53 protein-coding genes and 4 tRNA genes (2 of these 57 only partly in view) are annotated in these 57,671 nt (G+C 67.1%); 46 read left to right on the top strand and 11 right to left on the bottom strand.

All coding sequences use genetic code 11. From position 1 onward, the window contains the following. The 5 genes from B3611_RS03710 to B3611_RS03690 form a co-directional block, all read right to left on the bottom strand. A protein-coding gene (locus tag B3611_RS03710) for a glycosyltransferase family 87 protein (RefSeq protein ID WP_291313720.1) crosses the window boundary here: on the bottom strand, positions 1 to 473 show its 5' portion. The gene continues 826 nt to the left of window position 1, outside the view; the window shows 473 of its 1,299 coding nt (coding positions 1-473); the start codon lies at positions 471 to 473; its stop codon lies off the left edge, out of view. 30 nt (positions 474 to 503) lie between these two features. After that, positions 504 to 1,166 carry a dihydrofolate reductase family protein gene (locus B3611_RS03705; protein ID WP_291313719.1) on the bottom strand — a complete coding sequence of 221 codons (663 nt, stop codon included), beginning with the start codon at positions 1,164 to 1,166 and terminating at the stop codon, positions 504 to 506. Between the two features lie 52 nt (positions 1,167 to 1,218). Continuing rightward, positions 1,219 to 1,294 (bottom strand) — tRNA-Gly (locus B3611_RS03700). A 35-nt stretch (positions 1,295 to 1,329) separates the two neighbouring features. After that, positions 1,330 to 1,401 (bottom strand) — tRNA-Val (locus B3611_RS03695). 25 nt (positions 1,402 to 1,426) lie between these two features. After that, a tRNA-Gly gene (locus tag B3611_RS03690) sits at positions 1,427 to 1,499 on the bottom strand. Between the two features lie 248 nt (positions 1,500 to 1,747). Here B3611_RS03690 and B3611_RS03685 point away from each other — a divergent pair. From B3611_RS03685 to B3611_RS03565, 25 genes are all read left to right on the top strand, one after another. Next, positions 1,748 to 1,819: transfer RNA gene (locus B3611_RS03685), tRNA-Val, on the top strand. Between the two features lie 148 nt (positions 1,820 to 1,967). Beyond that, on the top strand, positions 1,968 to 3,134 hold the full coding sequence (locus B3611_RS03680) for a tyrosine-type recombinase/integrase (RefSeq protein ID WP_291313718.1): 1,167 nt from the start codon (positions 1,968 to 1,970) through the stop codon (positions 3,132 to 3,134). A gap of 433 nt (positions 3,135 to 3,567) precedes the next feature. Then, the gene (locus B3611_RS03675) at positions 3,568 to 3,798 is read left to right on the top strand and encodes a helix-turn-helix domain-containing protein (RefSeq protein ID WP_291313717.1); all 231 of its coding nucleotides are present in this window, start codon (positions 3,568 to 3,570) and stop codon (positions 3,796 to 3,798) included. Positions 3,799 to 3,871: 73 nt separating this feature from the next. Next, entirely contained in the window at positions 3,872 to 4,051 is a 180-nt protein-coding gene (locus B3611_RS03670) for a helix-turn-helix transcriptional regulator (RefSeq protein WP_291313716.1), read from the top strand. Beyond that, complete coding sequence (locus B3611_RS03665; protein ID WP_291313715.1) at positions 4,051 to 4,770, top strand: hypothetical protein; 720 nt, start codon at positions 4,051 to 4,053, stop codon at positions 4,768 to 4,770. Before B3611_RS03670 ends, B3611_RS03665 begins: the two co-directional genes overlap by 1 nt. A gap of 210 nt (positions 4,771 to 4,980) precedes the next feature. Further along, the gene (locus B3611_RS03660) at positions 4,981 to 6,993 is read left to right on the top strand and encodes a bifunctional DNA primase/polymerase (protein ID WP_291313714.1); all 2,013 of its coding nucleotides are present in this window, start codon (positions 4,981 to 4,983) and stop codon (positions 6,991 to 6,993) included. A gap of 1,631 nt (positions 6,994 to 8,624) precedes the next feature. Next, complete coding sequence (locus B3611_RS03655) at positions 8,625 to 9,263, top strand: copper resistance CopC family protein (protein WP_291313713.1); 639 nt, start codon at positions 8,625 to 8,627, stop codon at positions 9,261 to 9,263. 88 nt (positions 9,264 to 9,351) lie between these two features. Continuing rightward, on the top strand, positions 9,352 to 10,047 hold the full coding sequence (locus B3611_RS03650; protein WP_291313712.1) for a copper chaperone PCu(A)C: 696 nt from the start codon (positions 9,352 to 9,354) through the stop codon (positions 10,045 to 10,047). Between the two features lie 57 nt (positions 10,048 to 10,104). Continuing rightward, complete coding sequence (locus tag B3611_RS03645) at positions 10,105 to 11,370, top strand: Dyp-type peroxidase (protein WP_291313711.1); 1,266 nt, start codon at positions 10,105 to 10,107, stop codon at positions 11,368 to 11,370. Between the two features lie 128 nt (positions 11,371 to 11,498). After that, positions 11,499 to 13,568, top strand: coding sequence for a threonine--tRNA ligase (gene thrS, locus B3611_RS03640; RefSeq protein ID WP_291313710.1), 2,070 nt, complete (start codon positions 11,499 to 11,501; stop codon positions 13,566 to 13,568). A 43-nt stretch (positions 13,569 to 13,611) separates the two neighbouring features. Beyond that, on the top strand, positions 13,612 to 14,157 hold the full coding sequence (locus B3611_RS03635; protein WP_414646291.1) for an HIT family protein: 546 nt from the start codon (positions 13,612 to 13,614) through the stop codon (positions 14,155 to 14,157). Continuing rightward, positions 14,150 to 14,800, top strand: coding sequence for a phosphatidylinositol phosphate synthase (gene pgsA, locus B3611_RS03630; RefSeq protein ID WP_291313708.1), 651 nt, complete (start codon positions 14,150 to 14,152; stop codon positions 14,798 to 14,800). The genes B3611_RS03635 and pgsA overlap by 8 nt, the downstream gene beginning before the upstream one ends. Next, a complete protein-coding gene (locus tag B3611_RS03625; protein WP_291313707.1) occupies positions 14,797 to 15,705 on the top strand; it encodes a phosphatidylinositol mannoside acyltransferase in 909 nt (302 codons plus the stop codon). Before pgsA ends, B3611_RS03625 begins: the two co-directional genes overlap by 4 nt. An 11-nt stretch (positions 15,706 to 15,716) precedes the next feature. Continuing rightward, positions 15,717 to 16,814, top strand: coding sequence for a glycosyltransferase family 4 protein (locus B3611_RS03620; RefSeq protein ID WP_291313706.1), 1,098 nt, complete (start codon positions 15,717 to 15,719; stop codon positions 16,812 to 16,814). A 7-nt stretch (positions 16,815 to 16,821) separates the two neighbouring features. Then, on the top strand, positions 16,822 to 17,289 hold the full coding sequence (locus B3611_RS03615; RefSeq protein WP_291313705.1) for a hypothetical protein: 468 nt from the start codon (positions 16,822 to 16,824) through the stop codon (positions 17,287 to 17,289). Between the two features lie 51 nt (positions 17,290 to 17,340). Continuing rightward, positions 17,341 to 18,213, top strand: a complete 873-nt coding sequence (locus tag B3611_RS03610; RefSeq protein WP_291313704.1) for an acyl-CoA thioesterase — start codon at positions 17,341 to 17,343, stop codon at positions 18,211 to 18,213. A 96-nt stretch (positions 18,214 to 18,309) separates the two neighbouring features. Next, positions 18,310 to 19,062 (top strand): YebC/PmpR family DNA-binding transcriptional regulator, encoded by a 753-nt coding sequence (locus B3611_RS03605; RefSeq protein WP_291313703.1) that lies wholly within the window; start codon positions 18,310 to 18,312, stop codon positions 19,060 to 19,062. Positions 19,063 to 19,221: 159 nt separating this feature from the next. Then, positions 19,222 to 19,776, top strand: a complete 555-nt coding sequence (ruvC, locus tag B3611_RS03600) for a crossover junction endodeoxyribonuclease RuvC (RefSeq protein ID WP_291313702.1) — start codon at positions 19,222 to 19,224, stop codon at positions 19,774 to 19,776. Continuing rightward, positions 19,769 to 20,374, top strand: coding sequence for a Holliday junction branch migration protein RuvA (gene ruvA / locus B3611_RS03595; protein ID WP_291313701.1), 606 nt, complete (start codon positions 19,769 to 19,771; stop codon positions 20,372 to 20,374). The genes ruvC and ruvA overlap by 8 nt, the downstream gene beginning before the upstream one ends. Before the next feature lie 17 nt (positions 20,375 to 20,391). Further along, positions 20,392 to 21,468, top strand: a complete 1,077-nt coding sequence (gene ruvB / locus B3611_RS03590; RefSeq protein ID WP_291313700.1) for a Holliday junction branch migration DNA helicase RuvB — start codon at positions 20,392 to 20,394, stop codon at positions 21,466 to 21,468. Between the two features lie 165 nt (positions 21,469 to 21,633). Next, a complete protein-coding gene (gene secD / locus B3611_RS03585; RefSeq protein ID WP_291313699.1) occupies positions 21,634 to 23,463 on the top strand; it encodes a protein translocase subunit SecD in 1,830 nt (609 codons plus the stop codon). A 2-nt stretch (positions 23,464 to 23,465) separates the two neighbouring features. Further along, positions 23,466 to 24,677: a protein translocase subunit SecF gene (gene secF / locus B3611_RS03580; protein WP_291313698.1), complete on the top strand. Its 1,212-nt coding sequence runs from the start codon at positions 23,466 to 23,468 to the stop codon at positions 24,675 to 24,677. A 56-nt stretch (positions 24,678 to 24,733) separates the two neighbouring features. Then, on the top strand, positions 24,734 to 26,344 hold the full coding sequence (locus B3611_RS03575; protein WP_291313697.1) for an ABC transporter substrate-binding protein: 1,611 nt from the start codon (positions 24,734 to 24,736) through the stop codon (positions 26,342 to 26,344). Between the two features lie 8 nt (positions 26,345 to 26,352). Beyond that, the gene (locus B3611_RS03570) at positions 26,353 to 26,940 is read left to right on the top strand and encodes an adenine phosphoribosyltransferase (protein ID WP_291313696.1); all 588 of its coding nucleotides are present in this window, start codon (positions 26,353 to 26,355) and stop codon (positions 26,938 to 26,940) included. A 43-nt stretch (positions 26,941 to 26,983) separates the two neighbouring features. Continuing rightward, positions 26,984 to 29,260 (top strand): RelA/SpoT family protein, encoded by a 2,277-nt coding sequence (locus B3611_RS03565; protein WP_291313695.1) that lies wholly within the window; start codon positions 26,984 to 26,986, stop codon positions 29,258 to 29,260. A 221-nt stretch (positions 29,261 to 29,481) separates the two neighbouring features. Here B3611_RS03565 and B3611_RS03560 read toward each other — a convergent pair whose 3' ends face one another. Beyond that, on the bottom strand, positions 29,482 to 29,772 hold the full coding sequence (locus B3611_RS03560) for a hypothetical protein (RefSeq protein ID WP_291313694.1): 291 nt from the start codon (positions 29,770 to 29,772) through the stop codon (positions 29,482 to 29,484). Positions 29,773 to 29,957: 185 nt separating this feature from the next. Further along, positions 29,958 to 30,893, bottom strand: coding sequence for a peptidylprolyl isomerase (locus tag B3611_RS03555; RefSeq protein WP_291313693.1), 936 nt, complete (start codon positions 30,891 to 30,893; stop codon positions 29,958 to 29,960). A gap of 124 nt (positions 30,894 to 31,017) precedes the next feature. Here B3611_RS03555 and B3611_RS03550 point away from each other — a divergent pair, with 124 nt between their 5' ends. After that, positions 31,018 to 31,677, top strand: coding sequence for an MBL fold metallo-hydrolase (locus tag B3611_RS03550; RefSeq protein ID WP_291313692.1), 660 nt, complete (start codon positions 31,018 to 31,020; stop codon positions 31,675 to 31,677). 61 nt (positions 31,678 to 31,738) lie between these two features. Then, on the top strand, positions 31,739 to 33,034 hold the full coding sequence (gene hisS / locus B3611_RS03545; RefSeq protein WP_291313691.1) for a histidine--tRNA ligase: 1,296 nt from the start codon (positions 31,739 to 31,741) through the stop codon (positions 33,032 to 33,034). 7 nt (positions 33,035 to 33,041) lie between these two features. Here hisS and B3611_RS03540 read toward each other — a convergent pair whose 3' ends face one another. From B3611_RS03540 to B3611_RS03525, 4 genes are all read right to left on the bottom strand, one after another. After that, positions 33,042 to 34,448: an L-serine ammonia-lyase gene (locus tag B3611_RS03540; protein ID WP_291313690.1), complete on the bottom strand. Its 1,407-nt coding sequence runs from the start codon at positions 34,446 to 34,448 to the stop codon at positions 33,042 to 33,044. A gap of 54 nt (positions 34,449 to 34,502) precedes the next feature. Next, positions 34,503 to 35,165: a CE1759 family FMN reductase gene (locus B3611_RS03535; RefSeq protein ID WP_291313689.1), complete on the bottom strand. Its 663-nt coding sequence runs from the start codon at positions 35,163 to 35,165 to the stop codon at positions 34,503 to 34,505. Then, positions 35,165 to 36,289, bottom strand: a complete 1,125-nt coding sequence (locus B3611_RS03530; RefSeq protein WP_291313688.1) for a CE1758 family FMN-dependent luciferase-like monooxygenase — start codon at positions 36,287 to 36,289, stop codon at positions 35,165 to 35,167. Before B3611_RS03530 ends, B3611_RS03535 begins: the two co-directional genes overlap by 1 nt. A 163-nt stretch (positions 36,290 to 36,452) precedes the next feature. Beyond that, positions 36,453 to 37,361 carry a neutral zinc metallopeptidase gene (locus B3611_RS03525; RefSeq protein ID WP_291313687.1) on the bottom strand — a complete coding sequence of 303 codons (909 nt, stop codon included), beginning with the start codon at positions 37,359 to 37,361 and terminating at the stop codon, positions 36,453 to 36,455. A gap of 189 nt (positions 37,362 to 37,550) precedes the next feature. On the opposite strand from B3611_RS03525, the gene aspS reads away from it, so the two are divergent. The 19 genes from aspS to B3611_RS03430 all read left to right on the top strand — a co-directional run. Then, the gene (aspS, locus tag B3611_RS03520) at positions 37,551 to 39,428 is read left to right on the top strand and encodes an aspartate--tRNA ligase (RefSeq protein WP_291313686.1); all 1,878 of its coding nucleotides are present in this window, start codon (positions 37,551 to 37,553) and stop codon (positions 39,426 to 39,428) included. Positions 39,429 to 39,543: 115 nt separating this feature from the next. Beyond that, positions 39,544 to 40,779 (top strand): phosphotransferase family protein, encoded by a 1,236-nt coding sequence (locus tag B3611_RS03515; protein WP_291313685.1) that lies wholly within the window; start codon positions 39,544 to 39,546, stop codon positions 40,777 to 40,779. 8 nt (positions 40,780 to 40,787) lie between these two features. After that, the gene (locus B3611_RS03510; RefSeq protein WP_291313684.1) at positions 40,788 to 42,134 is read left to right on the top strand and encodes a replication-associated recombination protein A; all 1,347 of its coding nucleotides are present in this window, start codon (positions 40,788 to 40,790) and stop codon (positions 42,132 to 42,134) included. An 80-nt stretch (positions 42,135 to 42,214) separates the two neighbouring features. Beyond that, positions 42,215 to 44,884, top strand: coding sequence for an alanine--tRNA ligase (gene alaS, locus B3611_RS03505; RefSeq protein ID WP_291313683.1), 2,670 nt, complete (start codon positions 42,215 to 42,217; stop codon positions 44,882 to 44,884). A 167-nt stretch (positions 44,885 to 45,051) separates the two neighbouring features. Further along, the gene (ruvX, locus tag B3611_RS03500; RefSeq protein WP_291313682.1) at positions 45,052 to 45,540 is read left to right on the top strand and encodes a Holliday junction resolvase RuvX; all 489 of its coding nucleotides are present in this window, start codon (positions 45,052 to 45,054) and stop codon (positions 45,538 to 45,540) included. A 5-nt stretch (positions 45,541 to 45,545) separates the two neighbouring features. Continuing rightward, entirely contained in the window at positions 45,546 to 46,694 is a 1,149-nt protein-coding gene (gene mltG, locus B3611_RS03495; RefSeq protein WP_291313808.1) for an endolytic transglycosylase MltG, read from the top strand. After that, the gene (locus tag B3611_RS03490; RefSeq protein ID WP_291313681.1) at positions 46,691 to 47,563 is read left to right on the top strand and encodes a shikimate dehydrogenase; all 873 of its coding nucleotides are present in this window, start codon (positions 46,691 to 46,693) and stop codon (positions 47,561 to 47,563) included. The genes mltG and B3611_RS03490 overlap by 4 nt, the downstream gene beginning before the upstream one ends. A gap of 23 nt (positions 47,564 to 47,586) precedes the next feature. After that, on the top strand, positions 47,587 to 48,021 hold the full coding sequence (locus tag B3611_RS03485; RefSeq protein WP_291313680.1) for a prepilin peptidase: 435 nt from the start codon (positions 47,587 to 47,589) through the stop codon (positions 48,019 to 48,021). A gap of 13 nt (positions 48,022 to 48,034) precedes the next feature. Then, entirely contained in the window at positions 48,035 to 49,252 is a 1,218-nt protein-coding gene (aroC, locus tag B3611_RS03480; RefSeq protein ID WP_291313679.1) for a chorismate synthase, read from the top strand. After that, positions 49,245 to 49,844: a shikimate kinase gene (locus tag B3611_RS03475; RefSeq protein ID WP_291313678.1), complete on the top strand. Its 600-nt coding sequence runs from the start codon at positions 49,245 to 49,247 to the stop codon at positions 49,842 to 49,844. Before aroC ends, B3611_RS03475 begins: the two co-directional genes overlap by 8 nt. A 65-nt stretch (positions 49,845 to 49,909) precedes the next feature. Next, on the top strand, positions 49,910 to 50,968 hold the full coding sequence (aroB, locus tag B3611_RS03470) for a 3-dehydroquinate synthase (RefSeq protein ID WP_291313677.1): 1,059 nt from the start codon (positions 49,910 to 49,912) through the stop codon (positions 50,966 to 50,968). A gap of 1 nt (position 50,969) precedes the next feature. Further along, complete coding sequence (gene aroQ, locus B3611_RS03465; RefSeq protein ID WP_291313676.1) at positions 50,970 to 51,425, top strand: type II 3-dehydroquinate dehydratase; 456 nt, start codon at positions 50,970 to 50,972, stop codon at positions 51,423 to 51,425. Then, entirely contained in the window at positions 51,412 to 52,503 is a 1,092-nt protein-coding gene (locus tag B3611_RS03460; RefSeq protein ID WP_291313675.1) for a M24 family metallopeptidase, read from the top strand. The genes aroQ and B3611_RS03460 overlap by 14 nt, the downstream gene beginning before the upstream one ends. 52 nt (positions 52,504 to 52,555) lie before the next feature. Beyond that, the gene (gene efp / locus B3611_RS03455) at positions 52,556 to 53,119 is read left to right on the top strand and encodes an elongation factor P (RefSeq protein ID WP_291313674.1); all 564 of its coding nucleotides are present in this window, start codon (positions 52,556 to 52,558) and stop codon (positions 53,117 to 53,119) included. Continuing rightward, complete coding sequence (gene nusB / locus B3611_RS03450; RefSeq protein WP_291313673.1) at positions 53,119 to 53,742, top strand: transcription antitermination factor NusB; 624 nt, start codon at positions 53,119 to 53,121, stop codon at positions 53,740 to 53,742. The genes efp and nusB overlap by 1 nt, the downstream gene beginning before the upstream one ends. Before the next feature lie 97 nt (positions 53,743 to 53,839). Continuing rightward, positions 53,840 to 54,700 (top strand): PPK2 family polyphosphate kinase, encoded by an 861-nt coding sequence (locus B3611_RS03445; protein ID WP_291313672.1) that lies wholly within the window; start codon positions 53,840 to 53,842, stop codon positions 54,698 to 54,700. 124 nt (positions 54,701 to 54,824) lie between these two features. Further along, positions 54,825 to 55,823, top strand: a complete 999-nt coding sequence (locus B3611_RS03440) for a substrate-binding domain-containing protein (protein ID WP_291313671.1) — start codon at positions 54,825 to 54,827, stop codon at positions 55,821 to 55,823. A gap of 167 nt (positions 55,824 to 55,990) precedes the next feature. Next, positions 55,991 to 56,965 (top strand): ABC transporter permease, encoded by a 975-nt coding sequence (locus tag B3611_RS03435; protein WP_291313807.1) that lies wholly within the window; start codon positions 55,991 to 55,993, stop codon positions 56,963 to 56,965. Positions 56,966 to 56,973: 8 nt separating this feature from the next. Continuing rightward, positions 56,974 to 57,671, top strand: the 5' portion of a protein-coding gene (locus B3611_RS03430) for an ATP-binding cassette domain-containing protein (RefSeq protein ID WP_291313670.1). 64 nt of this gene lie beyond the right edge of the window; the window shows 698 of its 762 coding nt (coding positions 1-698); it begins with the start codon at positions 56,974 to 56,976; the stop codon falls past the right edge of the window.

The following is a 57,671-nucleotide window of genomic DNA, read 5'->3' as shown; positions in this document are numbered from 1 at the left end:
ACAAGCGTGTTAGTCACCGCCTCGCTGAAAAACGCCAGCGCCAGCGCCGCCGGGAAGACCGGGTGGCTGGTGCGGTACCCGGCGATCCGCGTCAGCCAGGCGACCGCGGCGACAATGGCCGCGGCGTTGACCAGGATGAACCACGGCCGCGCGGCGTCCACGCTGGGCGCGAGCCCGATCGGGGAGAGCAGGAGGGTCGCCCCGGGACTGTAGAGGTAGTGGGGGTCGACGTGGTGGTAGACCTCGTTGTACACGGGGACGCGCTGGACAAAGCGGCGCGTCGCGGACCATACCGTGGTGAAGTCGTCCGTCACGGAACCGGCCCACGCCAGGACGACGAGCCTGTGGAGGATCGCGACGAGGGCCAGCGGCCAGGCCGCGGCATTGCCCGCCGCGACCCGGCGGCGCGCTTCAGGGCCCGCGGGCAGGGGGATGGGGGAGGTCCAGATCGATTCCACAGTGGTCGGTTTCACGCCCACAACCGTACCGTCGGGGCCGGCCGCCTACGGTCGCACCCTGCGGTAGCGGCAGAAGAGCATGGCCCCGCCGTCAACCTCTGCCGCCTCGATGCGGTAGCGGTGGTGGAACGGGGTTACGCCCGCGAGCTCGAGGCCCCAGCTCCCGTCCGTGGCGCTGATGGACGGGTCCACCGTCACATGCACGACGTCCACCAGCCCCGCCGCGAGCATGGAGGAATAAACGCCGGGGCCGCCCTCGCAGGAGATGCGGGCGTGCCCAAGCCGGCGTAGCGCGTCCAGGATCTCCGGCGCGGAACCTGATCCCACGGAGACGAGGCGGGCACCGGCGGCTGAGAGCGCGTCACGGCGGGCTGCCAAGGAGGCGTCGTGAAGCGCGCGCTCCGGGCACAGGACGGTGACGCTGCCGCCGAACAGGTCCGACGCGGGATCGAGGTTGAGCGACGAGGAGAGGACGGCAAGTGGGGTCGGAGATCGGCCGTAGCCCTCGCGGCGGACGGTTTCGGCTCCGACGAGGATGCAGCCGGCCCAGTCGCGCAGGCCGGAGAGGAGGGCGGAATCCGTGCGGTTGCCGAGGGGCCCCGATGTGCCGTCGCGCGTGAAGGCCCCGAACATGGTGGTAGCCATAATGGCGCGCACCTCGGGGTGCCGCGGTGGGAGGGTGGGCCCGATCAGGCTCGCGATATCCATGCGGAAAGGGTACAGCCCCGGACTTCGGCGAAACCCGGGGCTGTACTCTGCGTGGAGCGGATGACGAGACTCGAACTCGCGACCCTCACCTTGGCAAGGTGATGCGCTACCAACTGCGCTACATCCGCACTGCTATTCGGTTGTGGAGGGGAGTGACCCTCTGTGCGCGATACTGGGATTGAACCAGTGACCTCTTCCGTGTCAGGGAAGCGCTCTCCCGCTGAGCTAAACGCGCTTTGATCCGGTTCCGTGGAACCCGGAGCGGATGACGAGACTCGAACTCGCGACCCTCACCTTGGCAAGGTGATGCGCTACCAACTGCGCTACATCCGCACTGCACTCGCCGCCGGTGTTGCCACCGTGCGCTTTGTGCGAGAACAAACCTTATCCTTGCGGGGCCCCGATGCCAAATCCTTAGGTCAGGGGCGTGCGCGGCACCTCCCGCGGTGAAGGGGGCCGGTGCATCCCGCCACGCCGCAGCGGCGGGGTGCGGGTTAAGGAGGGTGGGCCCGCCCGAAAACGGGGCTCTGCCTGCCGATTGGTGTGGCGGTGGAGGCGCGGTGTAGTCTCATCACAGCACCGGTCCTATGGCTCAGTGGAAGAGCGTTCCGTTCACACCGGAAAGGTCGCTGGTTCGAACCCAGCTAGGACCACAATCACCCCCGTTAAACCGAAAGGTTAGCGGGGGTTTTCGCATGTCAGAACCCTTTTCAGTAGAGTGTGCAGATGGACACTACGGGACAGAAATACCCGGTTTGTGCCACATATCTGGCACGGAATATGGCACAAAGGATCTGGCACATGGCATTCGGCAACTTGCGACAACTGAAATCTCGGCGCTGGCAGGCCCGCTACACACACAAAGGGGTGACTTACAAAGCTCCGGAGACGTACGCGCTGAAGAGCGACGCGCAATTTTGGCTAGATAGCGAGCACCGGTTAATCGAATTCGGGGAGTGGACCCCGCCGGAGCACCGCGAAAAAGCCGAGGCCGACGCGCAAGCGCAGAACGATTTAACCGTGCGTGTGCACATGAACCGCTGGCTCACGGAAAAAGCGCGGGAATGCAAGCCGTCAACGATGGCGAAATACCGTGACCGTGTAGAGCGCAGGATCACCGGGGAAGGTGTGCCGGGAGATCTCGCGGACATGCCCGTGCATTTGGTCACCGCAAAGGACGCACGCCAATGGTGGGAAGCGATCACCACCCGGTGGCCTAACAGCAGCGAAATGAACCGTAAGGCGTACCAAGCCCTGCGCTCAGCGTTCGCAGACCTCGTAGACGATGAGGTGCTACCTGCTAACCCTATCGGCGTGAAGGCGGCTAAACGCCGGGTAAAACCCACCTACGACAAAGATCTGTTGACAACCGAAGAGTTGACGGCGTTGTACAAGGCGGCGAGCGAGCGTTACAGGGTGATAACCGCGCTTGTTTACTTTCACGGCTTAAGGATCGGGGAGGCGCTGGCGCTCAAAGGCCGCAACGTGCTTATAGAGCGTGACAGCGACGGGGCGGTTACAGCGGTGGCTGTGCGGGTGGAAGACAACTTGCAGCGGATCGACGGCAAAATGGTGAGCATGGGGACCACCAAGACAGCCGCCGGTGTGCGCACCGTGCCGGTGTTTGAAGCTTTTTGGCCTGACGTTTTGGCGCACCTGGACCGCTATAAGCCTGGGCCAGACGATCTTCTCACTACGACTAAGGGCGGTTCCCCGGTTATGGACACCTCGTATCGCTCAACGGTAAATGCAATGGCCGAGCGCGCCGGGATCACCAAGCGTGCAAACCCCCACGCAGGTCGCCGCTATATCACCACTACGCTGCTCGAACAGGGCGTTGAGCCGTCGACCGTGGGGGCGATTATTGGCGATTCGGATTTAACGACCGTGCTAGAGATCTATGCGCAGGTGCGCCCGGACCGGGTAAGCGCGGTTATGGCCGAAGCCGGGAAGGCGATTCGCTTGTGAACATGGGTAAGTATGCGCTCACGACCTATCGGTGCCCGCGCGGGTGCACCCTCGGCCACATTGTGAAGCTGCCAGAACGTGGCGTGGTGCAGGCAATCAAAGAGCGCGGCCAATGGGTGTTCTACGACCACGACGAACCCGGGGTAGTGGTGTGTAGGCACCTAACGGGGATCATGCCGTTTACGGACAAAGCACAAGGACACGTCACACTCACACAAGACGATGTGAGAACGCTCCCACCCGGTGCCCGTCTTGACCGGGAAAAGTATTCCAACATGTCCCCGCTCACGCTTGAAATGGTGTCTGGAAAAAGACGGGACTAGACAGAGCGGTACAGATTCGGTAATTTAGTATCCGCTAAACATTCGGACCTCGGCATAATCATGCGGAACCATAGCCTTGGTGGGACTCGGCTAACTCGAAGGAGTTACCTATGCCTACCAAGGCTTTTGCCGTCCCCGCTGCCCCTACAGAGCCGTACGTGAGCTTGCAAGAATGTGCTGATTATCTCGGCGTGAGCGCAAAAACGGTACGGCGGTTCATTACCGAGAAGAAGATTCCCGCGCGCCGGGTGGGCGGGGAGCGTTCCGGTGCAATCCGGCTCAAACTATCCGAAGTGGACCAAGCACTTATTCCAATGGGGTCACTTACAAAAAAGGGGTAAACCGGGGGTAAACCTACTGTGATATACTTCACAGTAGCTAATCATCGTCAAACAACTAATAGGAAGGAAACACATGGTTGAACAAATTTTAACGACTACGCAGGCAGCCGGGGTGCTCGGCGTGAAGCCTAAAACACTCGAAAATTGGCGAGCGGAAGGGTACGGGCCGGAGTATCTGGCTTTGTCCTCCCGGGTAATCCGCTACAAGCTCTCGGCGGTTATGGCATGGGCCGATGCTAAGGCGGTGGCGTAATGCTGGATCAGATTCTTGAGATTCTGGGCCCGGACCGCGCTGAGGTGTGGGATTCGGCTGTCGAAACCCCCGACGGGGTACTTGTGATGCCACCGCATTCCGCGACCCGTGATGCGGCGGTGTTCCGAGGGGATCACCTAAGACTTAAAGCCGCCGGTTGTTCCATGTCGCTGGAAGGTCTTCGACGGCTGTACCGGTTGCCGTACGTCCCTGAAATCGCAGACGATGACACGTTGACACCGTGGGAACGTCTTACGGTTGTGCTCGGCCCGTCGCATTCGACGCACTGGCAAACCGCCGAAGTGTCTGGTCGGGAGATCGCCGTGCGGCTACCGGAGAACAACCCCCGGTTCTTCGAAGACGTGGCGCAATTGCGGACCGCTGGCTGGCGCGTGGACGATGTAGGGGATATGCGCGGCTACGCAGTAGGTGTTGTGGTAATCCCGCCGTTGTACACAAAGCCCCCGGCGGATATCTACGAAGCGTTGGAACGTGACGCTAGAACCTCCAACACTGACTGGGTGCGTAAGGGGAATTTGCAGGCGGACGGTTCGCTGCATTTTTCGATAAACCAAACGGGACGCTCGGCTGTGCAAGGTGCAGCGGGGGCCGTTAGGACCGTCTGTGCGAAAGGTTGGACCGTGGAAACCAGTAACAACGTCTACGAGGTCGGCCCGTTCACATTCACAGCGCCGAAAGAATACCGCGATCTGTGGTGAAAAACGTGGCCGTATAAGCGGTTGAAACCTGCAATGTGGGCCCGATACCCGTAGACCGGCTACAAAGCCGTCTACGGGGCACACAGGCCCGAAAAAACACAAAACCCCGGGTGACCAAGCCGGGGTTTTGTGTCAGCACGGGTGTTAGCTCGTACTTAAGAACTATCGAACGATTCAAGCCGGAAACACCCCGGCTGGAAAGAGGATTACATGACTAAGATTACCACACTCGAAGACTGGGTAGACAGCTATTTTGAATGCGGCTGGGCTCCTTTTCCGCTCCCGGCGGGGAAGAAGTTCCCGCCCGCTGGTGAAGTGACCGGACGCAACCGTAAAGACAACGATTTTTTAAAAGAATTGTGGAAGAATCCGGTGGACAACGCAAACGTTGGGTTGCGTATACCGGACGGGGTTATCGGGCTAGATATCGACAACTACGCCAACAAATCCGGCGCGAAAACCCGGGAAAGCCTAGAAATCGAATACGGGGCATTGCCCCCGACGTTCTACAACACACGCCACGGGGCGCGGAGCAAAAGCCGCCACCTGTTTTTTCAGGTTCCGAAGGGCGTGGAGTTCAAGCAACTCGGGGGCGGTATTGACATCCTGCAACCCCACCACCGCTATGCCGTGGCGGCACCGTCAACCTTCAACGGCGATGCTTACAAGTGGTACGACACGCAGGATGAGGAGATGTCTACCCCGCCGAAGGTGGCTGACCTGCCAGCTCTGCCGGATAGGTGGGTTGATTTTCTCACTAAGGGTCCGGCTCGGGGGGCAACGCCAAAGGCGGAGGTCCCCGACTACAAATCGGCTATTAAATGGCTTGAAGGCCGCGTGTTGCCCGGTGAAGCCGGAGAGGTGGAGATCGACAGCGCCAAACGACACGACAGTATGCACGCGGCAGTCTTTTCGACCGTGAATAACGCGGTGAACCTAGGCCAGCCCGGCGCGGCAAACACGCTTGAGGTGATCCGTAAACAGTTTGTCGCAGCGCTAACCAAGACAGGTGATGAAATCCGAGAGAAAGAATTTTACGCCTCGGTCGTTGACGCTGTTAGCAAGATTAAGGGGGAAATTGACTGTGGTCAACAGCCTGACACCAATTGGCTTGAACTGGAAAAGGAGTTAGGTCTGTTTTCCAACCCGGAGGCGTTGGCGATGCCGGAAGAGGTAATCTCGCGCTACTTCAAGTCGCACGATGAACCGGCTACGGACCCGGACCACGAAACCACAGGTGGTCTTTTCAAGACCCTAGAAAACGCGCCTATCCACTCCGCTGAATGGGTTTGGGGCGATGATGACATGGGCGGAATTGCAATCGGCGGCCTGACGATCGTCACAGGAAAAGGTGGAGATGGTAAGTCCACATTTTGCCGGTGGCTAGGTTCGCAAATCACCAAGGGCACACTAAAAGGCTCGTGGGAAGGCGTACCGCATAACGTTTTGTACTTCCACGCCGAAGAGTCTCTCGATCACTCGGTCACGCCGTCGTTCGCGGTTCATAACGCTGAAATGGCTCGTGTACATGTTTTGAATGCGGATACAATCAACCCGCGCCGGGACATGGACAAGATTATTGCGGAGTGCAAGTCCAAGGATATTCGCACGGTGTTTGTCGATCCGCTGACTTCGTACATGTCCGGCTCGGACACGAATAAGAACACTGAAACCCGCGAAGCGCTACAGCCGTGGTCCCGGCTGGCAGCGGAAATAGACGGGGTTGTTATCGCTATCGTTCACCAGAAAAAGAGCGCGGGTAGCGACTTTGTGTCCGGTATTACTGGTTCTTCTGCGTATGGGGAAGTAGCCCGGTCCGTTTTTGCTACCGCGTGTGACGTTGAAACTGGCGAGCGCGTCATATCACAAGGCAAGAATAATGTCGGCCCACTCATGCCGTCCTACTCGTACACGCTGGAAAACGGTGAGGTAGAAGCGGAAGACGGCAAGGTCAAAAAAATGCCGCGATTTGTTCTTGGCGACACCACAACAACTACCGCCGGGGAGATCGCGAACCGTAACCGAAAGATCGACACAGGTGAAGCCGAAACCGCGAAATCATGGTTACGCCGCTACCTAAATGCGAACCCCGGTGCGGCGAAAGAACAGGTTATTGCCGACGCTAAAGGGGCTTATAGCGAAAGCTCTGTGGAAAAGGCGGCTAAAGACCTCAGCGTTAAGAAGGAATCTAGAGATAGGAAGGCACACTGGACCCTCCCGTAGACCCCCGTCTATATAACCCCCGTCAATCTGACGGGGGTCAACCCTTGTGTCGCTTACGGCACCTTAGCGGTCAACCCTTTGGAAACGGTGGAGCGTAAACCCCGGGAGACGAAGCTTGGCCGGTTTGCTATGGAATCCTTGAAGGTCGTTACAAAACGTGCGGCTTGGCTGACTTCCGTAATCTGTAATGACTTCCATAAGACAATTGCGGATTTACGGAAGTGGCCTATTTATATACTTTAATCAGGGGAAATGACTTCCGTAATAGTTACGGAAGTGACTTCCGTAACGGTAGTGCTCGTCTTCCGCACTTCCGTAATAGTTACGGAAGTCGTTTACGCAGGTAGATAGCTACTTTCGGGGCACTTCCGTAATGTACGTAATGTCTCCCCAGAGATTACGAAAGTCGTTCGGAGACCCTACGGGAACGCGCTAGCCAAAGGTGGCTTCGAAACTTACCAAGACGGTAGTACGTTACCCCAGCGGGAGTAAACGGGTCGGGTTTTAGGAGCTTTTTGATCTCCGAATGTGGATTCGTTCTCGGCCAGTGGTCTCGAAGGTTTTTGGAGCCACATTCACCCGTGGCAACAGGCGGGCCGGAGCGCGTTCAAATCGGGGGCTGACGTGGACGCTGACGGCCTCACGCTACGTGGATGGGTAGGCGGCCCGGTTGATTTATTCAACCCCTTAGACAGGGCCGTTTTCTAAACTCTTAACCTTTTGTTTACTTAAGGCGTGGGTTTGTGCCATAGGGGGAGGGGACATCCCGGGGGGTTATTCTAGATGCCGGTGGGGTGCTGCGGATTCCGACCCGGGGGAAATTGGAGAAAACGGCCCTTAAGCTATGTTTTAAATATCAAACATAAGGTAATCTGCCGGGAGCTCGCGCCTACGCTTTCCAATCTTTCCCGCAGTCTTGGCAAATGGCCATTTTCTGAGTCTGATTCTTCGTCCTCTGGGTACCCCCAGACTTTTTCCAAACCAGATTGGACATTCCGACTGTGCTGACAGCCATAGTCAGCCGGGCCGCATTATTTACCTTCCCTCCGAAGCCGGTTCCGTGGCGGGCGGTGCGAGAACCTTTCTCCACAAACATAAATTGGACGTTCTGGCTCTGGCACTTTGGGCAGATCATGTTAAAACCCTTTTTGGTTGTGAGGCGGCGGGTAGCCTCTAGGCGGTCTTTTACTAACGGGGGAGCCTACTATATGGGGCCACGGTTAGGTGTTTTTTTAGTGCAAGATAAAAGACATTCTCACCCTTAGCTGCCGGTGGTGCCGTGGCACATGGCGGGGGTATCTGGCACAGAATATGGCACACTGCGAAATATGGCACACCTATATGCCTTCTGAACAGGCAATATAGGTGAACAAGTTCATACCCAGCTAGGACCACCAGTACCTAAGTGGCAAACGCCCCGCGCACCGAACTGCGCGGGGCGTTTTCCGTGGCGCCCGTAGGTCCCGGATTCCTCTTATTCGCGTCGCGCCCCGCCTACCGTGACCCGCGGTGCGGATGTGGCGCGCGTTACCTCTGGCGGGCCGGGGGAACTATCGTCATCGGGGAGCCGACTACTCACCTGCTGGGCGTCCCACGCCCGCGTCTTTGTTTCACACCCAAGGAGTTCGTAGATGACCTCTGGTTATTCCCGTTCCGCCCGCGGTTTACGCCGCCTGGGTGCGCCGTCGCCGGTGGCACCCCTGGTGGCCGCCGCACTGGCGTCGGCGATGCTCTCGCTGGCGGGCGCGCCCGCCGCTCTGGCACACGATGCCGTGGTCGGAGGCTCGCCCGCCGACGGGGAAGTGGTCACCGAGTTCCCCCGCACGCTCGAGTTGACGTTTTCGGGGCAGGTGCAGGACGGTTTCAACACCTTCGCGCTGTCCAACGCGTCCACCAACGAGGTCATCTTCTCGGGTGAGCCCCATCTGGACGGGCGTAACGTCATTCTCGACCTGCCAGGTGACCTGAAGGCGGATCCGGGTACCTACCGGATCGGTTTCCAGATCATCTCCTCTGACGGGCACTCCACCAAGGGGATGACCACGTTCACCTACGAACCGGCGGGCTCCTCGCCCTCCTCCGGCGCACCCGCTGCGACCGGGGAGAACAATTCGCCCGAGCCCGCCGCGGGTGACGGTGAGCGTTCCGTCTCGCGGGCCCTGCCGCTGATCGCGGCGGGTCTCGGGGTGCTCGTCATCGGGGGCGCGGCCATCGCGCTCATCGGACGGAAGAGGCGCGCGGAAACCGGCTCCGCAGCCGGCGAGGCGTAGGCGCACCCGCGCCGCGGTTAACCCAGCACATCCATTTCCCACACGACCGGGTTGCGGCAGCGCCGCGCCCGACAACGGAGAAGAATTCATGAACAAGCGTATCGGCCTGACCATCGCGACTGCCCTGGCGGCGGTGTCCCTCGCAGCCTGCTCCAACGACGACGGGGCCTCGAAGAACACGTCGTCCGAGTCCACCACCGCCACCTCCACCGCGACGTCCTCGACCACCGCCACCTCCTCCGCCACCGCGACGGAGACCTCCACGGCCGCGGCCGGTGAGATCCAGGGAGAGGGCGACATTCAGCTGGAGAACGGCACGGTGCGCGCGAAGACCGAGCCGGGCAAGGACATGACCGCCATCTTCGGCACCCTGCACAACCGCACCGACAAGGACATCACGGTCACCGGCTTCACCACCTCCCTCGGTGAGGCCCGCTACGAGCTGCACGAGACCGTCGACGGTGTCATGCGCCCCGTCGAGGGCGGGTTCACCGTCCCGGCCAACGGCACGTTCGAGCTCGCTCCGGGCGGAACCCACATGATGATCCTCGACTACACCCCGGAGATTCCCGCGGGTGAGACCGTCGACGTCACCCTCGAGACCTCCGACGGCCAGAAGATCGAGATCCCGAACGTCGCCGTGCGCACCATGATCCCGGGCCACGAGGACTACGGCAAGGACGGCTCGATGGTGGGCCACACCATGCCGGACGGCGCCCCGATGGAGGGTGACCACGAGGGCCACACCGGCCACGAGGGCCACGAGGGCCACGAGGGCAATTAGGGCCACCAGAGGCCCGTCAACTCCAGCGCTGATCGTTCCCGAGGAAAGGTTTCTGCAATGTCAGTGTCACGCCGCCGGTTCCTGGCGCGTTCCGCGACAGCCGCATCCGCCGGCGCGCTCGCCGCGTGCAGCGGGGCGGGGGACAAGGGCGGGGGCGCCACCACCGCCGGCGCGTCCGCGACCGGCCTCCCGAGCAACTCCTCGGAGAACGATCAGCCGCTCACCGATGCCGTCGTCGAGTTCGACGGCGACCACCAGGCGGGCATTGCGACTCCCACGCAGGCCGCGATCAACATGATCGGGTTCAACCTGAAGAAGGGTGTGGACAAAAAGGGCATCACGCGGCTCATGCGCGTGTGGACCGAGGACGCCCGCGCCCTGTGCGGTGGCCACGCCCCCCTCGGCAGCCTCGAACCGGAGATGAATGAGTGGCCCGCCAACCTCACCATCACCGCCGGATTCGGCGAGCGCATCTTCGACATCGCCGCTCCGGACAGGAAACCCTCCTGGCTCCACGGTATCCCCGCCTTTTCGCGGGACCGGCTGCGCCCCGAGTGGGGCCAGTCCGACCTCGCCCTGCAGATCTGCGCCGACGATCCCGTCATGGCTGCCTGGGCCATGCGCCACATGACGCGCGCCGGCATGGACTACGTCGACACCGCCTGGGTGCAGCAGGGTTTCATGAACGCCTTCGGCGCCATCCCCAAGGGCCAGACCCCGCGCAACCTCTTCGGCCAGGTCGACGGGACGGTCAACCCGCACGACGAGACCGCCTTCGACGAGCAGGTCTGGATCGACGGGCCCGACGGCTTCGCGGGAAGTACGTCGATGGTGGTGCGTCGCATAGCGATGAACCTCGACGAGTGGGAGCAGCTCGACCGCGCCTCGCGCGAGCAGGCGGTCGGCCGCTCGCTTCACGACGGCTCCCCCCTGACCGGCGGGGGAGAGTTCGCCGCCCCCGACATGAAGGCGACCGACGAGTACGGCCTTCCCGTGATCGACAAGAACTCCCACATGGCGCGCGCAATGCCGCCCGAGGACCACCCCGAGCAGCGTTTCAAGCGCCGCCCCTACAACTACAACCTGCCGCCCGAGCCGGGCTCGGGCCAGCTGTCCAACGTGGGGCTGATTTTCGTGGCGTTCCAGAAGGATCCGGACAGGCAGTTCACGCCCGTGCAGGCACGCCTGAACGAGTCGGACCGCCTAAATACCTGGATCACGCACATCGGGTCGTCCGTCTACTGGATTCCGCCGGGGACGACTAGGGGGGCGTCGCCAAGCGATGCCCGCGACTCGTTCTGGGGTGAAACCGTCCTGGGCTGAACCCCCGGGTAGGATCGCGGTTGTGTCTGCCCCGTCCACAGCGTGGGCGGGTGCCAACGACAACGGAACTTCAAACAGGCGTGCGGCCGGGTATGTCGCACGCCGCGAGCGCAAAGGAGCGCACCACCATGGCCAGTGAGGCTACCGACCACTCCGCAGCAGCGTACGAGCCCTTCGAGGTCCCCGCCGGCACCGCCGTCGGGGCTGCGATGCGCGAACTCGACCTGCCGAACAAGGGCCCGGACGCGGTCGTTGTCGTGCAGGACGCCGAGGGGACTCTGCGGGATCTGTCCCACGTCCCCGACGAGACCGCGACCTTCCTGCCCGTGGCCGCCTCCACCGAGCTCGGCCGCTCCGTCATCCGCCACTCCTGCGCCCACGTGCTCGCCCAGGCCGTCCAGGCCGAATTCCCCGGCACCAAGCTGGGCATCGGCCCCGCCATCAACGACGGCTTCTACTACGACTTCGACGCGGCCGAGCCCTTCACCCCCGAGGATCTGAAGACGATCGAGCGGCGGATGAAGAAGATCATCAAGCAGGGCCAGAAGTTCTCCCGCGAGGTCTACGTCTCCGCGGAGGAGGCCGCCGCGGACCTGAAGGACGAGCCCTACAAGCTCGAGCTCATCAACGACAAGGGCAACGTCGACCCCTCCTCCGACGAGGCCACCGAGGTCGGCGAGGGGGAGCTCACCCACTACGACAACCTCAACCCGCGCACGAACGAGGTGGAGTGGCACGACCTGTGCCGCGGTCCGCACGTGCCCACGACCAGGTACATCCCGGCCTTCGCGCTCACGCGATCCTCCGCCGCCTACTGGCGCGGCGACCAGAAGAACGCGGGCCTGCAGCGCATCTACGGCACCGCGTGGGAGTCCGCCGAAAAGCTCGACGAGTATATGACGATGCTCGCCGAGGCGGAAAAGCGCGACCACCGCCGGCTGGGCAACGAGATGGACCTGTTCTCCTTCCCGGACGAGGTCGGTTCAGGCCTGCCCGTGTTCCACCCCGACGGGGGAATCGTGCGCATGGCAATGGAGGATCACTCCCGCCAGCGCCACATCCAGGCCGGGTACTCCTTCGTCAACACCCCCCACGTGACCAAGGGCGAGCTGTTCCAGAAGTCCGGCCACCTCGACTGGTACGCCGACGGAATGTTCCCGCCCATGAAGCTCGACGGCGAGTACGACGAGAACGGCAACGTGACGAGGCAGCCGGTGGACTACTACGTCAAGCCGATGAACTGCCCGATGCACAACCTCATCTTCGACTCCCGCGGCCGGTCCTACCGCGAACTGCCGCTGCGCCTGTTCGAGTTCGGCACCGTCTACCGCTACGAGAAGTCCGGTGTGGTCCACGGCCTGACCCGCGCGCGCGGTTTCACGCAGGACGACGCCCACATTTACTGCACCGAGGAGCAGCTCGAGGACGAGCTGACCCGTGTGCTCGAGTTCGTCATCTCGCTGCTGCAGGACTACGGCCTCGATGACTTCTATCTGGAGCTGTCGACCAAGGACCCGGAGAAGTACATCGGTGACGACGACATTTGGGAGCGTTCCACCGCGATCCTCCAGTCCGTGGCGGAGAAGTCGGGCCTCGAGCTGGTCCCGGATCCCGCCGGCGCGGCCTTCTACGGCCCGAAGATCTCGGTTCAGGCGCGGGACGCGATTGGGCGGACGTGGCAGATGTCCACGGTGCAGCTGGACTTCAACCTCCCGGAGCGCTTCAACCTGCACTACACCGCCTCCGACGGCACCAAGAAGCGCCCGGTGATGATCCACCGCGCCCTCTTCGGCTCCATCGAGCGCTTCTTCGGCGTGCTCCTCGAGCACTACGCCGGTGCGTTCCCGGCGTGGCTTGCTCCGCACCAGGTGGTGGGCATCCCGGTCGCCGACGATTTCGCCGGCCACCTCGAGCAGGTTGCGCGGCAGCTGCGAGCCCGCGGCATCCGCGCCGAGGTGGACCACTCCGACGACCGCATGCAGAAGAAGATCCGCACCCACACGACGGGCAAGGTGCCCTTCATGCTGCTGGCGGGTGCGCGCGACGTCGAAGCGGGCGCGGTGAGCTTCCGCTTCCTTGACGGCTCCCAGATCAACGGGGTGCCCGTGGACGAGGCAGTTGAGCTCATCGACACCTGGGTGCGCGAGAAAATCAACGACCAGCCGAGCGAGGCGAACCTTGCGGCCCGGCGGGGATAGCGCCCCGGCCACCGGGGGTGAGGGAGACTACGTCGACACGGGCGTGGGTGAGCCTGACAGGCTCGAGCGGCTCTGGGCGCCGTACCGCTCGGCCTATATTACGTCTCGGCCCTCGAGCGCCCGGAACACCGGGGAGGCTTCCGCCGAGCCTTTCGTGGAGGCGCCGCGCCACAGCGACGAGGACAGCCTCATCATCGCCCGCGGCGAGACGGTCTACGCCCTGCTCAATCTCTACCCCTACAACTCCGGCCACCTCATGGTCGTGCCCTACCGCAAGGTGGCGGAGCTGGAGGCGCTCACCGAGCAGGAGACGGCTGAGCTCATGGTGTTTGCCAAGCGCGCGGTGAAAACGCTGAAGCGTGTCTCGCGCCCGGAGGCGATCAACGTGGGGCTGAACCTGGGCAAGGCTTCGGGCGGTTCCGTGGGCGACCACCTGCACCTGCACGTGGTGCCGCGCTGGGCGGGGGACTCGAACTTCATGACGGTCCTCGCCGGCACGAAGGTGCTGCCGCAGCTGCTCTCGCAGACCCGCGAGCTGCTGGCGGAGGGCTGGGCCGAGATAACCGCGGAGGAGGGCACCCGTGCTTAGCATCTATGGAAGGAAACCGGCGGCCGTCGTGGTTGAACCGGTGGCGCGGGGCCTGACCCGGGCGGGCCTGACCCCGAATGCGATCACCCTCCTGGGCACAGCCGCCACCGTCGCGGTGACGGTGACGCTCATCCCGCAGGGCCACCTCGTGCTCGCGGCGGTACTCTCCCTGCTCTTCGCCGCTTTCGACATGGTAGACGGGACGATGGCGCGGCTGCGCGGGGGAGGCAGCGCCTACGGCGCCACGCTCGACGCCAGCTGTGACCGCGTCACGGACGGGGCGCTGTTCGGGGCGATAGTCATGTGGCTCGTCTACACGGACCACGCCGCGCCCGCCACCGTGGCCGCCGCGCTCGTAGTGCTCGTGCTCTCCCAGGTGATCAGCTACATCAAGGCCCGCGGTGAGGCGGGGGGCCTGAAGATAGTCGGGGGCCTGATCGAACGCCCGGAGAGGCTCATTATCGGCCTCGGCGGCCTCGCACTAGAGGGGCTCGGCGTCCCCTGGGCCATCGAGGCCGCGCTATGGACGCTTGCCGCCGGCTCGATCTTCACCGTGGTCCAGCGCTTGCGCACCGCCGCACGCGACACCCACGCCGGCGACCCCGTGGCCGCCCCCGCGGGGTCGAAGGAGGCCGGCCGGTGAGCTCCGCAGATGACCTGCGTGGAAGGGCCGCTGCGGCCGCTTACCTGGCCGGGTGGAAGGTCGTCGGGGCGCTTCCCGGGCCCGTCGCGGATCGCGCGTTCACCTGGGGCGCCGACCAAGCCTCGGACGGAGGGCGCGGCATGGACATGCTGCGCCGTAACCTCTCCCGGGTGGTCGGGCCGGAAAACGTCACCCGCGAGCTCGTCCGGGACTCCGTGCGCTCCTACGCCCGGTACTGGCGCGAGGCCTTCCGCCTGCCGCGCCTTGCGGGTGACCCGAACGTGGTGGCGGAGCTGACCCGTTCGCTGCAGGGCCGGGAGCACCTGGATGCCGCCCTGGGGCAGGGCAGGGGCGTGGTGCTCACCCTGCCGCACTCCGGCAACTGGGACATGGCCGGCATGTGGCTCGTGGCCAACTACGGGCGGTTCACCACCGTCGCGGAACGCCTGAGGCCGGAGGCGCTCTACACCGCCTTCGTTGAATTCCGCGAATCACTCGGGTTCGAGGTTCTACCCCTCACCGGCGGTGCGACCCACCCCTACGCCCGCCTGACGGAGGTGCTGCGCGGTAACGGCATCGTCTGTCTGCTCGGGGAACGCGACCTCACCAGCCGCGGCGTGCCCGTCACCTTCTTCGGGGAGGACACGACCATGCCCGCCGGCCCCGCAAAGCTCGCCGCGGACACGGGGGCCGAGCTGCTCACCGTGCACTCCTGGTTCGAGGGCGCGGGGTGGGGCCTGCGCATCGATCCGCCCGTGGAGGTCACCGGCGTGGGGGAGACGACGCAGCGGGTCGCCGAGCGCTTCCAGCGCAATATCGCCCGGCACCCGCGGGACTGGCACATGCTCCAGCCCATGTGGCCCGCCGACCGCGCCTACCAGCCGTTTAGACGGCCGCGGAACTAGGGGGCGGGTCCATGCGCGTCGGCCTCGTCTGCCCGTACTCCTTCGACGAACCAGGGGGAGTTCAAGCCCACGTGCTTGACCTGGCCCGTGTCCTGCGATCCCGCGGGCATTCCGTTGGGGTGCTCGGCCCCGCCTCCCCGGCGGCCGAGCTTCCCGGCTGGGTCACCCGGGGCGGCGGAGCCATCCCGATCCCCTACAACGGGTCGGTGGCGCGCCTCTCCGTCGGCCCCCGCGTGCGCCGCCTCACCCGGGAATTCATCCAGCGCGGCGACTTCGATGTCCTGCACATCCACGAGCCGAATGCGCCCAGCTACTCGTTGGCGGCGCTCATGATGGCGCACGGCCCCATCGTGGCCACCTACCACGCCTCGGCGGAGTCGTCGCTCGCCCTGCGCGCCGCGCTACCCACCCTGCGCATCGGTCTGGAGAAGATCCGCGGTGGCATCGCCGTCAGCGAGATGGCCCGGCGCTGGCAGGTTGAACAGGTGGGCACGGATCCCGTGCTCATCCCCAACGGCGTGGACACCTCCGCCTTCGCGGCCCGCCGCGGGGAGCGCAACACCTCCCCGGACGTGGAGATAGTCTTCCTGGGCCGCCTCGACGAGCCCCGCAAGGGTCTCGAAATCCTCCTCTCCGCCCTGCACGAGCTCGACCGGCCCGCGCGCGTGACCGTCATGGGCGGCGGCGCGCCGCGCACGGTGCCGGGAGTCGAATTTGCCGGGCGCGTCTCCGACGGGGAGAAGGCGCGCATCCTCGGACGTGCAGACATCTACGTCGCCCCCAATACCGGGGGGGAGTCCTTCGGCATCGTGCTCGTCGAGGCGATGGCGGCGGGGTGCGCGGTGGTCGCCAGCGACCTCGAGGCCTTCGCCGCGGTCTGCGACGCGGAATCCGCCACCCCGGCCGGTGCACTCTTCCCCGTGGGGGACAGCACCGCACTCGCCGCGGTGCTGCGCTCGCTTATCGACGACCCCGCCGCCCGCAACCGCCTCATCGACGCCGGCACCGCCCGCGCCAGCGCCTACGACTGGGCGAGCGTCTCGGCGCAGATTCTCGCGGTCTACGAGACGGTCTCGCACGGGGAGAAGGTCACGGTGGACCCGTGGTGACCCGGCCGTGACAGCCCTGTGGTTTATCGCCGCCGTCGCGCTGACAGCGCTGGTTGTGTGGTCCGTGGTCACCGCCCAGCGCCTCGACCGCCTGCACATCCGCGTCGACCGGTCGCGCGACGCCCTGCAAGCCGCCCTGGACCGACGCTGCGCGGTCCTCGCCGCGTACCACCCGGAGCTGACGGACGCGGCCCGGGCGGCGGAGGAGGTGCCCCTGCTGCCAGGGGACCTCGATGCCCGCATCGCCGCGGAGGCGCGCCTCGGGGAGGAGGCGGCGCCCCTGCTCGCGGGAGCGGCGGCGGAGCCCCGCCGCGTGCACGACACGACCGACGCCGACACCCGCGTCATGCTCGCGCTACGTTTCTACAACGACGCCGTCGCGGACACCCGGGCGCTGCGCCTCAACCCCGTCGTGCGGGCGCTGCGCCTCGGAGGCACCGCCCCGCTGCCGCAGTTCTGCTCACTGTCGCTGTAGCCGTGCGGGCCGCCGCCCGGCTGCAGTGGCGGGGCGCTAGTCTGTACTCCCATGAACACCCCGGCGATCCAGGCAGTGCTCGACCTCGAGCGGATAGACAAGGACATCTACCGCGGCCGCGCGATGGAATCGGAAATCTTCGTCCGCACCTTCGGCGGCCACGTCGCCGGCCAGGCCCTCGTGGCGGCCACCCGAACCGTTGACGCGGACAAGAGGGTCCATTCGCTCCACGGGTATTTCCTGCGCGGGGGCAAGGCGAGCGAGGAGACGATATACAAGGTCTCGCGCCCCCGCGACGGGCGCAGCTTTTCCACCCGCACCGTCGAGGCGGTGCAGGACGGGGAGGTGATCTTTTCCATGCAGGCGAGCTTCCACCTCACCTCCGACACCGGCCCGGACCACCAGGACCCGATGCGCGGCGTTCCGCGGCCCGAGGACCTGCAGCCGGCCGACGAGACCGTGGGGCGGACCATGCAGGGGCTGGCCACGGAGTGGTCGGACTGGGACATCCGCCTCGTCCCCCCGGACGGTTTCGAGCACAACCCCGGGGCGACTGCCGAGCAGCTGGTGTGGTTCAAGTCCAAGGTTGCGCTGCCCGACGACGACACGTTCCACGTCTGCACGCTGGCTTACATGTCCGACATGACCCTGATCTACACCGCGCTCGTGCCCCACCCGGGCGCCAAGGTGCAGCTCGCGTCCCTGGATCACGCGATGTGGTTCCTCCGCCCGTTCCGCGCCGACGACTGGCTGCTCTACGACCAGTCCTCGCCCTCCGCCCACCACGGCAGGGGCCTGGCGCAGGGCAAGATCTACGACGCGCGCGGCAACCTTGTTGCGGTGTGCATGCAGGAGGGGCTGACCCGGCACCTGCGCACCGGTGCGACACCGGTGCCGACGGCGGGCGAGGGGGAGCGTCGCTAAGCGAAGGGCCCTCTGCGTATACTGAGGGACTGTTCATTAGGTCCTTTGGAGCGTTCACCTTTGGAGGATTTCCGCGAAGGGAAAGGGGAGCCGGTTATGTCAGGCCACTCAAAGTGGGCAACCACGAAGCACAAGAAAGCCGCCAACGACGCGAAGCGCAGCAAGATGTTCGCCAAGATGATCAAGGACATCGAGGTGGCGGCCCGCTCCGGTGGCGGTGACCCGGCGGGCAACCCCACCCTCGAGACGATGATCATGAAGGCGAAGCGCGCCTCCGTGCCCAACGACAACATCGAGCGCGCCCGCAAGCGCGGCTCCGGTGAGGAGGCCGGCGGCGCGAACTGGGAGTCCGTGATGTACGAGGGCTACGGCCCCAATGGCGTGGCCGTGCTCATCGAGTGCCTGACCGACAACCGCAACCGCGCCGCGACCGAGGTTCGCACCGCCATGACGAAGAACGGCGGCAACCTCGGTGAGTCCGGTTCCGTCGGCTACCTCTTCAGCCGCACTGGCGTGGTCACGGTGAAGAAGGGCGAGCTCACCGAGGATGACGTTCTCATGGCCGTGCTGGACGCGGGCGCCGAGGAAGTCAACGACCTCGGGGAGCTCTTTGAGGTCATCTGCGCCCCGACCGATCTGCACGCCGTCCGCGACGCGCTCGTTGCCGAGGGCATCGAGGTTGAGGATGCCGAGCAGGATTTCCGCGCCTCCGTGGAGGTGGACATGGACGTCGACGGCGCGCGGAAGATGGAGCGCCTCATCGACGCACTCGAGGACTCAGACGACGTGCAGAACGTCTACACCAACATGACCATCTCCGACGAGGTGGCGGAGCAGCTCGGCGCGTAGGCGCAGCCACCCTTCCCGCAGCGCCTCAGCCCCGCCCGGCCCGGCGGGGTTTTTCCGTTCCCACCCGCTGCCGGCCGTCACGGGGAGGGTCGCGCCGGGTCATGTGGTAGAACATATGTGTCAGTGAATCGGTCTGGGTCTAACGCGAGGGAGGGTGGCGTGAATCTTGCGGGTCTGCGTGTCATGGGCATCGACCCGGGTTTGACGCGCTGCGGTCTCTCGGTTGTCGAGGCGGGCCGCGGCCGCCAGGTCATCCCCGTCGCCGTGGGCGTGGTGCGCACCCCTGCCGGTGCGGAGCTCTCCGAACGCCTCCTGCGCCTGTCCATGGCTGTGCGCGAGTGGATCGAGGACTACCGGCCGGACGTCATCGCCATGGAGCGCATCTTCGAGCGCGGCAACGTCTCCACGGTCATGCACACGGCCCACGCCGTCGGTGTGCTCATCCTCGCCGCCGCCGAGCAGGGGATCCCGGTGCACATGTACACCCCCTCCGAGGTGAAGAAGTCGATCTCCGGCAACGGGCGCGCGGACAAGAAACAGATGACCAACATGATCACGCGCATCCTCGGGCTCGGCGAGCCGCCGAAGCCCGCCGACGCCGCGGACGCGCTCGCCATCGCGGTGTGCCACTGCTGGCGCGCGCCACTGATCGCCCGCAGCGCGGCCCTGGCAGCCGCCACCACCCAGACAGGACCCGAAAAACGCGATGATTGATTCTCTCAACGGGGAAGTGCTCTCCATCGGCCTCGACCACGCTGTCATCGAATGCGCCGGCGTGGGTTACCGCTTCCTGGCGGCGCCGCCCACCCTCGGCCGCCTCACCCGGGGCGAGCACGTTCGCGTCCTCACCGCGATGGTGGTCAAGGATGACGGGGTCACCCTCTACGGCTTTACCGACGACGGCGCCCGGACCATGTTCCACCGCCTGCAGACGGTCTCCGGGCTCGGGCCGAAGCTCGCCCTGGCCTGCCTCGCCGTCTTCGAGCCCTCCGAGCTGGCGGGCCACATCACCTCCGGCGACGCCAAGGCGATCCAGTCCATCCCCGGGGTGGGCAAGAAGATGGCGGAGCGCCTGGTGCTGGAGCTCAAGGACAAGGTGGAGGGTTTCTACGCGGGTGACGGAACCCCCGCCCCCTCCGCCTCGACCGGCGGGACGAGCCACGCCACCGAGCAGGTGATCGAGGCACTGCTCGGCCTCGGGTTCACCGACCGCGCCGCGCGGCCGGTCGTCGAGAAGCTCGCGGAGGACTCGCCGCGGGAATCCTCCTCCGCACTGCTGCGCTCCGCGCTCAGTGAGCTGGGCAAGAAGTAGACGGTAGGGTGTAGCGCATGTCGGACGTCGAGAAGACCGAGTTCACGCTTCCCGAGGCGCCGGGAAGGCCCCAGCATTCGCTTGTCGACGCCACCGAGAACCTCGAGGAACGCGACGTCGAGAAGTCCCTCCGCCCGAAATCGATCACCGAATTCATCGGGCAGCCCAAGGTGCGCGAGCAGCTCAACCTGGTCCTCGCGGGTGCGCGCCGGCGCAGCGTCACACCGGACCACATCCTGCTTTCCGGCCCGCCCGGCCTGGGCAAGACGACGATGGCGATGATTATCGCGCAGGAGCTCGGCACCTCGCTGCGCATGACCTCTGGGCCGGCCCTCGAGCGTGCCGGGGACCTCGCCGCCATGCTTTCGAACCTGATGGAGGGCGACGTGCTCTTCATCGACGAGATCCACCGCATCGCTCGCCCGGCCGAGGAGATGCTCTACATGGCGATGGAGGACTTCCGCATCGACGTGATCGTGGGCAAGGGCCCGGGCGCGACGTCGATCCCGCTGGAGATCCCGCCGTTCACCCTCGTCGGGGCCACGACGCGCGCCGGCATGCTCACCGGCCCGCTGCGCGACCGCTTCGGTTTCACCGCCCAGATGGAGTTCTACGATGTCGGGGACCTGACGCGCGTGATCACCCGCGCGGCCGACATCCTCGGGGTGAGCATCGACCCCGACGCCGCCGTGGAGATCGCCTCGCGCTCGAGGGGGACGCCGCGCATCGCCAACCGCCTGCTGCGCCGCGTGCGCGACTGGGCGGACGTGCACGGCAGCGGCCGTGTGGACGTGCCCGCCGCGCGCGCTGCCCTCGAGGTTTTCGACGTCGACGAGCGCGGGTTGGACCGGCTCGACCGCGCCGTGCTCGACTCGCTCATCCGCGGCCACGGCGGCGGGCCGGTGGGTGTGAACACCCTGGCCATCGCGGTGGGGGAGGAGCCCGCCACCGTCGAGGAGGTCTGCGAGCCGTACCTCGTGCGCGCCGGCCTCATGGCGCGCACCGGCCGCGGCCGCGTCGCCACCGCGGCCGCGTGGCACCACCTGGGGCTCACGCCCCCGCCCGAGGCGCCCGGCCAGCTGAACCTCATCTAATATGCCGCCCGCGTTTTTCACCCGACCCGCGCGGGGCCCAGCCACGTCACGCCGCGACGATGACGTAGCATGACCCGTTGTGCGTTTCCCCGCGCGGGCCCGGTCCGGGTGGCCCGCGGGCGGGGAGAGTGAAAACGGTTGTACCGAAATAGAGGAGTTGCCTCAGTGTCCGCAAGAAATCGGCGTTCGAGCGACGCGGGCGCGAAAAGGACGTGGCCGGCCAGGGCCCTCGCCCTCTTCGCGCTCCTTGTCGTCATCGTGTACTCCCTGGTGTTGTTCACCGGGGACAGGTCCGCGACCCCCAAACTGGGCATCGACCTGCAGGGCGGGACCCGCGTGACGCTGGTCCCGCAGGGCCAGGAGCCCACCCGCGACCAGCTGGAGGACGCCCGCAACATCATCGAGAACCGCGTCAACGGCATGGGCGTCAGCGGCGCCACCGTGGTCGTTGACGGCAACACCCTCGTCATCACGGCCGCGGGGGACGACACCTCCGAGGTACGCAACCTGGGCCAGACCTCCCAGCTCGCGTTCCGGCCGGTGCTGCAGGGCACCCCGCCCGACCCGGCGACGTTCACCCCGGCGCTCGTGGACATGGCCAACCAGTGGGTCAAGTACGGCGTGATGGACAAGGACACCGCGCAGGACGTCGTTAAGCAGGCGACGTCCCAGCTCGGCGGGGGAGACGCTCCGGCCCTGAACGCCGAGCCCCTGCCCGATCCGGACGGCCCCGTGCAGGCCGCGGACCGCCGCAAGGAAACGACGGACATGCTGCGCGAGACGCGCCAGTCCGATGACCCGACCACCCAGTTCGCGGCGATGGCCCTGATGTCTTCGGTCTGCTCGGCAAATTCGACCGACCCGCTCGCCGGAACCGACGACGAGGCCAAGCCCCTCGTCGCCTGCGACTCCGACTCGGGCCAGCCGCTGCTGCTCGACGCGGTGCCCCTGCTCAACGGCCAGAGCGGCCCCGACGGCAAGCGCCTCACCGGTGACCAGATCGACACCGGCCGCGCGATCACCGGCGGGTTCAACCCGCAGTCCAGCCAGATGGAGATCAGCTTCGCGTTCAGCCAGGCGGGCGAGTCGAACGGCTCCCAGACGTGGGCGCAGCTGACAAGCGAGATGATCGGCAAGCAGATCGCGATCACCCTGGACTCCCAGGTCATCTCCGCGCCGGTCATCCAGGGCTCGACCCCGCCCGGCTCCGCCACGTCGATCACCGGAAAGTTCTCCCAGGAGGAGGCGGAGGCCCTGGCCAACAACCTGCGCTACGGTGCGCTGCCGCTGTCCTTCGCCGGTGAGAACGGTGAACCCGGCGGCACCGCAATGACCGTGCCGCCGTCGCTCGGCCTGGCCTCGCTCAAGGCGGGCCTCTACGCGGGTATCGCGGGCCTGATCCTCGTGGCCGTCTTCGTCTTCGCCTACTACCGTCTCTTCGGCCTGATCTCCCTGTTCACGCTGGCGGTCTCCGGCCTGCTCGTCTACGGCGCGCTGGTGCTGCTCGGCCGGTGGATCGGCTACTCGCTGGACCTGTCCGGCGTGGCCGGCCTCATCATCGGCGTGGGCACCACGGCCGACTCCTTTGTGGTCATCTACGAGCGCATCAAGGACGAGCTGCGCAAGGGCAAGACGTTCCGCTCGGCCACGGCCCACGGCTGGGACCGCGCGAAGGAGACCGTGGTCACCGGCAACATGGTCACGCTCATCGGCGCCGTGATCATCTACTTCCTCGCGGTCGGCGACGTCAAGGGCTTCGCCTTCACGATGGGCCTGACCACCATCTTCGACCTCGTGGTCACCTTCCTCGTCACCGCGCCGCTGATGATCCTCGCCTCCCGCAACCGATTCTGGTCCAGGCCCTCCGTCAACGGCATGGGCAAGATCTACAAGCTTGTCGACGACGAGCGCGCGCGCCCCCGCGCCCTCGACGGCGACACCTCCCGCACGCCCGTCGCCGCCGGGGACCGCCCCGCAGACCCCGAGGAGAACTAACGATGGCCAGCACCTCAATCTCCGCAGACCGCACGCCCGACGCGGGCACCGCACCCGAGGGTACTGCGCCCGCCGCCGGCGCGACCCGCCGCTCCCGGTACGACCGCCTCTACTCCGGCGACGGCGCGATCGACTTCGTCGGCCGCTCCAAGCTGTGGTACACGATCACCCTCGCGCTGGTGGCCGTCTCGCTGCTCGCGATGCTCCTGCGCGGTTTTAACCTCGGCATCGACTTCGAGGGTGGCACCAAGATGAGCATGCCCGCCGGCGACCTATCCACCGAGCAGGTGGAGCACACCTTCGTCGACGCAACGGGAGTCACACCGGAGCTGACGCAGATCGTGGGCGCGGGCGACTCCCGCACGCTGGAGATCAACTCTCAGCACCTGAGCCAGGAACAGATCGACTCCGCCCGCCAGGCGATCTACGACCAGTACCGGCCCGTGGACGGGGAGGGCCGCGCAACGGCCGACGCGATCGGCGACTCCACCGTCTCCGAGTCATGGGGTTCGACCATCACCAAGCGCATGGTTCTCGCCATGGTCGTCTTCTTCGTTGCCGCCGCGGTGTATGTCGCGCTGCGCCTGCAGCGCGACATGGCGGCTGCGGCCATGGGTGCCCTGCTTGTCGACGGCATCGTCATCCTCGGGACGTACTCCCTGTTCGGACTCGAGGTCACCCCGGCGATGGTGATCGGCCTGCTGACCGTCCTCACCTTCTCCCTCTACGACACCGTCATCGTCTTCGACAAGGTGCGGGAGAACACCGCCGGTGTGCTCGATTCGCGCCGCTCCACCTACGCCGAGGAGGCCAACCTCGCCGTGAACCAGACGGTGATGCGTTCGATCTCCACTTCGGTCATCTCCGCGCTGCCCATCGTCGCGCTGCTCGCCGTGGCCGTGTGGATGATGGGCGTGGGTACGCTGCGCGACCTCGCCCTGATCCAGCTCATCGGCGTGATCGAGGGCGTATTCTCCTCCCTGTTCCTCGCCACGCCGCTCCTGGTCACCCTGGTCAACCGGCGGGCGAAGTACCGCGACCACAACCGCGAGGTGGCGGCCTACCGCGCCGGCGAGCTCGCCGACGACCGCGGGGACGCGTCACGCCCCGGCGGCTCAACGCGGCGCACCGTCGCCGCCCCGGTCGTCCCCGCCGGCCCCGTGGAGGCCCCGGCCGCCCCGGCCACCGCCACGTGGAGGCCGAACAACAGGTGAGTGGGGCGTCGACAAGCCCGGGCCCTGCCCGGGTGCCCCTAGGAAAGGATTTCAGTGTGACACGCATTCGCGCCGCGCTCCCCGTCGCCGTGGCGGGGGGGCTCCTTGCGTCGTGCTCCCCGCCCGCGGATAAGGCGGCGGGTGACACCAGCACCGATTACTTCGGCTACCAGCTTCCCGTGGACGTGACCACCACCAACGCGGGGTCGATGGACGGTGTTGCCGAGACGGCGCAGGCGCTGTCGGGGCGGCTCTACCCGGGTGTCTTCGTTCCCGGCCCGAACGGCCAGATGATCCCGAACACCGACCTGGTGACCACCCAGGTACTCCCCGGCGCGCAGCGCAGGGTGGTGTACAAGCTCTCGGACTCCGCCTCGTTCTCGGACGGCACGGCCGTGACGTGCGATGATTACCTGCTCACCCTCAAGGCGGGGCAGCTTCCGGAGGTCTTCGGGTCCCACATGCCGCTGTTCGACGAGGTCGCCGACATGAACTGCGAGCCGGGTGCGAAAGAATTCACGGTGGTGTTCAAGGAGGGCGCGGGGGCGCGGTGGCGCGGCCTCTTCGGTGCCGGCACCGTCCTTCCCGCCCATGCGGTTGCCCGCCGCGCCGGCATGGAGCTCGGTGAGCTGGACACGGCGCTGCGCTCGGAGGATCCGGCCGAGCTTCACCCGGTGGCGGCGGCCTGGCGCGACGGGTTCAACCTGGAGTCCTTCGACCCGGAGCTTCAGGTCTCCTTCGGCCCGTACCGCATTGACTCTGTCGGGCAGCACGGTGAGGTGGCTCTCGTGGCCAACGACTCCTACTACGGCGACGCCCCCCGCACCCCGAAGCTCGTGGTGTGGCCGGCGAGCGCAAACCCCGACGAGCTGAAGGACACCGGCGCGCAGCGCGTCGCCGAACTCAACGAGCCGAAGCCCGCGTGGCTCAACCTCGACGCCGAGGGAAACCCCTTCGACGTCAAGAGCGCCGTCGGGGAACTCACCGATTCCCTCACCTTCGCCCCGGCAGGGATGTGGTCCGTGCCCTCGAACCGCCAAGCCCTGGCGGCGTGCGTGGACCAGCGCGCCGTGGCTGCCGCCTCCGGTGCGGCGAGCGGGCTCGACGTACCGGTCAACCTAGTGCACATGCTGCCCTACAACGACCCCCAGGCGCGCCGCCTGGGCGGGGTGGTTGACCCGCACATGGCCGTCGATCCCGCCGCCGCGGGCGCGCTGGCGGGTACCGAGGTGCGCATCGGTTACGCCGGGGCCGCCCAGCGCTCCGCCGCAATGGTCGACACCGTGCGCGCCTCCTGCGAGCCCGCGGGCATCCGAGTGGTGGACGCCGGGGGCAACAAGACCCTCCGCGACCTGTCCCACGTGGAGACGGGGGAGTCGGGAGAGCGAACCACCACCGAAGGCAGCGTCGACGTCCTGCTGCGCCCCGTCGACTCCGCCACCGAGTACCCCGGCGCCGGCAACCGCCCCCAGGACCTGCCCGCGCTCCAGGACGAGGAGAGGAAACTGTGGGAGGAGCTGCCCTCGATCCCGCTGTCCGCGCAGCCGCGCATCTTCGCCATCGACCGCAACGTCGGTAACGTTGTCGTGTACACGGGGACCGCCGGCATCGGCTGGAACATGGACCGCTGGCAGAGCGCGTCCCCGCAACCCACCAAACGCAAGTGAGGTCCCCCGTGTCCCACCATCCTGACGCCAGCGAGAGGGCGTACGCCTCGGCCGCCGAGGCCATCGCGGACAAGATCCGCCGGGTTCCCGACTTCCCGGAAAAGGGTGTTGTCTTCGAGGACCTGACGCCCGTGCTTGCCGACGGCCCCGCCCTGCGCGCAGTCGTCCGCGAGCTGGCGGAGGAGAGTCGCGCCCTGGGCGCCGACATCATCGGCGGACTCGACGCCCGCGGCTTCCTCCTCGGTTCCGCCGTGGCCTACGAGCTGGGCCTGGGCATCCTGGCCATCCGTAAGAAGGGCAAGCTGCCTCCGCCGGTGCTGACCCAGGAGTACGACACCGAGTACAGCACCGCCGCGCTGGAGATTCCCGCCGACGGCGTGGACCTCAAGGGCCGCCGGATCGTCCTCGTCGATGACGTGCTGGCCACCGGTGGAACCCTGGTGGCGGCGACGGATCTCATCGAGCGCGCCGGTGGTAGCGTCGTGGGATACGTTGTGGTCCTCGAGGTCGAGGGCCTGGGTGGCCGCGACAAACTCGGTGGGGCGCCCGTGGTGGTCCTCAACAACCCGGGCCGCGGTACCGGCGCGCGCCGGTAGAAGCACCCAGAACACGCCGTTAGAGCACACGGAAGGGCACCCGATGGCAAACGATAGAGCGGTGAAGCGGTCGGGCTCGAGCGTGCGCAGCGTCTCCGCCCGCCTGGCGCGGTCGCTGACGGGGGGACGGGCCAAGGTAAACCCGGTCCTGGACCCCCTGCTGTCCATCCACCGCGCCTACCACCCCAAGGCGGATGTGGAGGTGCTCAACCGCGCGTACGACACCGCGGAGAAGCTCCACGAGGGCGTGTTCCGCAAGTCCGGTGACCCCTACATCACCCACCCGTTGGCCGTGGCCACCATCTGCGGCGAGATCGGCATGGACACCACCACGCTCGTCGCGGCGCTGCTGCACGACACGGTAGAGGACACCGACTACTCCCTCGACGACCTCACCCGGGACTTCGGGCCCGAGGTGGCGCGGCTTGTCGACGGCGTGACCAAACTGGACAAGGTCGACCTGGGCGCCGCGGCCGAGGCCGAGACCATCCGCAAGATGATCGTCGCGATGGCCGAGGACCCGCGCGTGCTGGTGATCAAGGTCGCCGACCGGCTGCACAACATGCGCACGATGCGGTTCCTGCCGCCCGAGAAGCAGGCAAAGAAGGCTCGGGAGACCCTCGACGTGATCGCCCCGCTCGCGCACCGCCTGGGCATGGCCAGCGTGAAGTGGGAGTTGGAGGACCTCGCCTTCGCCATCCTCTACCCGAAGAAGTACGAAGAGATCGTTCGGCTCGTCGCCGACCGCGCCCCCTCCCGCGACCGGGCCCTGAAGGAGATCACCGCCCAGCTGGAAGCGGAGCTGCGGGCCAACAACATCAGCGCCGAGGTGATGGGCCGGCCTAAGCATTACTGGTCGATCTACCAGAAGATGGTGGTGCGCGGCCACGAGTTCAACGAGATCTTCGACCTGGTGGGCCTGCGCGTCTTGGTGGACAATGTCCACGACTGCTACGCCGCGATCGGCGTGGTGCACTCCCTTTATTCGGCGCTGCCGGGGCGGTTCAAGGACTACATCTCCAACCCGCGTTTCGGCGTGTACCAGTCACTGCACACCACGGTGATGACGGACAGCGGCCGCGCCCTGGAGGTGCAGGTGCGCACCCACGAGATGCACTACAACGCCGAGTTCGGCGTCGCCGCGCACTGGCGCTACAAGGAGTCCAAGGGCTCCCACAAGGGTGATCCGGCCGAGGTGGACCAGATGGCGTGGATGCGCCAGCTCCTCGACTGGCAGAAGGAGGCGGCGGACCCCAACGAGTTCCTCGATTCCCTCCGCTACGACCTCACCAGCCAGCAGATCTTCGCCTTCACCCCGAAGGGCGACGTGGTTAACCTGCCCGCCGGCTCGACCCCCGTCGACTTCGCCTACGCCGTGCACACCGAGGTGGGGCACCGGTGCATCGGCGCGAAGGTCAACGGCAAGCTCGTCGCGCTCGAGTCGGAGCTCAAGTCCGGTGACAAGGTGGAGGTGTTCACCTCCAAGGACGAGAACGCCGGGCCCTCGCGAGACTGGCAGGAGTTCGTCGTCTCTCCGCGGGCGAAGAGCAAGATCCGCCAGTGGTTCGCCAAGGAACGCCGCGAGGAGCACCTGGAGGCCGGCCGAGACGCGCTGGCGGCCGAGGTGCAGCGCGGCGGGCTTCCGATGCACCGGCTCTTCACCGCTGATTCCATGCGCCAGGTGGCGGGCCAGTTACACTACCCGGACGTCGATGCCCTCTACACGGCCATCGGTGCCGGAAACGTCTCCGCCAAGCACGTCGCGAAGCTTCTCACCGACCTGTTCGGCGACGAGGGCGACGCCGTCGACGCCCTCACGGCGCGCACGCCGATGTCGGAGCTCGTCAAGCCCGTCATGCGGGGGCCGGGCCCCGGGATCCTGGTTCAGGGCAGCCCGGACGTGATGGCCAAGCTGGCCAAGTGCTGCCAACCCGTGCCGGGTGACGAGATCTTCGGCTTCGTCACCCGCGGCGGGGGAGTGTCGGTCCACCGCACGGACTGCACGAACGCCGCCAAGCTGCGCGACGAGCCCGAGAGGCTTATCGACGTCTCCTGGGCCGACGCCTCCTCCGCAGGCGGCGCCACCATGGCGACCCTCAACGTGGAGGCCTTGGACCGGCAGGGGCTGCTCGCCGACCTGACCGGGGCGCTCTCGGAGCAGAAGCTGCCGATCATCTCGCTGAGCTGCCGGATCAGTGACGACCACATTGCGGACGTTCGCTTCACGGTGGGGGTCTCCGACACCAAGCAGCTCGGTGCCCTGATGAACCAGGTGCGCAACATCGAGGGGATCTTCGACATCTACCGGGTCACCTCGTAGGTGGGTGCCGCGCCCGGTTGTTGGTGCGGTTGCCACGGTGCCAGAACCAGAGGGCCAAAACTAAAGGACCAAAACCCCGGGCCGGATTTTACACCGATTTTGCCACCTGGGGTTTTGGCCCTTTAGTTTTGGTCGTCTGGACCCTCGGCAGCTGCCCGGGGCAGCGAAAACCGCCCTGAGGAGATCCTCGGGGCGGTTTCGGAATACTCCGCGACGGAGTCCTACTTCATGAAGTACTTGGTCACGATGCCCGCAATGCCGGCAATGAGGCCGACGAGACCGCTGAGAATGGTGATGATCTTCCCAGCCTGGCCCAAGGCCTTGTCATCCATGTTGCCGAGCGAGGAGCCAAAGTCGAGGTTCGAGGAACCAGAGTCCGTCGGGGCATCCTTGGCATCGCCTGCCGCGAGAACGAGGGTGGTGGGCTCAGCCTGAGCCGGGGCGGCGGCCATGCCACCGGTGACCATGGCTGCGGCGGTGGCGGCAGCGATAAAACCCTTGCGAAGCTTCATGTGTATTCCAATCTGAGAGGGACGCCGATATAGCGGGCTCAACACTAGCGGGCAACTTTGGACAGCGCAATAGTTTCTTAACGAACCACTGGCAATCTTCTGGTAATCACTCCGTGTCCGCCGGTCAACCCGCGCAGCTTTACCCCCGCGGGCCAACCCCGGTCCATCCTTTAAAGCTAACCGTCCTAGCCGGCGACAGTCGCGGCCTCGATCTTGACCTCCTCGGCGGGCTTGCCGTCGGATTTTCCGCCCTCGGCACCCTTCTCGGCGATTTTGTCCAGGGTGTCCAGGCCCTTGTCGTCGATCTTGCCGAAGTACGTGTACATCGGCGGCAGGGTCGAGTCACCGTAGTTGAGGAAGAACTGCGAGCCGTTGGTGCCCAGCCCGGCGTTGGCCATCGCGATGGTGCCGCGGCCGTACTTCACGGGCGGCGGGGACTGCAGGAGCTGACCCTTCATCTGCTCGGCCTGGTCGGCCGGGGTGCCCTCGGGGATCTGGGAGGTGTCCACCTTCTCCAGGGCTTCGTCGGTGGGGTACTCGTTGGCGAAGGTGAAACCCGGGCCGCCGGAGCCGGACCCGGTCGGGTCACCGCACTGCAGGACCTTCAGGCCTTCGCTTGTGGTCAGGCGGTGGCACACGGTGTCGTTGAAGTAGTCCTTCTTCGCGAGGTACTCGATGGAGTTGACCGTGCACGGGGAGACGGAGCGGTCGAGTTCCATGCCGATCGGCCCGGCGGAGGTGTCCAGGTTCACGGTGACGGTCCCGCGCGCTGAGACGCTGTCGGTCGGCGGAGTGCCCACATCCTTGGACTGGCCGGCATCGCCCCTGGGGTAGGAGCACGTTACCGTCTCCGGCAGCGCCTTCGCGCGGGTCAGGGAGAGGGGCTCGGCGTCGATGGGCGAGGGCGAGGAGCTTGTCGACGCACTCTCCTCCGCCGAGGTGGACGTGTCCGCGTCATTGTGGTTGGCGAGCGCGTAGATCCCGCTGCCGATGCCGAGGATGACGACCGCCGAGAGGGCGGCGATGCCCCACGGGCCTCGCTTTTCCTTGCGGTCGCGGGAGTTGAGCTCGCGCTCAAGATTCTTCAGGGCGTCCTTGCCCCGCTGCTCGTTGCTTGCCACGGTGGGTAACCTCGCTTGTCCGGTGTCTCGACCCTCCGAAGGGGCGGGCCGTCTGCGGCATATGAGCCTAGCAGCCGCCCCGGGCCCGCCCCCGGCGGTGCGGCGGGGCGCTACGGTGGTGGGCATGAAAATCACGGGTTTCGCCGCCGGTCCGTTCCAGACGAACTGCTACATCGTCGTCAACGACGCGGTCACCGGGGGCGACGGCCTCCACCCCGCGTTCGTCGTCGACCCCAGCCTGGGCGCTCATGACCGCGTCGTCGAGGCCGTGCGGGCGGAGGGGGCGCGGCTGGAGGCGGTGGTTCTCACCCACGGCCACATCGACCACACCCGCGACGCCGGAAAGTTTGGGCTGCGGACCTTCATTCACCCCGACGACGAATTCATGCTCGACGCGGGCGAGGGTATCACCGCGCGCCTCCGGCTGCCCTTCGACGTGGAACACATGGAGCCGATCGAGGATATCCACCACGTCCACGACGGTGAGACGCTAACCGTGGCCGGCCTGGAGTTCGCGGTGCGCCACGCCCCGGGCCACTCGCCCGGCAGCACCCTCTACCTGGGCGACGGTTTCGTCCTGTCCGGCGACGTTCTCTTCCGCGGTTCCATCGGCAGGACGGACCTGCCGTACTCAGATGACGCCGCGATGCAGGACAGCCTCCGCGGGCCGGTGTGGGAGATCCCGGACTCCTTCGCCGTCCTTCCCGGCCACGGGCCCACCACGACTATGGAGCACGAGCGGGCCACCAACCCGTTCCTCCGGGCGGCAAACGCCGGACGCTGACGGGACCAGGGCCCGACGCGGACCGGGACCATGGACAACGCGGGCGCTAGACTTGCGTTCCATGACCGAAACCACGAAGACAGGCAAGCTCACCACCCTCAGCGCGCCGAAGGGCGTGCCGGACTACGTCCCGCCGGTATCCGCCACCTTCATCCGCGTGCGCGACGAGTTCGCCCGCCAGGCGCACCTTGCCGGCTACCAGCACATCGAGCTGCCCGTCTTCGAGGACACCAACCTCTTCGCCCGCGGGGTGGGCGAGTCCACCGACATCGTCTCCAAGGAGATGTACACCTTCGCCGACCGCGGCGACCGCTCGGTGACCCTGCGCCCCGAGGGCACCGCGGGCGTGATGCGCGCGGTGATCGAGCACAACCTCGACCGCGGATACCTGCCCGTCAAACTCAACTACTACGGGCCGTTCTTCCGCTACGAGCGGCCCCAGGCCGGCCGTTACCGCCAGCTCCAACAGGTCGGGGTCGAGGCCATCGGGGTCGACGACCCCCTCCTCGACGCCGAGATCATCGCCCTGGCCGACCGCTGCTACCGCAGCGTGGGCCTCACCGGCTTCCGCCTCGAGCTGACCAGCCTGGGCGACGCCACCTGCCGCCCGCAGTACCGCGAGAAGCTGCAGGAGTTCCTCTTCTCGCTGCCCCTGGACGAGGAGACCCGCACCCGCGCCCGGCTCAACCCGCTGCGCGTCCTCGATGACAAGCGCCCCGAGGTCCGCGAGATGCTCGAGGAAGCCCCGCTCATGCTCGACCACCTCTCGGCCGAATCGCGGGAGCACTTCGAGACGGTCACCGGCACCCTGGACGACCTGCGTGTGCCCTACGTGATCAACCCCCGAATGGTCCGCGGCCTGGACTACTACACCAAGACCACCTTCGAGTTCGTCCACGACGGCCTCGGCGCGCAGTCCGGCATCGGCGGCGGCGGACGCTACGACGGCCTGATGGCGCAGATCGGCGGCCAGGACCTCTCCGGCATCGGCTTCGGCCTGGGCGTCGACCGCACCGTCCTAGCCCTCGAGGCTGAGGGCGTGCAGCTGGAGGGCGTCGACAGGCGCGTGGACGTCTTCGGTGTCGCCATCGGCGAGGCGGCGGGAAAGCGCATGAGCCTGCTTGTCGACGCCCTCCGCGCGTCCGGGATTTCCGCCGACATGTCGTACGGCGGGCGCGGACTCAAGGGCGCCATGAAGGGAGCGGACCGCGCAGGCGCGAAGTACGCCCTGGTTCTCGGCGAGCGCGAGCTCGAGGCGGGGCAGGTTGCGGTGAAGAACCTCGCCGACCACTCCCAGGTCGATGTCGCGCTCAACGTCGAGGCCGTCATCGGCGCCGTGACCGCCCTGCGGGGCTAGGGCACCGCTAACACTCGGTGATGTTGACGGGCAGGCCGAGCTGGACGGCTAGCCCGCCCATCGAGGTCTCCTTGTACTTGGTCATCATGTCGCGCCCGGTGGCCGCCATGGTCTCCACGACGTCGTCGAGGGTCACGATGTTCGTGCCGTCGCCAAGCTTGGCCAGGCGCGCGGCGTTGATGGCCTTGACCCCGCCGATCGCGTTGCGCTCGATGCACGGCACCTGCACGAGGCCGCCGACCGGGTCGCACGTCAGGCCGAGGTTGTGCTCGAGGGCGATTTCGGCGGCGTTCTCCACCTGCTGGGGCGTGCCGCCGAGGATCGCGCACATCCCGGCTGCAGCCATCGACGAGGCCGAGCCGACCTCGCCCTGGCAGCCGACCTCGGCACCGGAGATGGATGCGTTGGTCTTGATGATCACCCCGATCGCCCCGGCGGTGAGGAGGAACTCCCGCGCGCGCTCGACCGTGAAATCGTCGGTGAAGTCCCGGCAGTAGTGCATCACGGCCGGGATGATGCCGGCGGCCCCGTTGGTGGGGGCGGTGACAACCTGGCCGTGCGCGGCATTTTCCTCGTTGACAGCCAGCGCGTAGAGGTTGACCCACTCCATCGCGTCCAACCCCCGCGCCGTGGACTCCTGGTATTCCGCCGTGAGCAGGCGGTAGAGGCGCGGGGCACGGCGGGTGACGTTCAGCCCGCCGGGGAGCGTGCCCTCCGTCTTCAGGCCGTGGGAGACGCACTCCTGCATCACGTCCCACACCCGGTCAAGGTGGTCGCGAACGACATCCCAACCGTGCAGCGCCTCCTCGTTGGCGCGCATGATCTCGGCGACCGTCATGCCGTTTTCCTCGCACAGGCGCATGAGGGTCTTTCCGCTGTGGAACTCGAAGGGGATCACCGGACGCTCGTGCGTCGTGGTGATGCCGGACTCCCCGGCCTTGGCCTCCATCCCGGCGCGGTCGAGGATGAACCCGCCACCGACGGAGAAGTACTCCACGCGCTCCGCCACAGGCTGCCCTGCGGCATCCCAGGCGTCGAAGATGAGGCAGTTGGGGTGCTCCGCAACCGGGGTGGGGTCCAGCACCACCTCGTACTCCACGGCGCCGTCGGGGCCCTCGATCACCCCTCGCGGGGGAACCTCCTCCCCGGGCACCGGGGCCACGTCCGGGGAGGTGGTCAGGGGAGTCCACCCGACGAGTCCGAGCAGGACGGCGCGGTCGGTGCCGTGGCCGACACCGGTGGCCGCGAGCGAGCCGCGCAGCTCCACCCGGATGCGGGCGGGGAGAGCACCGGTGTCGCGGGTGAGCCTGTCCGCGAATTCCATCGCGGCGCGCATGGGCCCGACGGTGTGCGAAGAGGATGGACCGATACCGATGCTGAACAGATCGACAACGCTAACGGTGTTTTGAGACATGGGGCGATGCTACATCAGGGGGCGGTCACTCAAGGCCGCTTCGCGCCGGGCCTCTTACGATGTGCCGGTGCGGCCGTCGAGAAGCTGGTCGAAGGGCACGAAGTCCTCGGTCACGTCGAGACCCGTCTTGCGGGGCCGGGCACCGGCGGCACCCCCTCCGCCGCCGGCACGGTCGGCCTGCGCGGGAAAGAGGAGCTCCGCCAGCTCGGTGGCGGCGCGCTCCACCCGGGCGGAGAACTCCGCGCTGCCGGGCCCGCCGAAGTCTCCCGTGGCGGCGAAGAGCGCGGTGGGGACCACGACGGCCCGCATGAAGGTCAGAAGGGGCCGCAGAGCGTACTCGGTGACCAGGGAGTGCCGGGCGGTGCCGGCCGTGGCGGCGATGATGGTGGGCATGGCGTTGAGAGCGTCGGCGTCGAGAACGTCGAAGAACATCTTGAACAGCCCGCTGTAGCTGGCTTTGAACACCGGGGTGACGGCCACCAGGGCATCGGCGGAGGAGAGCCTGCGCCGCACCTCGTCGAGCCGCGGGGCGGAGGTGCCGGTGGTGGTGGCGTGGGCGAGGTCGGTCGCCAGCTCGCGCAGTTCGACGGTCTCGGTCGCGATGTCCCCGCCGCGCCGGCGTGCCGCCCGAGCGACGGCCTCGGCGACGGTGTCGGCCACCTGGCGCGAGGTCGAGGGCGTCGACAAGCCAGCGGTGAGTACGAAGAGTGTGGCCACTATCCTTCCTTTCCGGGGTTGACCTCGAAGTGGGGCAGGGGGCGCCCCGAGCGCTTGGCGGCGAGGAGCGTATCAAAGGTGGGCGGATCGGAGGGGACGTGGTCCGGGCGGCGCGCCTCCATGCGGCGGCGCAGCTCGGGGACGACCTGGGTGCCCAGGATCTCGATCTGGTCCAGAACCACCTCCAGCGGAAGCCCCGCGTGGTCCATGAGGAACATCTGGCGCTGGTAGTCACCCACCCAGTCCGCGAACTGCATGGTGCGCTCGATGACCATCTCCGGCGTGCCCACGGTAAGGGGCGTTGCCTCGGTGAACTCCTCGAGACTGGGGCCGTGCCCGTAGACGGGGGCGTTGTCGAAGTAGGGGCGGAAGAATTTCTTCGCCTCCGCCTCCGTGTCCGCCATGAACACCTGGCCCCCGAGGCCCACGATGGCCTGGTCGGCGCGCCCGTGGCCCCATGCCTCGTAGCGCCGGCGGTAGAGCCCCACCATGGAGGCGGTGTGCTCCTTGTTCCAGAAGATGTTGTTGTGGAAGAACCCGTCGCCGTAGAACGCCGCCTGCTCGGCAATCTGGGGCGAACGGATGGAGCCGTGCCAGACGAACGGGGGCACCCCCTCGAGCGGGGCCGGTGTGGCGGTGAAGCCGTTGAGCGGGGTGCGGAACTGCCCCTGCCAGGTCACCGACCGCTCGCGCCACAGGCGGCGCAGGAGGTGGTAGTTCTCCACCGCCAGCGGGATGCCCTGGCGGATGTCCTTGCCGAACCACGGGTAGACCGGCCCGGTGTTCCCGCGGCCCAGCATGAGTTCCATGCGCCCGTCGACGAGGTTCTGCAGGAAGGAGTAGTCCTCCGCGAGACGGACGGGGTCGTTCGTGGTGATCAGCGTGGTCGAGGTGGACAGGAGGATGCGGCTCGTCTTCGCACCGATATACGCGAGGTGGGTCGTGGGCGAGGAGGGCACGAACGGCGGGTTGTGGTGCTCGCCGGTGGCGAAGACATCCAGGCCGACCTCCTCAGCCTTGAGCGCGATCGCGGTGATGGCGTCGATGCGCTCCTTTTCGGTGGGGGTGGTGCCGGTGGTGGGGTCGGTGGTGACATCGCCGACGGTCATGACGCCGAACTGCACGGCGGGTCCTTTCTCGCGGGGCGGGGGGTACACCGATCACAACAATGGTGACGTGACAACTATTCCGCCCGCCGCGCTAAACGACGCCCACCCGCGCGCCCCGGGCGGGGAGGCGTGCGGGTGGGCGTCGAAAAGCGCGTTCCGCGGGGTCTCGGATCCGGGTCTAGGACTTGTACGCGCCGCGGTTGAGGAAGTCGCAGGAGGACATTTTGCCGGAGTTGTAACCGGCGGAGAAGGACTCCTCGCGCTGCTGGGACGAACCGTGCGTCCAGGCGTCGGGGTTGACCTGGCCGCCGGAGCGCTTCTGGATGTTGTCGTCACCGATCGAGCGGGCCGTCTGCAGCGCCTGGCTCAGCTGCTGCTGGCTGATCGGGTCGAGCATCGCGTCGGGGCCCTCGGAGGCGTGCTTGGCCCAGATGCCCGCGTAGCAGTCCGCCTGCAGCTCGATGGCAACCGCAGCGGAGTCCTCGCCCGGGTGGTTGTAGTCGCTCATGCCGAGGGTGCCCTCGAGGTTCTGGATGTGGTGGCCCACCTCGTGGGCGACCGCGTACTCCTGCGCCAGCGGGCCGTCGGAGCCGCCCAGCTTGTTCAGCTCCTCGAAGAAGCTGACATCGAGGTAGGCAGTGGTGTCCTTCGGGCAGTAGAAGGGGCCCGTCGACGCCGTCGCCTGGCCGCACCCGGTGGTGACGCTGTTCTTGAACAGGTTCATCCCGGGCTGGGTGTAGTCGATACCGGCCTGCTCCGGCAGAACCTTCTGCCAGACGGCGTCCACCGAGTACATGGTGGCCTCGACGCGGCAGTCGTCGTACTCGTTGGCCGCGTTGGGGCTGTTGCAGTGGTCAAGGTTGTAACCGCCCGTGTTGCCCATGTGGCCCGAGGACTGGGGGTTGGCGGGCTGGTCGGTGCCGCCTCCGATGCCGCCGCCCAGGAAGTACATCAGGGCAACCAGGATCAGGGTGCCGATGCCGCCGCCGCCCACCGCGATGGGCATGCCGCCGATCCCGCCGCCACCGCCGGAGCTGGTGGTCACGCGCCCACCGCCGCCGCGGTTGAAATTGCTGTTGAAGGTCATGGGAAAAGTCTGCCAAAGAATCCCGGGAAATGGGGAATACCACCCGGGAAGCCTGTGGAAAGCCACAGCCGGGGTGAGCCCGGGGCCTCTTCGGGATGGGCCCGGGGCGCGTCCGGGTCCTGTCCGGGGCACCGGGTAGACTCGTTGGCGTTAACTTTTGCCCTCACGTGGAAGGACGTGGAAGATACCGTGCTGCGCACTCACCTTGCGGGAGACCTCCGCAAAGAACTCGACGGCCAGACCGTAACCCTCACCGGCTGGGTGTCCCGCCGGCGCGACCACGGCGGCGTGATCTTCATCGACCTGCGCGACCGCTCCGGCCTCGCGCAGGTGGTGTTCCGTGAGTCCGATGTCGCCGAGGCGGCCCACGACCTGCGCAGCGAGTACTGCGTCCAGGTCACCGGCGTGGTCGAGCCCCGCCCCGAGGGCTCCGCGAACCCCAACCTCGCCTCCGGCGAGATCGAGGTGAACGCGACCGAGCTGAAGGTGCTGAACAAGTCCGCGGCCCTGCCCTTCCAGGTCGAGGACTTCACCTCCAACGAGGTGGGGGAGGAGACCCGCCTGAAGTACCGCTACCTCGATCTGCGCCGCGAGCGCCAGGCCAACGCCCTGCGCCTGCGCTCCAACGTCAACCGCGCCGCCCGCGATGTGTTGACCAAGCACGACTTCGTCGAGGTGGAGACCCCGACCCTGACCCGCTCCACGCCCGAGGGCGCCCGCGACTTCCTCGTTCCCGCGCGCCTCCGCCCGGGTTCCTGGTACGCCCTGCCGCAGTCCCCGCAGCTGTTCAAGCAGCTGCTCATGGTCGCTGGCATGGAGCGCTACTTCCAGATCGCGCGCTGCTACCGCGACGAGGACTTCCGTGCCGACCGCCAGCCTGAGTTCACCCAGCTTGATGTGGAGGCCAGCTTCGTCGACCAGGACGACATCATCGCTCTCGCCGAGGAGATCCTCGTCGCGCTGTGGAAGCTCATCGGCTACGACATCAACACCCCCATCCCGCGCATGACCTACAAGGACGCGATGGAGAAGTACGGTTCCGACAAGCCGGACCTGCGCTTCGACATCCAGCTCGTGGACTGCACCGAGTTCTTCCGCGACACGACCTTCCGCGTGTTCCAGAACGAATACGTCGGCGCCGTTGTCATGGAGGGCGGGGCCTCCCAGCCGCGCCGGCAGCTCGACGCCTGGCAGGACTGGGCGAAGCAGCGCGGCGCCAAGGGCCTGGCGTACATCCTGGTCCAGGAGGACGGCGAGCTCGGCGGGCCCGTGGCCAAGAACATCACGGACGAGGAGAAGGCCGGCATCGCCGCCCACGTCGGCGCCAAGCCCGGCGACTGCATCTTCTTCGCCGCGGGCGACGCGAAGTCCTCCCGTGCGCTGCTCGGCGCCGCCCGCAACGAGATCGCCCGCAAGCTCGACCTGATCAAGGAGGGTGACTGGGCCTTCACCTGGGTCGTCGACGCGCCGCTGTTCGAGCCGGCCGCAGACGCCACCGCTTCGGGCGACGTCGCCCTCGGGCACTCCTCCTGGACCGCCGTGCACCACGCGTTCACCTCGCCGAAGCCGGAGTTCCTGGATACCTTCGACAAAGAGCCCGGTGAGGCTCTCGCCTACGCCTACGACATCGTCTGCAACGGCAACGAGATCGGCGGCGGCTCCATCCGCATCCACGACCGCGCGGTCCAGGAGCGCGTCTTTGACGTCATGGGCATCACGGAGGAGGAGGCGCAGGAGAAGTTCGGGTTCCTCCTCGAGGCCTTCTCCTACGGCGCGCCCCCGCACGGTGGCATCGCCTTCGGGTGGGACCGCATCGTCTCGCTGCTCGGCGGCTTCGATTCCATCCGCGACGTCATCGCCTTCCCCAAGTCGGGCGGCGGCGTCGACCCGCTCACCGACGCGCCGGCCCCCATCACCCCGGAGCAGCGCAAGGAGTCGGGTGTGGACGCCAAGCCCAAGGCGGATGCCGCGGGCAAGGCCGGTGCCGGAGCCGGGCGGCGCAACGAGGTCAACCTCGGCGACGAGGCCAAGGACAACGAGGCCGAGGCTGCCGGCGCGGCCGGCTAACACCGACCCACCTCCCCCGGGTGGCACCGGACGGGCAAACCGCCCTCCCCGGTGCCGCCGATATGCGAAGATGGGGGTGGAATCTGGGCCGACGCGGCCCGCAAGGAGTGACCTCATGGAGCAGGACAACGTCATCGCCCTGGCGGAAGATATTCTCACCCGCCGCTACGGGGGAACGCAGAGGCTTACCGACGCCACCCGCCTACCCGGTTCCGGATTCTCCGGCGTCTACCGGGCCCGCGTCGCCGCGAACCCGTTCCTGCAGCACCGCTCCGTTGTGGTGAAGCAGTCCCCGGAGACGGGCGACGTGCTCGAGGACGCCGCCTTCCTCCGCGAGGTCGTCGCCTACCAGTTCACCACCTCGCTCAGCGAGGACGTCCGCCCCGGACCGGTGCTCCTCGGATACGACACCGCGCAGCGCATCATCATCATTTCCGACTCCGGCGACGGGGACACCCTGGAGACGCTCCTGGACACCGCGGACGACGGCCAACGGGTGCAGATACTGCGCAACCTGGGCACCGCCCTCGGCCGGATGCACGCGGGCACGGCGGGCAAGGAGGACGACTACAACGTCCTCTTCGCCCGCATGATGCGCAGCAGGAGGGGTCAGCGCCAGGTCCAGGACCTGCGCGAACACCTGCTGATGCACCGCATCCGCCTCGGCGCCGAAATGCTGGAGAAGTCCGGCATCGCCATCCCCGCCGAGGTGGCGGCAACCGCGGAGCGCATCCGGGCCAGGCTGCTCCACGGCGGCAACCGTGCCTTCACCCCCTTCGACCTCGCCCCCGACAACATCATCTACGCCGACCGCACGCAGTTCCTCGACTACGAGTGGGCCGGTTTCCGCGACGTCACCTTCGACGTGGGCTTTGTCGTCGGCGGGTTCCCCAACTACGTTGCCGCGCGCACGATCAGCGACGACGAGGCGCAGGTGTTCATTGACGCGTGGGTCCGCGAGGTGGAGACGACCTGGCCGAGCGTCCTGCACGGGGACACGCTGCACGCGAGCATCACCGGCGCGCTGATCGGCTGGTCCCTGTCCAGCGTGTCCATCCTCAACGCCAACGCGCTCGAGGAGATGGGGCAGGCCGACCCGCAGCTCGCGGCGGAGTTCGACACGGCGGGCGCCGATCTCGAGGCCGCGGTGAGCGCCGACGGCAGCTTCGAGATCAGCGGCGACCTCCTCCGGCCCCGCACCGACGGACCCTTCACCTCCGACGAAATGCTGGTCCGCCGCGACCTCTACGAGACCTTTGACGCGCTGGCCCGCTACGCCACCCTCGGGCGCGACAGCGCCAACCTCGTCATCGCGGACTGGGCAGGCTCCCTGGCGGAACGCCTGCGGTAGGGGCCGGGATGCAGGAGGGACTCTTCGGGGATTCGCCGGACACCACCACCGGGCACCGGGGCACCGCCTTTTTCGAGGCGGGCTCCTCGGCACCGCTCGCTGCCCGGATGCGCCCGCGCACCCTGGCAGAGATCGCGGGGCAGGGCCACCTGCTCGGCGAGGGCAAGCCGCTGCGTCGGCTCGTCGAGGGGTCCGGGGCATCCTCCGTGGTCCTCTACGGCCCGCCCGGTTCCGGCAAGACCACCATCGCCTCGCTCATCGCGCAGACGACGGGGCAGAACTTCGTCGCCCTGTCCGCCCTGTCCTCCGGGGTCAAGGAGGTCCGCCAGGTCATCGACCAGGCCCGGCGCGACCTCGCCCGGGGCGAGCGCACGGTGCTGTTCATCGATGAGGTGCACCGCTTCTCCAGGACCCAGCAGGACGCGCTCCTCGCGGCGGTGGAGAACCGGACGGTGCTGCTGGTGGCGGCGACGACGGAGAACCCGTCGTTTAGCGTCGTCGCCCCCTTGCTCTCGCGCTCCCTGTTGCTGCAGCTCGAACCGCTGGGCGACGACGACATCGGCGCGGTGCTCGATCGGGCGGTCTCCGACGAGCGCGGCCTGGCCGGGGCGGTGACCCTCAATGCAGAAGCACGCGCCCAGCTCATCCTTCTCGCGGGGGGTGACGCGCGCCGATCGCTGACCTACCTCGAGGCGGCGGCGGATGCCGTGGGGGAGGGCGGCACGATCACCGTGGACGTTGTGCGCGCGAGCGTGAACCGCGCGGTGGTGCGCTACGACCGCGACGGGGACCAGCACTACGACGTGACCTCGGCCTTCATCAAGTCGATCCGCGGCTCGGACGTCGATGCCGCCCTGCACTACCTGGCCAGGATGATCGAGGCGGGGGAGGACCCGCGCTTCATCGCCCGCCGCCTGGTCATCCACGCTTCCGAGGACATCGGGATGGCGGATCCCACCGCGATGCAGGTGGCCGCAGCTGCCGCGCAGGCGGTGCAGTTCATCGGCATGCCCGAGGGCAGGCTGCCGCTGGCGCAGGCGGTGATCCACCTGGCCACCGCCCCGAAGTCGCCGTCCGTGGTGCGCGCCATCGACCGCGCTCAGCAGGATGTGAGGGCGGGCAAGGCGGGCCCCGTCCCCGCGCACCTGCGCGACGGCCACTATGAGGGCGCGAAAAAGATCGGCAGCGCCGTCGGCTACGTCTACCCGCACGACGATCCGCGCGGGGTGGTCGAGCAGCGCTACATCCCCGAGGGCCTGGACGACGCGGTGTACTACGAGCCGACGGAGCACGGAAACGAGAAGCGGATCGTGGGTTACATCGGGAGGCTGCGGAGGATGGTCCGCGGAAAGTAGGCCGCGGGGAATCTCGCGCGCCGACGCCCGGGGTAAAGTGGTTCCGGACTAATTCTCGACCACCCCCGGAGGCCATCCCCGTGCAAACCCATGAGATCCGCAAGCGCTTCACCGAGCACTTCGTCAACGCAGGCCATACGTCGGTGCCGAGCGCCTCGCTGATCCTGGATGACCCCACCCTCCTCTTCGTCAACGCCGGCATGGTGCCCTTCAAGCCGTACTTCCTCGGCCGCCAGACCCCGCCGTTCGAAAGCGGCAAGGCCACGTCGATCCAGAAGTGCGTGCGCACCCTCGACATCGAGGAAGTGGGCGTGACCACCCGCCACAACACCTTCTTCCAGATGGCGGGCAACTTCTCCTTCGGCCAGTATTTCAAGGAGGGTGCGATCACGCTGGCGTGGGAGTTGCTCACCAAGTCCATCGACGACGGCGGCCTCGGCCTGGACCCGGAGCGCCTCTGGGTCACGGTCTTCCTCGACGACGACGAGGCGGCCGCCATCTGGCGTGACGTTGTCGGCCTGCCCGAGGAGCGTATCCAGCGCATGGGCATGGAGGACAACTTCTGGTCCATGGGCATCCCGGGCCCGTGCGGGCCCTGCTCGGAGATCTACTACGACCGCGGCCCCGAGTACGGCCGCGACGGTGGCCCGGTCGCCGACGACAACCGCTACATGGAGATCTGGAACCTCGTGTTCATGGAGTCCATCCGCGGCGAGGGCGACAAGAAGGGCAACTTCGACATCGTCGGTGAGCTGCCGCAGAAGAACATCGACACCGGCATGGGCATCGAGCGTGTCGCCTGCCTGCTCCAGGGCGTGGACAACGTCTACGAGACCGACCTACTTCGCCCGGTGATCGACGCCGCGGTCGAGCTGACGGGCACGCGTTACGACGCCGGAAACCACGCCGACGACGTCCGCTTCCGCGTCATCGCCGACCACTCCCGCACCGGCATGATGATCATCCTCGACGGCGTCACCCCCTCCAACGAGGGGCGCGGTTACATCCTCCGCCGCCTGCTGCGCCGCATCGTGCGCTCGGCCCGTCTCCTCGGCGCGACCGGCACGGTGCTGGAGACCTTCATGAACACCATCATGGACACCATGGCGCCGTCCTTCCCGGAGATCGAGGACAACCGCGAGCGCATCCTCCGCGTCGCCATGGCCGAGGAGCGCGCCTTCCTCAAGACCCTCGAATCCGGAACGCACCGCTTCGACGAGGCCGCCGCCGAGCTGAAGACCTCCGGCACCTCTGTGCTGTCCGGCGACCGGGCCTTCGAGCTCCACGACACGTACGGGTTCCCGATCGACCTCACCCTTGAAATGGCGCGCGAGGCCGGCCTCGCGGTGGACATGGACGCCTTCAACGCCGAGATGACCGCCCAGCGCCAGCGCGCCAAGGCCGACAACAAGGCCAAAAAGCACCGAAACGTCGACGATTCCCTCTACCGCGAGTGGGTGGATAACGCCCCGACCCAGTTCGTCGGCTACGACACCCTCACCCACGACGGAACCGTGCTCGGTCTCGTGCGGGGCGGGGAGAAGGTCACCGAGGCGAAGCAGGGTGACGAGGTCGAGGTCATCCTCGACGTCACGCCCATGTACGCCGAGTCCGGCGGGCAGACCGCCGACCGCGGCCGGCTCGTCATGGGCGACACGGTCCTCGATGTCAACGACGTGCAGAAGATCGGGAAGAAGCTCTGGGTGCACAAGGCGACGGTGCAGAACGGCGGGCTCGACCTCGGCTCGACCGTGACCGCGGAGGTGGACGGCATGTGGCGTCACGGTGCCCGCCAGGCGCACACCGCCACCCACCTCATCCACGCCGCGCTGCGCCAGGTGCTCGGCCCGACCGCCGTACAGGCGGGCTCCCTGAACAAGCCCGGTTACCTGCGCTTCGACTTCAACTACACGGACCAGCTCACCGAGCAGCAGATGCGCGACATCGCCACCGCGACCAACCAGGCCGTCGACGCCGACCTGGCCGTCAACACCATCGAGACCTCCCTCGAGGAGGCGAAGGCGATGGGCGCCATGGCCCTGTTCGGCGAGAGCTACGGTGACCGCGTGCGAGTGGTCGAGATCGGCGGCCCGTTCTCCATCGAGCTGTGCGGCGGCACCCACGTCTCGCACTCCTCGCAGATCGGGCCCGTCGCCGTGCTGGGCGAGTCCTCAGTCGGCTCCGGTGCCCGCCGCATCGAGGCCTACTCGGGCATGGATTCCTTCCGCTACTTCTCCAAGGAGGCCGCCCTCGCCTCGGGGCTCGCCACCGAGCTGAAGACGCCCACCGAGCAGCTCCCGGAGCGCATCGCACAGCTCACCGAGCGTCTCCGCGACGCGGAAAAGGCCGTGGAGGACCTCCACCGGCAGCAGCTCATGCGCCAGACCGCCGACCTGGTGGCCAAGGCCGAGAACGTCGGGGCCTTCAAGCTCATCGCCCTCCACCTGCCGGGAGGCGTGAGCGCGGGCGACCTGCGCACCGTCGCCGGTGATCTGCGCGGGCGGCTCAACTCCGAACCCGCAGTGATCGCCCTGGCATCGGACGCTGACGGCAAGGTGCCCTTCGCTGTGGCCGCCACCCAGCCCGCCGTCGATGCCGGAATCAAGGCGGGTGAGCTGGTCAAGCTGATCGGCGGGTACGTCGACGGCCGGGGCGGTGGCAAGCCCAACCTCGCCCAGGGCTCGGGTGCGAATCCCGCGGGCATCGAGGCGGCGCTGCGCGCGGTCCGGGAGGAACTGACCGCCCGCTAGGGATGGGCGGGTAATATAACAAAACGGATACGAGACACGCCGATCCGGAGCGCGGGCCCGACCCGCGCACCGGCTAGCGTGTGTAACCGACCGTCTTTGTCAATTACACCGTCACCCTCGCGCTCCCACCGGGAACCGAGGGTCCGACCCGGAGGAACAACGCGATCATGAAGGTGCAGCCCGACAACCCGGGCGTCGATGACCCCGGAGCGGGCCGCCGCCTCGGTGTCGACGTCGGGACCGTGCGCATCGGTGTCGCCTCCTCCGACCGGGATGCCCGCCTCGCCACCCCAGTGGAAACCATCGCCCGGGTTACCGGGTTCAAGGACCGGGACGGTGCGGACATCGACCGGCTCGTCGAGCTGGTCAACGAGTACAACGCCGTCGAGGTTGTCGTGGGCCTGCCCCGTGACCTCAAGGGCAACGGCTCGTCGAGTGTGAAGCACGCAAAGGAGATCGCGTTCCGCATCGGGCGGCGCTGCGATGTCCCCGTGCGGTTGGCCGACGAGCGCCTGACGACGGTTGCCGCAACCCACGCACTTCGTACCGCCGGTGTAACCGAAAAGGCCGGGCGCCGCGTCATCGATCAGGCAGCGGCGGTGGAGATTCTCCAGTCGTGGCTCGATGGCAGACTCAACTACCTCAAGGAGATGTGAAGACCGTGACCGCCGGACCGAAAAGCCAGCGACGGACGCGAAGCACCGCGGTGCTTGTGACGTCGATTCTGCTCATCGTTGGCCTCGTCGCCTGGATCGCCGTCGCGCGCTCCGGCGGGGGAAGCGACTTCCAGGGCCAGGGCAACGGCGAGGAGCAGGTCGTCGAGGTGCCCGAGGGCTCCAACGTCTCGCTGCTCGGCCCGAAGCTGGAGGAGCTGGGAGTGGTGAAGTCGAACGACGCCTTCCAGTCCGCGGCCCTCGGCAACAACAACTCCAGCAACATTCAGCCCGGCTTTTACCGCCTTCAGAAGAAGATGAGCGCCGACGCCGCCGTGCAGGCGCTGCTCGATCCCTCGAACAAGATCACCCCGCTGCAGGTGTACGGCGGAGCGACGCTCATGGACGTCTCCGTGGTGGGCGGGCAGACACGCCTGGGCATCCTGTCGATGATCCAGCAGGTCTCCTGCGGGGACAAGCCGACGAAGGGGTGCGCCACCGCGGAGGACCTGCACAACGTCGCCGCGAACGCCGACCCGGCGAAGCTCGGTGTTCCCGAGTGGGCGCGTGAGAAGGTCAGCGCGCACGCGGGTGACCCGAAGCGACTGGAGGGTCTCATCGCCCCGGGTGAGTACATCATCGACCCGGGTGCATCCGCGGAGACGATTCTGACCGACATCATCACCCGCTCGGCCAAGCAGTACCAGTCGACGGACATCGAGGGCCGCGCGAAGGCGATCGGCCTGTCGCCCTATGAGCTGCTCACTGCGGCCTCGCTCGTTGAGCGTGAGGCCCCGGCAGGGGAGTTCGACAAGGTCGCCCGCGTCATCCTCAACCGCCTGAAGGCCCCGATGCGCCTCGAGTTCGACTCCACCGTCAACTACGGGTTGCCGTCCGTCGAGGTCGCCACCACCGACGAGGACCGCAAGCGCCCCACCCCGTGGAACACCTACGCCAAGGACGGTCTTCCCGAGACCCCGATTGCCTCCCCGTCGATGGAGGCCATCGAGGCAATGGAGAACCCGGCGGAGGGTGACTGGCTGTTCTTCGTCACCGTGGACAACAACGGCACAACCGTATTCAACAACACCTTCGAGGAGCACCAGAACGACGTCCGCCGGGCCCAGGAGGCGGGGGTCCTCGACTCCAACCGATGAGTACCGCCGAAACCCCCACGACCGTGACGCGCCGCGCCGCGGTGCTCGGCTCTCCCATCGACCACTCCCTGTCGCCCGTGCTCCACGGCGCGGGTTACGAAGCCGCCGGCCTCTCAGGCTGGGAGTACACCCGCATCGAGTGCACGGCAGAGCAACTCCCCGCTGTGGTGGGCGGTGCGGACGGAACCTTCCGCGGTTTCTCCGTGACCATGCCCGCGAAATTCGCCGCGCTGGAGTTCGCCGACGAGGCGACGGAGCGTGCGCGGGCGATCGGCTCCGCCAACACGCTCGTGCGCTCGGGTTCGGGCTGGCGCGCCGACAATACGGATTGCGAAGGCATCTCCGCCGCACTTGACGAGCTGCTGGGAAGCGCCCCCATCACCTCCGCCCTCGTCGTCGGTGCCGGGGGAACGGCGCGCCCAGCTCTCTGGGCGCTGGGGGAGAGGGGCGTCGACAAGCTCACCGTGCTCAACCGCAGCGACCGCTCGGGGGAGGTGCGGCCGCTGCTGCGCGGGGCCGACGTAGAGTTCGCGGGCTTCGACGCCGACCTCGCCGCCCTGGCCATGCGGGCCGACGTGATCGTCTCCACCGTTCCGGCGCACGCTCTGGAGAGCCGTGCCCGCGAGCTCGGCCACGCGCCCGTGCTTGACGTGATCTACGACCCCTGGCCCACCCCGCTGGCCACCGCGGCCGCCGCAAACGGTTACCGGACCGTCGGCGGGCTGGTGATGCTCGCCGCCCAGTCATACGCGCAGTTCGAGCAGTTCACCGGGGTTTGCGCCCCCCGGGCCGCGATGCGCCGCGCCCTCATGGAGCACGTCGGTGTAGAGCGCGGAGCCAACGCCGGGCCGGTTGCGGGCGGGCGCTAGCGCGATCGCCTAGACTCCCGGTCATGCTGATCGGGGGGTCCGCTTCGTTTTTCACCTGCGCCGCGGGCGTAATCGCCGCCGCCTGGAGTGCGGTGCTGGTCCACTACGACCTCCGCTCGCACCGGTTGCCGGACGCGCTCACCCTTCCGGCCGGTGCGGCGGCGCTGGCCAGCTGCGCCGCCTGGCCCGAAGGCTTGTGGGGCCTCGCCTGGCCGGCGCTCTACCTGCTGGTCGGGCGGGGCATAGGGGGAGGCGACATCAAACTCTCCCTGCCTCTCGGGGTTGCGGTGGCCGCGCTCGCGAGCCCGCCGGCCATCCTCGCGGCGGTCGGGGTGTCCAGCGCTCTCACCCTCGCCGCGGCCGCCGTCCTGCGCGCCCGCGGCGCGCCGCACGGCCCGTCGATGCTCGCTGCCGCATGGCTGTGCGTCCTAATGGGTAGTTTCCCCGCCCAGTTGTGACACAATAAGCGCCATGCTTCGTTGGACTACGGCCGGGGAATCCCACGGCCAAGCGCTCATCGCGCTCGTTGAGAACATGCCTGCCGGAGTCCCGGTCACCGCCGGGGACATCGCCCATCAGCTCGCCCGCCGGCGGCTCGGTTACGGCCGCGGTGCCCGCATGAAATTCGAGGCCGACGAACTGACGCTTCTCTCCGGAATTCTGCACGGGGAAACCCTGGGCAGCCCGATCGCGATCCAGATCGGCAACAGCGAGTGGCCGAAGTGGACCACCATCATGTCCCCCGACCCGCTCGACGCCGATGACCCCGAGGTGGCCAAGGCCATGGCCTCGGGCCGCGGTGCCCGGCTGACCCGGCCCCGCCCGGGGCACGCCGACTTCGCCGGCATGGTCAAATACGGCTTTGACGACGCCCGGAAGGTCCTCGAGCGCTCGTCCGCGCGCGAGACCGCCGCCCGCGTCGCCGCCGGCACCGTCGCGCGCAACTTCCTCCGGGCCACCCTCGGGGTGGAGGTGTTCTCCCACGTCATCTCCATCGGAAAATCGAGCCCCTACGCCGGCCCCGCGCCGTCCTTCGCGGACATCGACGCAATCGACGCCTCCCCGGTACGCGCCTACGACAGCGCCTGCGAGGACGAGATGGTCGCGTGCATCGAGGCGGCGAAGAAGGACGGCGACACCCTCGGCGGTGTTGTCGAGGTGGTGGTCGACGGCCTGCCCGTCGGCCTGGGTTCGCACGTCTCCTGTGAGGAGCGTCTCGATGCCCAGCTCGCCGCAGCCCTGATGGGTATCCAGTCGGTGAAGGGCGTGGAGGTCGGCGACGGTTTCGAGGAAGCCCGCCGCCGCGGTTCCGAGGCGCACGACGAGATGGTGTGCGATGACTCCGGCGTCAGCCGCGTCACCAACCGCGCCGGTGGCCTGGAGGGTGGCATGACCAACGGCGAGCAACTGCGCGTGCGCGCGGCGATGAAACCGATCTCCACGGTGCCACGTGCCCTGCGGACCGTCGACATGTCCACCGGCGAGGCCGCGACCGGGATCCACCAACGCTCGGACGTGTGTGCGGTGCCGGCCGGCGGCGTGGTGGCGGAGGCCATGGTAGCGCTCGTGCTGGCCCGGGCGGTTACCGCCAAGTTCGGCGGCGACAGCGTGGCAGAGGTGCGGCGCAACCTCGCCTCGTACAATGAATACGTTTCCCAGCGGCTGGCTTTCGGAGGACAGGATGCTTGACCCGAACGTCCACACCACCCATGACGCACTGGTTGAGGAGCCCCGCGGGTGCGCCGGCGGCGACGGTGAGAATGTCGTCGTGCACTCCCGTCCACGCGTCGTCCTCGTCGGCCCGCCGGGCGCGGGTAAGTCGACCATCGGGCGTCGTCTGGCGAGCTCCCTGAACCTCCCCCTGGTCGACTCCGACCAGCTCATCGAGGAAGGGGAGGGCAAACCTTGCGGCGATGTCTACACCGACCGCGGTGAGGAGGGCTTCCGCGAGCTCGAGTCGGGATACGTCGCGCGCGCCCTGGCCACCGGCGGCATCGTCAGCCTCGGCGGGGGTGCGGTGCTCAACGAGATGACCCGCGCGCTGCTGCGGCCGCACACGGTGGTGTGGGTCGATGTCAGCGCCGAGGAGGGCGCGCGCCGCACCGCCAACGAGACGACGCGGCCCGTGCTCGCCGCCGCCGATCCCATCCAGCACTACCGAGACCTCCTCGCGCGCCGCGAGCCCTACTACCGCGAGGTGTCCGACTTCCGGGTGCGCACGGATGACCGGCCTCCCCAGCGTGTGGTGGCGGAGGTGCTCGGGATCATCGACTCACTCTGAACCCCGGCGAGTAACCGGCCCCCGGTGGGCACAACGACACAGCGACAACCAAGGAGCGAAGGCCGATGGCAGTAGTGCCGGTCAATGGGCCCAGCCCGTACGACGTCCACATCGGGTACAACATCACCGGTGAGGTCGCACAGCGCGTACGCCAGATGGGCGCGATGAAGGTGGCCATCGTCCACCAGCGCCCGCTGGCGGCCGTGGCGCGACAGATCTCCCAGGAGATCCAGAACGAGAACATCGACGTTCTGCTCCTGCCGGTCCCCGACGCCGAGGCGGGTAAGACGGTCGAGGTGATGAGCCAGCTCTGGGACGCCCTCGGGGAGGCCGGCTTCGGCCGCCAGGACGTAATCATCGGGCTCGGCGGGGGAGCGGCGACCGACCTTGCCGGCTTCGCGGCCGCAACCTGGATGCGCGGGATCCGGATCATCCAGGTCCCCACCACTCTCCTCGCGATGGTCGACGCCGCCGTCGGCGGTAAGACCGGCATCAACACCGCCACCGGAAAGAATCTGGTCGGCGCCTTCCACGAACCGGACGCCGTGTTCATCGACCTCGAACGTCTGCATACTCTGCCCGAGGAGGAGATCATCGCCGGCTCTGCCGAGTTGATCAAGACGGGCTTCATCGCCGATCCGCGCATCCTCGAGCTCTACCGGGAGGGAGCCGACCGGCACTGGGAGGAGCTCGTCACCCGCTCGGTTGCGGTCAAGGCGGGTGTCGTGGGCCAGGATCTGAAGGAATCCGGCCTGCGCGAGATCCTCAATTACGGCCACACCCTCGCCCACGCCATCGAGCACCGGGAGAACTACACCTGGCGCCACGGCGACGCGGTTGCGGTGGGAATGATGTTCGTCGCGCACCTCGCGCACAATCGCGGGCTTATCGACGCCCCCCTCCTCGCCCTCCACAGGGAGATCCTCGAGCAGGTGGGCCTGCCCACCACCTACGAGCCCGGCGCCTTCGACGAGCTCTACGAGGCAATGACACACGACAAGAAGAACCGCGACGGGCGCATTCGCTTCGTCGTCCTCCAGGAGCTCGGCCTCTGCGCACGCCTGGAGGACGCCACCGTCGACGAGATGCGCGCCGCCTACGAAGCGATTTCGGAGGTGAATTAAGGTGAGGGTGCTGGTGCTCAACGGGCCCAACCTGGACAGGCTGGGCAAGCGGCAGCCGGACATCTACGGCGCGGTGACGCTGGGGGACGTCGAGAAGCGCCTTGCGGACCGCTCGGCGCAGCTCGGGCTGGACCTGGAATGCCGCCAGTCGAACCACGAGGGCGAGCTCATCGAGTGGGTCCACGAGGCCGCCGACGGTGGCTGGGCGGTGGTGATCAACCCTGGCGGGTTCACCCACACCTCGGTGGCGCTGAGGGACGCGCTGGCGGAGGTCGCCGACGGGCCCGGGTTCGTGGAGGTGCACATCTCCAACGTGCACGCCCGCGAGGAGTTCCGCCGCCACTCGTACCTGTCGCCCATCGCTGTGGGTGTCATCGCGGGGCTCGGGGTCGATGGATACGAACTCGCACTTGAATTTTTCGCCGGGAGGAGCAGGAGGAACAATGGGAATGGCTGACACTCGATTTGAAACCCGCCGCAGGAAGCTCGCGAGCGAGCTCGCGGGACAACGCGTGGACGACATGCTGGTGACCAACCTCGTGCACGTGCGCTACCTCTCCGGGTTCTCCGGATCCAACGGCGCGCTGCTGGTGTCGAAGGACCGCTCCGCCGCCATCGCCACGGACGGACGGTACCTCTCCCAGGTCGCCCGTGAGGTGCCCGACATCGAGGCCACCATCATCCGGGACGTCGCTCCCGCGCTGCTCGGAACCGTGGCGGAGGGGCACCGGGTCGGTTACGAGGCGGATTACGTCAGCGTCAACCAGCTGAAGGCCTTGGAAAAGGCGTGCCCCGACGGGGTTACCCTGGTTCCCGTCAGCGGTGTGATCGAGCAGATCCGCCTGGTCAAGGACGAGGTTGAGCTGGCAAAGCTGGCGGAAGTGGCCGAAATCGGCGTCCGTGCCCTCGACTCGCTGGTGAAGGCAGGGGAGCTTCGCGCGGGACGCACTGAGCGCGAGGTCGCCGCCGACCTGGAGTACCGGATGCGCCAGCTCGGGTCCGAGCGTGTCAGCTTCGACACCATCGTCGCCTCCGGGCCGAACTCGGCGCTCCCGCATTACGGGGCGGGGGAGCGAACGATCGCCGAGGGCGACCTGGTCACCATCGACTTCGGGGCACATCGGGAGGGATTCAACTCCGACATGACCCGCACCTTCGCTATTGGTGAGCCGGACGACTTCTCCCGGGAGATCTACCAGATCGTCCTGGAGGCGCAGCTGGCCGGCGTGGCGGCGGCGGTGCCCGGGGCGGATCTCGTGGACGTCGACAAGGCGTGCCGCGATGTCATCGAGGCAGCCGGTTACGGGGAGTACTTCGTCCACTCCACCGGTCACGGCATCGGCCTGGAGGTGCACGAGGCGCCCTCCGCTGCAAGGACGGGCACGGGCACGCTGGCCGAGAACATGACGTTGACGATCGAACCCGGCATCTACGTCCCCGGCAGGGGCGGGGTGCGCATCGAGGACACGCTTATCATCACCGCGGGGGCGCCGCGCGTCATTACTGAGTGGCCGAAAGAGCTCGTCATCCTGTGATGTAGGATTATTCTGTTTGCACTCGTTCGTCTACCTAGAAGGAAGGTACCCAGTGGCAACTACCGCTGATTTCAAGAACGGCCTGGTGCTGAAGGTCGATGGGAAGCTTCAGCAGATCACGGAGTTCCAGCATGTGAAGCCGGGTAAGGGTCCCGCATTCGTGCGCACCAAGCTCAAGGACGTCGTCTCCGGCAAGACGGTGGACAAGACCTGGAACGCGGGTGTGAAGGTGGAGACCGCCACGGTGGACCGCCGCGACATGACCTACCTCTACAACGACGGCACCAACTACGTCGTGATGGACGACAAGACCTACGAGCAGTTCGAGTTGCCCGCCGAAAAGTTCGGTTCCGCCGCGCGCTTCCTGCTGGAGAACATGCGCGTGCAGGTTTCCTTCCACGAGGGTGATGCCCTCTTTGCCGAGCTCCCGATCTCCGTCGACCTGAAGATCGAGCACACCGAGCCCGGCCTGCAGGGCGACCGCTCCACCGGCGGCACCAAGCCCGCCACCCTCGAGACCGGAGCCGAGATCCAGGTCCCGCTCTTCCTGGAGACCGGCAACGTGGTCAAGGTGGATACCCGCACCGGTGAGTACCTCTCCCGCGTCAACAACTGATGCCTGACTACAAGCGACACGGCGCGCGCTACCGCGCCCGCCGGCGCGCCGTGGACATCCTCTTCGAGGCGGAGACGCGCGACATGGACCCGGTGGCGATTGTCGATGACCGCGCCGAGCTGTCCAGGGACCCGCAGAACGCCGTCGCCCCGGTGGCGGACTACACCCGCGAGATCATCGTCGGCGCGGCGGAGAAGCTCGACGACATCGACGACGCCATCGAGCGCTTCCTCGCGGAGGACTGGGAGATGGACCGCCTGCCGGCCGTCGACCGCCAGATCCTCCGCGTGGCCACGTGGGAGATCCTCTTCAACGACGAGGTGGACCCGCCCATCTCCATCGCCAACGCCCTGGAGATGGCCACGGAATACGGGGACAACGCCGCGCCGCCGTACATTCACGCCGTGCTGGACGACATCATCCAGTGGAACGCGGCGAATGCGCCTGCCGCAGCCGGGGTGGAGCGCCCGGGCACGGAAGCGCCCGCCGAACCCGCCGGGCCGGGTACGGAGACCCCCGGGGAGACAGTCCGGGAGGCGGACACCGGTGCCGAAGCCCCGGTCCTCGGGGAGATCGTCGCCGAGCCCGCGACCGGGTTCCCGGAGGGCGGCACCCGCCCGTAGTTACCATGAGAAGTACCCACCTGGCAGTGGGTACTTTTTTCATTCCCGCCCGCGCGGGTGGGAACGGACCGAAGACATACCACGCAAGGAGCGCACCATGGCGAAAGTCACCGTCGAAGAGGCCAAGAAGCTCAGGGTCGGCCCGAATTTCGAGATCGCCGACGTGGATCCCTCCTCAACCCCCGGCATTCCCGACGACGCCGACAAGGACGACCTGGACAAGGCCTTCCACCACTACGACAAGGACCTGGAGAAGCTGCAGGAGTGCCTCTACGCCAACGGCCGCGCGGGCAACAAGGATGCCGGGTCCGTCCTGCTCGTCCTCCAGGGCATGGACACCTCCGGCAAGGGTGGCATCATCAAACACGTCGTGGGCTCCGTGATGGATGTCCAGGGAGTGCACATCCAGGCCTTCGGCCGGCCGACCGAGGAGGAGGCGAGCCACGACTTCCTCTGGCGTTTCCAGCCGCACCTGCCCGCACCCGGCCAGATTGCGGTCTTCGACCGTTCCCACTACGAGGACGTCCTGGCGCAGCGCGTCAAACAGATGGCCCCGCCGGAGGAGATCGAGCGCCGCTACGGCGCCATCGTCGAGTTCGAGGAGGATCTGGCCAAGCGGGGCACGCGCATCATCAAAGTGATGCCGCACATCTCCCGTGAGTTCCAGGAGGAGAACCTCCGCGAGCGCATCGAAAACCCGGACAAGCACTGGAAGTACAACCCGGGCGACATCGACGACCGCAAGCTCTGGTCCCAGTACATGGCCGCCTACCAGATCGCGATGACCCGCACCTCCACCGATGACGCGCCGTGGTACTGCGTGCCCTCCGACAACAAGGAGTACTGCCGCACGGTGGTCAAGACGCTGCTTTACGACGCCCTGACTTCCCTCAACCTCGAGTGGCCCGAAAGGGAGTTCGACGCCGAAAAGGAGCTCGAGCGCCTCAAGAACTCCTAGCCGCCCCCCGCCCGGCGGGGGTAGGCCCGGCCGGGCAGAAGGCGCTGCTCATCCCTTCTGTATCGGTTCAGTGGGTCGGTGCGCCGTTTGACGTGCGCAAACGCGGTGATCCACTATCATCCCCGTGAAGAAGATCCCTCGTTTCCTGAAGCTCACGGTGGCCGCCGCCACCGCGTCCATCCTCGCCGCCTGCTCCTCGACGGGCGGCGCGCCACGCACCGGGGAGGGTGGGACGACCGCGGGCGGGGTCGACACACCCCGCTACGTTGTCTCCATGGTCACCCACGGCGCCCCGGGCGACACGTACTGGGATCTCGTGCGCAAGGGCGCGGAGGACGCGGCAAAGAAGGACAACATCGAGCTGCGCTACTCCTCCGACCCCCAGGCACCCAACCAGGCCAACCTGGTGCGCTCCGCGGTGGACTCCGGTGTTGACGGCATTGCGGTGACCATGCCCAATGCCGAGGCCATCGGGCCCGCCGCCCAGAAGGCGGTGGATGCCGGCATCCCCACGGTGGGCCTGAACGCCGGCATGAAGGAATACACCAAGTACGGCATGACGGGCTTCTTCGGCCAGGACGAGACGGTGGCGGGAACGACCGCCGGCCAGCGGCTGAAGAGCGAGGGCAAGTCGAAGGTCCTCTGCGTCATCCACGAGCAGGGCAACTCCTCCCAGGAGGAGCGCTGTGCGGGTGTGCAGAAGGGCTTGGGCGATGCCGGCAAGGTCGAGCTGCTCTACGTCAACGGCCAGGACCTGACGTCGGCTCAGGCGACCATGAACTCCAAGCTGTCGCAGGACCCCGGCTTCGACACGGTCTTCGCGCTGCAGGCACCGGTGGCCATGCGCGCGGTCGAGTCCGTCAAGCAGGCGGGGTCGAAGGCGGAGATCGTCACCTTCGACACCAACTCCGAGCTGGTGGGAGCGATTTCCGACGGCCGCGTGAAGTGGGCCGTCGACCAGCAGCCCTACCTCCAGGGCTACCTCGCGGTGGACTCCCTCTGGGTGGCCAAGCGCAACGGTGGCACCCTCGGCGGCGGTGAGCCCGTCTTCACGGGACCAAGCTTCATCGACGCCTCCAACGTGGAGAAGATCTCCGAGGCCGCCAAGGCGGGCCTGCGATGAGCTCGGCTTTACCTGGCACGCCCGGCGCATCCGGCGCGAACGTCGGCGGAGGAGCGGACGGCGGCTCGACCGTGGTGCCGGCGGCATCGGGCCCCGCCTCCGCCCGGGTGTCGCCGCAGGACACCGCGCCCGAGGATCGCCTGCGCACTAGGGCGGGCGTCGCCAAGATGATCCGCCGCCCCGAGCTCGCGAGCCTGCTGGGCTTCCTCGCGATCCTCGCGCTATTTCTCGCCGTCGCCCCGGCGTTCCGCTCGTTCGAGGCGATGGCGACGATCCTCTACGCAAGCTCCACTCTGGGCATCGTCGCCCTCGCCGTGGGTCTGCTCATGATTGGCGACGAGTTCGACCTCTCCTCGGGCGTCGCGGTGACCACCGCCGCGCTCGTGGCGTCGATGCTCAACTACAACCTCCACCTCAACGTCTGGGTGGGCGCGGGGCTCGCGCTGCTGATCTCGCTGAGCATCGGCGCCCTTAACGGGCTCCTGGTCACCCGCACCGGGATCGCCAGCTTCCTCATCACTCTCGCGGCCTTCCTCATGCTTCAGGGTCTGAACCTTGCGGTGACCAAGCTGGTGACCAAGCAGGTGGCCACCCCGTCCATCGCGGACATGGAGGGCTTCGATTCCGCCAGGGCGTTCTTTGCCGGGTCCTTCCAGGTCGGCGGGATCAACATCAGCGTCACCGTCGTGTGGTGGCTCTTCTTCGTCGCCCTCGCCTCCTACGTGCTCTTCCGCACAAGGTTCGGCAACTGGATCTTCGCCGCGGGTGGGGACAAGGACGCCGCCCGCGCCGTCGGCGTGCCGGTGGGCCGCGTGAAGGTTGTCCTCTTCATGCTCGTCGGCTTCGCCGCGTGGTTCGTGGGCATGCACACCCTCTTCGCCTTCGACTCCATCCAGGCGGGCCAGGGCGTGGGCAACGAGTTCCTCTACATCATCGCGGCCGTCATCGGCGGCTGCGCCCTCACCGGCGGGCGCGGCACCGCGGTGGGCACGGCCATCGGCGCGCTCATCTTCGGCATGACCAACCAGGGCATCGTCTACGCGGGCTGGAACCCCGACTGGTTCAAGTTCTTCCTCGGCGCCATGCTGCTCTTCGCGGTATTCACCAACACGTCCTTCGCCACATACACAAAGAACAGGTAGGGGCAGACATGGCGATCATTGAACTGCGCGACATCACCAAGTCCTACGGCAGCTTCGACGCGCTGCGCGGCGTCAACCTCACCGTCCGCGAGGGGGAGGTGACCTGCGTCCTCGGCGACAACGGCGCGGGCAAGTCCACCCTGATCAAGATCCTCGCCGGCCTGCACCCGCAGACCAGCGGCGAAATGCTTGTCGACGGCGAGCCGGCGCACCTCACATCCCCCCGCGACGCCATCGACAGGGGCGTGGCCACGGTCTACCAGAACCTGGCGATCATCGATGACCTGAGCGTGTGGCGCAACTTTTTCCTCGGGCAGGAGATCACCGGTTTCCTCGGCAGCCTGAAGGAGGCCGAGATGAAGGAGATCTGCGCTCGCCAGCTTCGCGAGATGGGTATCGAGATCCCCGATGTCGACGTCGAGGCGGGCAACCTCTCGGGGGGCCAGCGCCAGGTCGTGGCAATCGCCCGCGCCGTCTACTTCGGGGCTCGCGTCATCGTCCTCGACGAGCCCACGGCCGCCCTGGGCGTCAAGCAGTCCGGGGTGGTGCTGAAGTTCATCACCAGGGCCCGCGACCGCGGCATCGCGGTGGTGCTGGTCACGCACAACCCGCACCACGCCTACCTGGTGGGCGACCACTTCACCATTCTCAAGCTCGGGCGCCAGGAGCTCGACGCGCCACGCAGCGAGGTGACCCTCGACGAGTT

Source organism: Corynebacterium sp. UBA2622 (assembly GCF_002339505.1).
Lineage (GTDB): Bacteria > Actinomycetota > Actinomycetes > Mycobacteriales > Mycobacteriaceae > Corynebacterium.
The sequence above is the reverse complement of the archived record's forward strand: the minus strand, read 5'-3'. Positions and strand labels throughout refer to the sequence as shown.

Coding starts and splice junctions, on each gene's coding strand:
- ruvB (WP_291313700.1), top strand. CDS start 20,392: ATGTCGGACGTCGAGAAGACCGAGTTCACGCTTCCCGAGGCGCCGGGA.
- B3611_RS03655 (WP_291313713.1), top strand. CDS start 8,625: ATGACCTCTGGTTATTCCCGTTCCGCCCGCGGTTTACGCCGCCTGGGT.
- B3611_RS03475 (WP_291313678.1), top strand. CDS start 49,245: ATGCTTGACCCGAACGTCCACACCACCCATGACGCACTGGTTGAGGAG.
- B3611_RS03525 (WP_291313687.1), bottom strand. CDS start 37,361: ATGACCTTCAACAGCAATTTCAACCGCGGCGGCGGTGGGCGCGTGACC.
- hisS (WP_291313691.1), top strand. CDS start 31,739: ATGACCGAAACCACGAAGACAGGCAAGCTCACCACCCTCAGCGCGCCG.
- nusB (WP_291313673.1), top strand. CDS start 53,119: ATGCCTGACTACAAGCGACACGGCGCGCGCTACCGCGCCCGCCGGCGC.
- B3611_RS03485 (WP_291313680.1), top strand. CDS start 47,587: ATGCTGATCGGGGGGTCCGCTTCGTTTTTCACCTGCGCCGCGGGCGTA.
- B3611_RS03620 (WP_291313706.1), top strand. CDS start 15,717: ATGCGCGTCGGCCTCGTCTGCCCGTACTCCTTCGACGAACCAGGGGGA.
- B3611_RS03565 (WP_291313695.1), top strand. CDS start 26,984: ATGGCAAACGATAGAGCGGTGAAGCGGTCGGGCTCGAGCGTGCGCAGC.
- B3611_RS03605 (WP_291313703.1), top strand. CDS start 18,310: ATGTCAGGCCACTCAAAGTGGGCAACCACGAAGCACAAGAAAGCCGCC.
- thrS (WP_291313710.1), top strand. CDS start 11,499: ATGGCCAGTGAGGCTACCGACCACTCCGCAGCAGCGTACGAGCCCTTC.
- B3611_RS03540 (WP_291313690.1), bottom strand. CDS start 34,448: ATGTCTCAAAACACCGTTAGCGTTGTCGATCTGTTCAGCATCGGTATC.
- B3611_RS03550 (WP_291313692.1), top strand. CDS start 31,018: ATGAAAATCACGGGTTTCGCCGCCGGTCCGTTCCAGACGAACTGCTAC.
- B3611_RS03660 (WP_291313714.1), top strand. CDS start 4,981: ATGACTAAGATTACCACACTCGAAGACTGGGTAGACAGCTATTTTGAA.
- B3611_RS03445 (WP_291313672.1), top strand. CDS start 53,840: ATGGCGAAAGTCACCGTCGAAGAGGCCAAGAAGCTCAGGGTCGGCCCG.
- B3611_RS03515 (WP_291313685.1), top strand. CDS start 39,544: ATGGAGCAGGACAACGTCATCGCCCTGGCGGAAGATATTCTCACCCGC.
- aroC (WP_291313679.1), top strand. CDS start 48,035: ATGCTTCGTTGGACTACGGCCGGGGAATCCCACGGCCAAGCGCTCATC.
- B3611_RS03645 (WP_291313711.1), top strand. CDS start 10,105: ATGTCAGTGTCACGCCGCCGGTTCCTGGCGCGTTCCGCGACAGCCGCA.
- B3611_RS03435 (WP_291313807.1), top strand. CDS start 55,991: ATGATCCGCCGCCCCGAGCTCGCGAGCCTGCTGGGCTTCCTCGCGATC.
- B3611_RS03610 (WP_291313704.1), top strand. CDS start 17,341: ATGAACACCCCGGCGATCCAGGCAGTGCTCGACCTCGAGCGGATAGAC.
- secF (WP_291313698.1), top strand. CDS start 23,466: ATGGCCAGCACCTCAATCTCCGCAGACCGCACGCCCGACGCGGGCACC.
- ruvA (WP_291313701.1), top strand. CDS start 19,769: ATGATTGATTCTCTCAACGGGGAAGTGCTCTCCATCGGCCTCGACCAC.
- ruvX (WP_291313682.1), top strand. CDS start 45,052: ATGAAGGTGCAGCCCGACAACCCGGGCGTCGATGACCCCGGAGCGGGC.
- B3611_RS03705 (WP_291313719.1), bottom strand. CDS start 1,166: ATGGATATCGCGAGCCTGATCGGGCCCACCCTCCCACCGCGGCACCCC.
- aroB (WP_291313677.1), top strand. CDS start 49,910: ATGGCAGTAGTGCCGGTCAATGGGCCCAGCCCGTACGACGTCCACATC.
- B3611_RS03675 (WP_291313717.1), top strand. CDS start 3,568: ATGCCTACCAAGGCTTTTGCCGTCCCCGCTGCCCCTACAGAGCCGTAC.
- B3611_RS03490 (WP_291313681.1), top strand. CDS start 46,691: ATGAGTACCGCCGAAACCCCCACGACCGTGACGCGCCGCGCCGCGGTG.
- B3611_RS03670 (WP_291313716.1), top strand. CDS start 3,872: ATGGTTGAACAAATTTTAACGACTACGCAGGCAGCCGGGGTGCTCGGC.
- B3611_RS03560 (WP_291313694.1), bottom strand. CDS start 29,772: ATGAAGCTTCGCAAGGGTTTTATCGCTGCCGCCACCGCCGCAGCCATG.
- B3611_RS03665 (WP_291313715.1), top strand. CDS start 4,051: ATGCTGGATCAGATTCTTGAGATTCTGGGCCCGGACCGCGCTGAGGTG.
- B3611_RS03510 (WP_291313684.1), top strand. CDS start 40,788: ATGCAGGAGGGACTCTTCGGGGATTCGCCGGACACCACCACCGGGCAC.
- B3611_RS03460 (WP_291313675.1), top strand. CDS start 51,412: ATGGGAATGGCTGACACTCGATTTGAAACCCGCCGCAGGAAGCTCGCG.
- B3611_RS03680 (WP_291313718.1), top strand. CDS start 1,968: ATGGCATTCGGCAACTTGCGACAACTGAAATCTCGGCGCTGGCAGGCC.
- B3611_RS03650 (WP_291313712.1), top strand. CDS start 9,352: ATGAACAAGCGTATCGGCCTGACCATCGCGACTGCCCTGGCGGCGGTG.